This is a genomic window from Mesorhizobium sp. M0870 (genome assembly GCF_040319775.1).
Taxonomy (GTDB): Bacteria; Pseudomonadota; Alphaproteobacteria; order Rhizobiales; family Rhizobiaceae; genus Mesorhizobium.
Map to the genome: position 1 here is coordinate 1 of NZ_JAMYOI010000033.1, position 57,671 is coordinate 57,671.

A 57,671-nucleotide genomic window follows, 5' to 3' on the forward strand; every position below is an offset into this window, starting at 1 on the left:
CCGGCCTGGCTTGTAAACCCGCTTCGGCCCTCCGCGCCGCCCCCGCCCACCCCTTTTCCCCCGGGGCGCCCCCCTCCCGCGGGGCGGGTTGCTACCCGGCCCGGGGCGGCGCCGTCGGCCCGGCCCGCGTAACCGTTCGGTCGCTTAGGCCGCGAACGCTCTGACCCTGACGCCGCTTGCCTCAAGCCGTCTCCTGACATGCGCGGCGATGGCGACGGCAGCCGGCGTGTCGCTGTGGACGCAGATCGAATCGATCGGCGTCCGCAGCATCTGCCCGGAAAGCGTCTCGATGGCGCCTTGCTTGACCATTCGGACGACCCGTTCGGCTGCCCTCTCGGCGTCGTGGATGACAGCGCCTTCCAGCTTGCGCGAAACAAGGAAGCCTTCCTCCGTATAGGCGCGGTCGGCGAATATCTCGGACCTGACCGTCAGCCCAGCGTCGCGCGCGATCCTGTCCTGGAAGCCGAGCGCAATGACCAGGCAGATCAGGCCGGGATCGACGGCCTTGACCGCGCGCGTCACCGCTTCGGCGACGCCACGATCGGTCTGGGTAAGATTGCCTAGCGCGCCATGCGCCTTCACATAGTGGATCGGGTGGCCGGCATAGGCGGAAAGCGCCTGCGCCGCGCCGATCTGGTAGGCGACCAGCCTTTCGATCTCATCCATGGAATGCGGAATGATGCGGCGTCCGAACCCCCACAGATCGGCGAAGCTCGGATGCGCGCCAACGGCAACGCCCTTGTCGCGCGCCATCGAGAAGGTGGCAGCCATGATCTCGGGGTCGCCGGCATGAAAGCCGCAGGCGACATTGGCGGAACTGACGATGTCGAGGATCGCCGCATCGTCGCCGAGCCTGTAGGCTCCAAAACCCTCGCCCATGTCGGAATTGATATCGACCTGCAATCCTTGGGCCGCCATGGCGCTTTCCTCAGTGGTTCGAACCATCGCCTTTGCTTCACACCAGCTCGTAGAGCGGCGTGCCGTAGCCGACGACCGCTCCGTCCTCGATCAGCGCCGCGCCCAGCACGCCGTCTACCGGCGCGAGCACGGCCTTCAGGCATGGGCCGACCTGCAGGACGCCGACCGTCTCGCCCTTGCGAACCACCTGGCCAGGGTCGGCAACCGGCCGACCGGTCGTTGGATGATCGAGACGGAACACGCCGACGCCGGGCGCGCGCACGCCTTTGAAGACCGTTTCGGCCTTCGGGGCTTCGGCCGCGGGTGTCGAGGGAACAACGGATTGCATGTGCAGGCGCAACGAAAAGCCGGCCTCCGACACTTCGATCTCGCCGATGCCGGCGCTAACACACCAGCCGGCCAGCCTTTCGAGCTCCTCAACCGTCATCGCCGCCTCGTCCCTGGAGCAGACCGCCTTCAATGAGACGTTCAAGATGATGGATATCGAAGCCGCCGGCGGCAAAGCCGGGCTCCTCCATCAGGAGGCCGTGGAGCGGCGCGTTGGTGGCGATGCCGACAGCCTCCATCTCGCCCAGCGCGCCGCTCATGCGCCGGATCGCCTCGGCCCGCGTCGCGCCATGCGCCAGCAGCTTGGCCACCAGGGAATCGTAGTGCGGCGGCACGGTGTAACCGGAGTAGAGATGCGATTCGACGCGGATTCCCGGGCCGCCGGGCGGCGTCCAGCGCTCGACCCGGCCCGGATGCGGGCGAAAGCTGTAGGGATCTTCAGCGTTGATGCGGCATTCGACGGCGTGGCCCTGGATGCGGATGTCTTCCTGGCTGAACGACAGGGCTTCGCCCCGGGCGATGCGGATCTGCTCGCGCACGATATCGATGCCGGTGACAAGTTCCGTGACGGGATGCTCCACCTGCACGCGGGTGTTCATCTCGATGAAAGAGAAGCGCCCGTCCTCGTAGAGGAATTCGAACGTGCCCGCGCCTGTATAGCCGATGGTTAGGCATGCGTGGGCACACAGCTCGCCGATCTCGGCAATCGCCTCGCGGGCGATGCCGGGCGCCGGCGCCTCCTCAATGATCTTCTGGTGGCGGCGCTGCATGGAGCAATCCCGCTCGCCTAACCACACCGCCTTGCCATGCTTGTCCGCCAGAATCTGAATCTCGATATGGCGCGGGTGCTCAAGGAATTTCTCCAGATAGACTTGCGGGTTGCCGAAGGCCCGGTCCGCCTCTTTCACCGCCATCGAAACGGCTTCCAACAGAGCGCGCTGCTCGCGCACGATGCGCATGCCGCGCCCGCCGCCGCCGCCCGCCGCCTTGACGATGACCGGATAGCCGATGGCCTCGGCAATGGCGCGCACTGCCTGCTCGTCCTGCGGCAGCGCCCCCTCCGACCCTGCAACGCAGGGAACGCCGGCAGCGATCATCGTGCGCTTGGCGGAGACCTTGTCGCCCAAGGTGCGGATCGCCGCGGCCGACGGCCCGATGAAGGCGAGGCCGGCATTTTCGACGGCCTCGGCGAAGGCGGCGTTTTCCGAGAGGAAACCATAGCCCGGATGGATCGCGCCCGCGCCGGTGAGTTGCGCGGCCGCGATGATCTCGGCGATATTGAGATAGCTCTCCGTCGCCGCAGCCGGCCCGATGCAGATCGCCCTGTCCGCCAGCGCGACATGGCGAAGGCTCGCGTCGGCTTCCGAGTGCGCTGCCACCGTCTTCAATCCGAGATCGCGGCAGGCGCGCAGGATGCGCAGCGCGATTTCACCGCGGTTGGCGATAAGGACGGTGTCGAACATCGCCGCTAGCCCAAATCTTCGAGAACGAACAGCACATCGCCGGACTGCACGGCGGCATGGTCGTCCAACGCGATCTGGACGATCCGCCCAGCGCGATCGGATTCCACGACGTTGAACGTCTTCATGGCTTCGAGGACACCGACCTTCTGCCCTTCCACGACCACATCGCCAACCGAAGCGAGCGGCGGTTCGCCTTCGGTGCCGGAACGGTAGAACACGCCGGTCAGCGGCGCGCGGATCGAATGCCGCGCGATGGGCGGAGCTGTCGAAGCCGGATTTGTGAAGACGGCAGGGCCGGCGGCTGACCCCGACTGCGGCGAAGGCTGCGACGCGGATTGCGCCAGCACCCCCTGCCTGGACATGCGGATACGAACGCCATCGCGCTCGATCTCCAACTCGGCAATGGGCGAACGCGAGACAAATTCGATCAGCTTCTGGACGAAGTCGAGATCCATCGCCGGCCCTATCGCAGCGCTTCGACAGCCTCGGCGATACGCCCGATCGCTTTTTCGATCAGGTCCATCGACGTGGCTATGGAAATGCGGAAATGCGGCGACAGGCCGTAGGCAGAGCCCTGCACCACCGCGACCCGCGCCTGATCGAGCAGGTAAAGCGAGAAGTCGTCGTCGCTGCCGATAGGAGTGCCGTCCGGGCGGCGACGACCGATCAGGGCCGAGCAATTGGGATAGAGATAGAAGGCGCCCTCGGGCGTCCGGCAGGTGAGACCGGGAATCGCGCGCAGCAGATCCAAAGCGCGGTCGCGCCGTGCCTGGAATTCGAGCGCCCGAGGGCGAAGAAAGTCCTGAGGACCTTCCAGTGCGGCAATGGTCGCGGCCTGCGAGATGGATGACGGGTTCGACGTGCTTTGGCTCTGCACGGTCGCCATGGCGCGGATCAGCGGTTCCGGCCCGCCGGCATAGCCGATCCGCCAGCCGGTCATGGCATAGGCCTTCGACACCCCGTTCACTGTCAGCGTACGGTCCTTCAGCCTCGGCTCGACGCCGGCGATGGTATGGAAGGTTCGTCCATCGAACAGGATATGCTCGTAGATGTCGTCGGTCAGAACGTGCACATGCGGGTGATCGAGCAACACCCCCGCCAGCCCCGCAAGTTCGTCGCGGCTATAGACGGCGCCTGTCGGGTTGGAAGGCGTGTTGAGCAGCAGCCATTTGGTGCGCCCGGTGATCGCGGCTCGCAGGGCTTGCGGTGTCAGTTTGAAGCCCTGCGGCTCCGTGCAGGGAACGACCACGGGCTTGCCTTCGCCGAGCAGGACGATGTCGGTGTAGGAAACCCAATAGGGCGCTGGGACAACCACCTCGTCGCCGGGGGCCAGCGTTGCCAGCAGGGCGTTGTAGATGATCTGCTTGGCGCCGCCCGCGACACTGATTTGCGAAGGCTTGTAATCGAGGCCGTTCTCGCGCCTGAATTTTCCGGCCACCGCCTTCTTCAGCGCGGCGGTGCCGTCGACCGCCGTATAGCGCGTCTCCCCCCTGCGCATCGCCTCGTAGGCTGCCTCGACGATGTGCGGAGGCGTCGGAAAATCCGGTTCGCCGGCGCTCAGGCTGATGACGTCGATGCCGGCCGAGCGCATTTCGATTGCCCGCGCGGTGACCGCCATGCTGGGGCTTGGCTTGATGACGTCGAGACGGGGAGCGATCAGGCCCACGGGAAATCCTCGGCATGGCTGCCGCGACGTTGCCGGGCAGGTGATATCTGTTACAAATTGGATAATGTATTCTGTTTTTCACGTCAAACCTCTTTTTCTGCATCGAAGACCGGGTTATGTCTCATTCTGGTGGTGGGCCGATAGGGGAAAGTATCCAATCCTTGTCGCCACGGATGATATTCGAGATAGGGAACGCGATTGGTATGGGCACAAACTATGATGTGGTGATCGTCGGCGGTGGCGTTGTCGGCAGCTCGATCGCCTACTTTCTGTCAGCCAATCCGGATTTCGATGGCAGGATCGCGGTGATCGAGCGGGACCCGTACTACACGGCGTCCTCGTCTTCCTTGTCGACCAGCGCCATCCGCCAGCAGTTCGGCACGGCGCCCAACATTGCCATGTCGAAGTTCAGCATCGACTTCCTGCGCCAGGTAAAGACGCGGCTTGCCATCGGCGACGAGTTGGCCGACATCGGCCTGCATGAGCCCGGCTACCTCGTGCTGGCGACACCCGAGCGGGCAGACGCGCAGCGTGCCAAGAATCGCGTTCAGCGCGGCATGGGCGTCGACGCCGAACTGATCGAGCAGGTCGATCTGGCACGACGCTTCCCGTGGCTCAACACGGACGATCTCGCCCTTGGCTCGCTCGGCCTTGGCAGCGAAGGCTGGTTCGACGGCCCCGGCCTGATGCAGGCCTTCCGTCGGAAGGCGCGCACGCAGGGCGTGAACTATCTTGCCGCGACGGTGACCGGACTGACCATGGCGTCTCCCCAAAAGGTCGGCGAAGTGGTGCTCGACAATGGCGACCGGCTTGCCGCCGGCACGGTGATCAACGCGGCCGGACCATGGAGCGCGGGCATTGCCAGGATGGCCGGCGCCGAGCTGCCGGTTGTCCCGAGCAAGCGCTGCGTCTTCGTCTTCGAAACGCCGGCAAGGATCGAAAACTGCCCCTTCGTCTTCGACACGAGCGGCTTCTGGCTGCGGCCGGAAGGTCAGCTCTTCCTGTGCGGTATTCCGCCGGTGCGCGAGAACGAGCCGGACGATTTTGGCCTAGATGTGGATTACGACTTGTTCGACGAGTTGATCTGGCCGGCGCTCGCCCATCGCGTGCCCGGCTTCGAACAATTGCGCATGCTGCGCGCCTGGGCGGGGCTCTACGAATACAACACCTTCGACCACAGCGGCATCATCGGCCGGCATCCCGAGGTGTCGAACTTTGTCCTGGCCACCGGCTTCAGCGGCCACGGCATGATGCATGCAGCGGCGACCGGGTCGGGCGTCAGTGATCTCATTGCCTATGGCGAGTACCGCTCTGTCGACCTGTCGGCCTTCCGCTACGAACGGATCGCTGGCAATCAGCCTATCGAGGAACATGTCTACTGAAGCGAAACGGGCGACATGGCATCGCAGTGACAACGGTGCTATGCGTCCACTTCTTCAATCAAAACGGCGCCAGTCAACAAACACGGCGGCCGCCTCAGGCTGATTCATGCTCGTACAGAAGAAAACCATCTCGACCCAGGTCGCCGATGCCATCAGGCAGAAGATCCTGATCGGCGAATACGAGGCCAACTTCCAGCTGCGGCAGGAGCATCTGGCCACCGAGTTCGGCGTCAGCCGAATTCCGGTGCGAGAGGCGCTGCATCAGCTTCATTCGGAAGGCTTCGTCACGCTGGTTTCCCACAAGGGCGCCGTCGTCACCTCCATTTCCCTGGACGAGATCCTCGAGCTCTACGAATTGCGAGCCCGGATCGAAACATGGCTGCTGGCCCTGGCCATTCCAAGGATGACGGAGGCAGACCTCGCGCTGGCTCGCGAGCGCGCAAAGCAGCACCAGGAGCAGGGCAAGACCGGCGAGTACTCGAACCAGCTCAACTGGAACTTCCACGCCGCGCTCTACGCGCCGTCCGGCCGCAAGGCGACGATCGAACTGGTCGGGCGCATCTACCAGCAGCTGGAACGCTACACGCGCATGATGGTGACGCTCACCGAGATCCAGGCCCAGTCCGACCGCGACCACTGGCAGCTCATCGACCTGTGCGAAGCCAAGGATACGCTGCGCGCCGTCGGCCTTTTGGAAATGCATATCATCACCAGCGGCAAATTCCTGGTCGACCGGCTTCAGGAATTGCGGGGCAGCTGATCAGTCGCCCCGTCTCCTTGTCCAGCCCCAATCCTTCGCGCGAAGATCATTTGCCGGGCAGATTGGTCGCCCGGGTCAGCAGGATCACGCCTGCCTTGTCGGCTGTGTCGTAGTAGGTGAAGCCGGTGCGGTTTTCCCGGCGCCCGCGCATCAGCACGGCAAGTCCGTCGGTTTTCGCCTTGGTTTCGGCTGCGTCCGCATCACGAACCTCGAAGCCGATATGGAAGACACCTTCACCCTTGCTGTCGAGATGAATTCGCTGCGGTGAAGGATCGCCGTTCGGCTGGCACAGCTGCAGCTGAACGTTCGGCAAGTTGCAAATCCGATATTGCATCGCCTTGAAACCCTCGGGGCTTGGGACCTGCAGTTCTTCGTATTCAGCCAGCGGCGGATAGGGCTCCCATGGCCCGATGCCGATGGAGTCGTAGTAGGCCTGCGCCTTGTCGATATCGTGCACGACGATGCAGATGTGATGCAGCTTTTCGAAATTACCCATGTCGTCACTCCCCATTCTTCTCACTCCTTGATCGGGACCGTATAGTTCAGCACGCGGCGCCCCCCGTCGGGGTAGATCGTCTCGCCGGTGATGTAGGAAGCGTCGTCGCTGGCCAGGAACGCCACGACCGAGGCGATCTCGGCTGCCGTGCCGAGGCGCCCGAGCGGTGTACGCGAAAGGACCGCCCGTCTCATTTCTTCCGAATCGATGAATGTCCCGTCCATGACCATGTCCGTGGCGATGGTGCCCGGGCCGACACCGACCACACGGATGCCATGGGGAGCGAAGGCGACGGCCGCGGTGCTGGTGACCTGGTTCATGCCGCCCTTGGAGATCGCGTAGGTGGCGACACGCGGGTTGGCGAGGCCCGAATTGATCGACGACATGTTGATGATGACGCCGCCTCCACCTTGCGCGATCATCTGGCGGGCTGCGGCCTGGGTGCCCATGAACGCGCCCTTCAGATTGACGGCGAGAACCCTGTCGTAGTCCGCCTCTGTGATGTCGAGAAAGTCCTGGACCGGAGCGATGCCGGCATTGTTGACCATGATGTCGACACGGCCGAACTTCGCCACCGCCGCTGCAATCAGCCCATCGATCTGTTCCTTCTTGCTGACATCCGTAACGACCGCCAGGACGCTGTCGGTGGTGCCGATTTCAGCGGCACATTTTTCTAGCTCCACGGCATTGATGTCGCCGAGCACGAGCTTCGCGCCTTCGGCCAAAAAGCGTTCCGCGCAAGCGCGTCCGATGCCGCGCGCCGCGCCTGTGACAACAGCCACCTTGCCTGCCTGTCTCATGTCCAATCCTTCGATCATTTGTAAGTCGGCCACCGTCTCAAGGACTATGGGCCGAGCTTGGCTACGGATGGGGATTCTCCCACCGAAGCCTAGCCTAGCGGATAACGAAGGGATTGGCGGTCTTGCCGGCGGTGTCTATCCACACCGTCTTGGTCTGCAGATAGGAATTGATGGCATCCTGCCCGCTTTCGCGCCCGATACCGCTCCTCTTGTAGCCGCCGAAGGGCGCCATGTAGGAGACGGCACGGTATGAATTGATCCAGACCATCCCCGCCTCCATTGCGGCCGCGCCGCGCAACGCCCGGCCCATGTCGCTGGTCCATATTCCTGCCGCCAGCCCGTAGGGGCTGTCATTGGCAATGGCGAAAGCCTCTTCCTCGTCGTCGAACGGAATGACCGAAAGGATCGGTCCGAACACCTCTTCGCGCGCGATCCGCATGGTGTTGTTCACGCCAGTGAAGATGGTGGGCTCGACGAACCAGCCCTCGGCCAATTCACCCGAGGCCGGCTTGCCGCCGCCCAGCACGCAAAGCGCACCCTCGCGGCGCGCGATGCCGAGATAGGACAGCACCTTCTCGCGCTGGGCTTGCGTGGTGATCGGCCCCACCTGCGTCTCTTGCAGCGCCGGATTGCCCAGTCGAGCGCTGGCCGCCAGCGTTATGACGCTCTCCACGAACCGGTCGTGGATTTTGCGATGCACCAGCAGCCGCGAACCCGCGATGCAGGTCTGGCCACTGGCGGCGAAGATGCCTGAGATCGCGCCGTTGACCGCGCCCTCGATATCGGCATCGTCGAAGACGATGTTGGCCGATTTGCCGCCGAGCTCCAGCGTGACGACTTTTAGCTGTTCGGCAGCCGCCCGATAGACCGCGATCCCGCCAGGCTCACCACCGGTGAAGGCGATCTTGGCGACGTCGGGATGAGAGACGAGTGGCGCGCCGACATCAAGCGGCATGCCGGTAACGGTGTTGACCACGCCGGGCGGGAAGCCTGCCCGCGCAAACAGTTTCACGAACTCCAGCGTCGAGGCCGAGGCGTGTTCCGACGGTTTGATGACGACAGTGTTGCCTGCCGCCAGCAGCGGCGCGAGCTTCCATGTCAGGAGCAAAAGCGGCGAATTCCAGGGCACGATCGCTGCAATGACACCCAGCGGCTCGTGGCGGGTGAAAGCGAACATGCCAGCCTTGTCGATCGGCAGCACCGACCCTTCGATCTTGTCGGCAAGACCGCCGAAATAGCGGAACCATTCCGGGATATAGCGCAGCTGTGCCGTCATTTCGGTGAGCAGCTTGCCATTGTCGCGCGTCTCGATGGCGGCAATGCGATCCGCGTTCTCCGCGATCAGCTCAGCCAGCCGCACGAGCAGCTTGCCGCGCGCGGTGGGCGTGATCCCGGCCCACTCCTTCGACCGGAAAGCAGCCTTGGCGGAGGCTACGGCGGCATCCACCTCGGCCTGTCCATCGCGCGGAATCAGCGCCCAGGGCCTGCCGGTGAACGGATCATGGCTCTCGAATGTATCGGCTGTCGATTGCAACCGACCGCCGACCGTGTTCTGGAAACTGACCAGCGCCATATCGGTCCTCAACAGGTGGCAAAGCCCAGATGGGCGCGAAAGCGGTTCTTGACCTCGACCGCGTCGCGCGGCGGCAGCGAGCGCGGCAGGTTCTCGGCGGTGATTTTCAGCACGAAAAGGCGCGGACCGTCGGCCGGATGCCGAAGCTCTTCACACAGCGTGTCGACCTCCTCCAGCGTACGCAGCTCGGCGGTCTTCGAAAAACCGCAAGCGGCCGCGACCTTGTCGAAACCAATGCCCTTGCCGGTATGGCTCGACTGCATGCCGGTCTCGCCGAAATGCTGGTTGTCGAGCACGATCAGGTCGAGATTTTTCGGCCGCGCCACCGAGATCGTCGCCAGCGAACCGAACGCCATGAGCTGTTCGCCATCTCCGGTGATCACCATGACCCGCTTGTCGGGCTGGGCCTGGGCAAGCCCCAGGCCGATCAGCGCAGCACCGCCCATGGCGCCCCACAGATAATAGTTGTCGTTGCGGTCACCGGCAGCATGCACGTCGTAGCTCGGCGAGCCGAGACCGGTCACGACCAGGGCGCCATCGCGGGCGTCGAGCAGCTTCTTCACCGCAACCCGGCGGTCCATCGTCGGTAAATTCATGTCGCTCACCACTTCTTCTTGCCGAGCAGCCGCTGCCCGATCAGCACGGCAATCTGCTGGTCGGCGTCGAAAGCCATCAAGGCTGCCTGCGCCACCGTCTCCACCAGGTCGGGACCGGTTTCGGCGCGCAGCACCCTGAGGCCGATCGCCTTCAGCGAGGCCTCCGTCGCCTGCCCCATTGGCACCTGCCACGGATTGAACTCGGCCCACTCGCCTCGCATCGTCACCAGGACGAGCAGGGGAAAGCGCGCCTGCACGGGAAGCGACAGCATGTTGATGCAATTGCCGACGCCTGAGGATTGCATGAGCACGACGCTCCGCTTGCCGCCGAGCCAGGAGCCTGCGGCAATGGCGATGCCCTCCTCCTCCGTCGTCAGCACATTGGTGACGACTTCGGGATCCTCACTGAAAAGGCGGATCAATGTGGTATGACCGGCATCCGGCACATAGGACATCTGGCTGATGCCGGCAGCCTTGAGCACCTCATAGACCTGATCCGGCCACTGCCTTTCAGACGCCGCCGGAGCGGCTGCAAGCGCTGCTGCTTGCGGATGTTTTGTTTCTACGCTCGCCGTCACCTTGGAACCCCGAGAATTTGGATTGGAGCCAGACTACCTCGGTCATCCGATCTAATCTTCGGCTCTTTCTCGTGATCAGATATAATGGTATGCGATAGCTCATGGAGTTATCGCAGCTACGCACCCTCATCCACGTCGCCGAACTCGGCAGCCTCAGCAAGGCTGCCGACCGGCTGCACATCGCGCAGCCGGCGCTCAGTCGGCAGGTGCGCATGCTGGAGGAGGAATTGGGGTTTGCCCTTTTCCTGCGCCATGGACGCGGCATGGTGCTGTCTGAGCAGGGCAAGGAGGTGCTGGCGCACGCCATGCGCGTGATGGCCGAGATCGACGAGATCCGCGCCACGGCCACGCCCGCCGATGCGCCGCTAACCGGCGAAGTGGCCATCGGCCTGCCGCCCACCGTTGCCGACATTATTTCGCTGCCGCTGGCGGCCGCCTTCGGCAAGGCCCATCCCAAGGCCAAGCTCAGACTTGTCAGTGCCTACACCGGCTATCTGCTGGACTGGATGCACCGCGGCGAGGTGGACGTTGCGGTGCTCTACGACCCGCGCATGGCGCGTTCGCTGCGCTCGCGCCCGCTGCTCCTGGAAAACCTGTTCCTGATCGGACCGCCGGACGCGGGATTTTCCACCGTGCGCGCCGTATCGTTCGCCTCGCTCGCGGGCAAGCGCCTGCTGCTGCCCAGCATCAAGCACGGGTTGCGCATCATCGTCGAACGCTGCGCCACGGATGCCGGCATCACGCTCGATGTCGGCATCGAAGCGGACTCATACTCCGCGCTGAAGGACCTAGTGCGCAACGGCCATGGCTGGACGATCCTGCCGCTCGCTCCTATCCATGCCGACGTGACCGCCGGGCTGCTCACCGCCGCGCCGTTGATCGATCCGGTGCCCGTGCGCCGCCTGATCCTTGCATACCCGGCGGACCGGCCTGCCTCGCGGCTGGCGCGGTTTGCCGGACAAGCGATCGAGGACATCGCCAAGGATCTTGTCGGGCGGGCCGTCTGGGTTGGCCAGCTTCTCGGTCCTCCGCCATAAGCATTTGAATTTCGTTATATCTGCTCACGCCTGCCTTGCATTGCGGATAGGGCGTCGAGGCGCGATAGTGAGGCCTGCAGCAAGACGAAAAGCCGGACAAACCTCATGGAACACTACCAGGACATTCGCGATGCCGTCGCCAGGTTGTGCGCGCGCTTTCCCGGAGAATACTGGCGCGCACTCGACAGGGACATGACCTACCCCGGTGAATTCGTCGCAGCGCTGACGCAGGCCGGTTGGCTCTCGATCCTGATCCCGGAGGCCTATGATGGCTCGGGCTTGCCGCTTTCGGCCGCCGCTGCCGTGCTGGAGGAAATCCAGCGCGCCGGCTGCAATGGTGGCGCCTGCCATGCCCAGATGTACACGATGGGCACGCTTGTTCGCCACGGCTCGGAAGCCCAGAAGCAGCGATATCTGCCGAAGGTCGCCACAGGAGAATTGCGCCTGCAGGCCTTCGGCGTCACGGAACCGAGCAGCGGCACCGACACCGGCGCGCTCAAGACTACTGCTCGCCTCGACGGCGATCATTTCGTGGTCAAGGGCCAGAAGATCTGGACCAGCCGTGCCGAGCATTCCGATCTGATGCTGCTGCTGGCGCGGACCACGCCGCTGAAGGACGGCATGAAAAAGACCGACGGCCTCTCCGTCCTCATCGTCGACATGCGCGAAGCCGTCGGCAACGGCCTCACAATCCGGCCGATCCGCACCATGATGAACCATGCCACCACGGAAGTCTTCTTCGACGATCTGCGCGTGCCGGTCGAAAACCTGATCGGCGAAGAGGGAAAGGGATTCCGCTACATCCTCTCGGGCATGAACGCCGAGCGTATCCTGATTGCCGCCGAGTGCATCGGCGATGCGAAATGGTTCATCGAAAAGGCCAGCACCTACGCAAAGGAGCGGCATGTGTTTGGCCGGGCAATCGGCCAGAACCAGGGCATCCAGTTCCCGATCGCAAGGGCCTACGCCAACATGCGCGCAGCTGAATTGATGGTGCGCCAGGCGCTGAGCCTCTACGAGGCCGGCAAGAACCCCGGCGCTGAAGCCAACATGGCCAAGATGCTGGCGGCCGACGCTTCGAACGAAGCCGCCAATGTCTGCATCCAGACTTATGGCGGGTTCGGTTTCGCTGAAGAATACGATGTCGAGCGCAAGTTCCGCGAGACGCGTCTCTATCAGGTCGCGCCGATCTCGACCAACCTCATCCTGTCATACCTTTCCGAGCACGTGCTTGGACTGCCGCGTTCCTACTAGGAGTCGTCCGTGAACGTCCTCATCGTCTACGCCCACCCGGAAGCAAAATCCTTCAACGGCGCCATGAAGGATCTCGCCGTGGAAAACCTGACCCGCGCCGGCCACGACGTGGTTGTCAGCGACCTCTATGCGATGGGCTTCAATCCTGTCGCAGGGCCGGGCGACATATCGGGCGAGCGCAACGATCCAGACTTCTTCAGCCTGCCGCGCGAGCAGACCGCCGCCTACGAGGCCGACGCACTCGCGGCCGACATAAACGCCGAGGTCGAAAAGGTGAAGCGGGCGGATTTCGTGCTGTTCCAGTTCCCGGTCTGGTGGTTCGGAATGCCTGCAATGCTCAAGGGCTGGGCCGATCGCGTCTTCGCGCGCGGTTTCGCCTATATGCCGGGCCGCAAATACGACACCGGCATGTTCAGGGGAAAGCTCGCCATGGTGGCCGCCACCACGGGCACGTCGGCCGACACCTACGCGCCCGATGGCATCGACGGCGACATCCTCACGGTGCTGTGGCCGATCCACAATGGTCTGCTGCGCTATTCCGGCTTCGACGTGCTGCCGCCCTTCGTCGCCTATATGCCGGGCCGTGTCGGCGACGATGGCCGCAAGGCCTATCTGGAAGCCTACCGCAAGAGGCTTGAGGACATTGATGGCACGCCGCATCTGTTCTTCCACGCAGCCGAGGACTACGGCAAGAACGAGCGGCTGAAGCCTGGTGTGCTGGCGCGCTCGGGAGTGCAGCGCAATGTCTGACGGCGCCCGCCCACTGGAGGGCCTGTTTGTCGTTTCGATCGAGCAGGCCGTCGCCGCTCCGCTCTGCACGGTCCGCCTTGCCGATGCCGGCGCACGCGTCGTGAAGATCGAGCGCCCGGAAGGCGAAACCGCGCGTCACTACGATTCCGCAGTGGAGGGCATGTCCGCTTACTTCGTCTGGCTCAACCGCGGCAAGGAGAGCGCGGTGCTCGACCTGAAGACCGAGCACGACCTGGCTCTCCTGCACCGGATGGTCGCGCGCGCCGACGTCCTCGTGCAGAATCTCGTGCCGGGCGCCATCGACAGGCTCGGCCTCTCGGCCGATACAATCGCGAAGGAGTTTCCTCGGCTGATAGCCATCAACATCGTTGGCTACGGGCAGGACACGCCCTACGCGGCCATGCGCGCCTACGACATGCTGGTGCAGGCCGAAAGCGGCATCTGCGCCGTTACCGGCACACCGGACACGCCGAGCAAGGTCGGGGTTTCCGCCGCCGACATCGCCACCGGCATGAATGCCCATGCAGCGATCCTCGAAGCCTTGCTCGCGCGCCAGAAGACTGGGCGCGGTCGCATTGTCGAGATTGCCATGTTCGACGCCATGGCCGATTGGATGACCGTGCCGCTGCTGCACTACGAATATGCGGGCCGTGAGACCCAGAGATATGGCCTGGCGCACGCTTCGATCTACCCCTATCGACCCTATGCCTGTCGGGATGGCAGCGTGGTCGTGTCCATCCAGCAGAACAATGAATGGAAGCGCTTCTGCACGCTCGTGCTGCAAAGGCAGGATCTGTTCGCCGACGAACGCTTCGCCACCAATGCCTGGCGGGTGGCCAATCGCACGGCACTCGACGCCGAGATCGAACCGATCTTCGCGGCAATCGACTGCGAAGTGGCTATAAACCGTCTCAACGAGGCGCAGATCGCCTGGGGCCGGGTGAGCGCAATGAACGACCTGCCGCACCACAAGGCGTTGCGCCGGACAGAGGTGGCGCTGCCGGACGGCAGGCGCATCTCCGTGCCGATGCCGGCAGGGCGGTCGGAGGGGTTCGCAACGGTCCCCAGCGTTCCCGCCCTTGGCGCCGATACGGACCGGATCCGGTCCGAATTCGCCGCCTGACGAGGACCTGATGAGCCTGGACATAACCACGCTGCAGGAATGGGTTGGACGCACACACACGGTCGAGGACATTGTCACCCCGCGCCTGCTGGCCAGCTTTGGCGCCACGCTTGGGGACCACGCGGCGCAGACTGCCGAGGGCGCGGCCCCGCCAGGACTGCACTGGTGCCTGACGCCGGACATTGCCGCCATGCGTGAACTCGGACCTGACGGGCACCCGGCCAAAGGCGGCTTCCTGCCACCGGTGCCGCTTCCGCGCCGCATGTGGGCTGCCAGCGACGTGCGTTTCATGGCGACGATCCGCTCCGGCGACCCCATCCGCCGCCGCTCGACATTGACCGCCATAGAGGAGAAGCATGGCCGCAGCGGCCCCCTCACCTTCGTCACGGTCCGGCACGACATTGCCAACGATTCCGGTCCGGTGATCGAGGAGGACCAGACCATCGTCTATCGCGCCGCCGAAGCTGCTGCGGCGACCCCTGCCCCGCCGGCCAATTCGCCCCTGGCCGCATCGCACGAGCGCACGATCAACGTCGATCCCGTGCTGCTCTTTCGATATTCCGCGCTGACGTTCAACGGGCACCGCATCCACTATGACGCGCCCTACGCCACGACGGTCGAGCACTATTCCGGGCTCGTCATCCATGGCCCGTTGCAGGCGACGCTGCTGATGAACTTCGCCACCGCCATTGCCGGCACGTCGCCGCGCCGTTTCTCGTTCCGCGGCGTGCATCCCGCGACCGGCCCGCAGCGCCTGCTTTTGAGCGCAACATCCCGAGGCCAAGATGGCATGGCCCTCGAGGTACGGTCGGCCGACGGCCATGTGACGGTGAAGGCCACGGCGCAATGGTGAGCTTCGTCACGCCTGTGGTGCCGCTCTTCGTACCCGGCTCGCGGCCGGAGCGCTTTGCCAAGGCCGACAGCAGCGGCGCGGATGCGGTCATTCTCGACCTCGAGGATGCCGTCGCCCCTGGCGACAAGGAGCGCGCCCGGGAAGCAGTCGTTGCCCATGCAGCCGTGCTGACATCCGCGGTCGTGGTTCGCATCAACGCCGTCGGCACACCCTGGCACGAAGTGGATATCGATGCCGTGCGGCGCCTCGACGGCGTCTCCGTCATGCTGCCCAAGGCCGAGCGGCCGGAAGACATTACTGATATGACCAGGCACATGGCACGCAGCGTTTCCGTCATCGCGCTGGTCGAGAGTGCTGTCGGCCTTGCCAATCTGCCGGACATATTGGCCACGCCCGGCGTCGTTGCCGTCGCCTTCGGCTCGGTCGACTTCTCGCTCGATCTCGGTTGCGCGCATGATCGGCTGATCCTGCTTGCGGCTCGCAGCGAAATCGTCTGGCGCTCGCGCGCCGCTGGCCGGGCCGCGCCGATCGACGGCGTAACGACCGACCTGAGCAATCCTGAAATCACGGAGGATGACGCCCGCCACGCCATGAAGATGGGTTTTGGCGGCAAGATGGCCATCCATCCGAGGCAGATCGAGCCGATTCGCAATGGCTTTCGCCCGAGCGAAAATGACATCACATGGGCACGCGACATCATTGGCGCGGCCTCATCAGGCGAAGCCAGCCAGGTGAACGGCGAGATGGTGGATCGGCCGGTCATCGAACGTGCAAGGCAGGTCCTGCGCCGGGCCGCTTTGGTCTAAAGGGCATGCCAGAGGAGGAGCAACAGATGAGCACGGACACCGCCGATTGGCCGACCGCCAGGCTCTGCTCGTTCATCGCCGAACTCGACTTCGAACAGATCCCGCCGCGCGTCGTTCATTTCGCGAAAGGACTGATGATCGACTGGCTCGGCTCGGCGCTGGCCGGCAAGGGTGCGCACCAGGTCGAGATCATCGACGGCTTTGCGCGTGCCATGGGGCCGGCGGACGGCCCAAGCACCATCATCCCGACGCGGCGGCGCACAAGCCCCTATTTCGCGGCGATGGTCAATGCGGCGGCCTCCCATATCGTGGAACAGGACGACGTTCACAACGGCTCGGTCTTTCACCCGGCGGCCGTGATCTTTCCGGCGGTCCTGGCGGTTGCCGAGGCTGAGGGGAAGACCGGCCGCGACGTCCTGACTGCCTGCATCGCCGGCTATGAAGTGGGCATCCGCGTAGGAGAATTCCTCGGACGCTCGCACTACGAGATATTCCACACCACCGGCACCGCTGGCGCTGTCGCCGCGGCCGCGGCGGTCGGCAGATTGATCGGACTGGACGCAGCCGGTCTCAACCATGCTCTCGGCTCCGCCGGCACCCAGGCGGCAGGGCTCTGGGAATTCTTGCGCGATGCCGCCGATTCCAAGCAGCTTCATACGGCGCGAGCCGCCGCCAACGGCCTGTTTTCTGCCTATCTGGCACGCGATGGCTTCAAGGGGGCCGCGCAGATCCTCGAAGGGAAAAAGGGCATGGCTTCAGGCATGTCCAGCGACGCCGATCCGGCCCGCCTGACGGACGGCCTCGGCAGCCGTTGGGCAACCGAGGAGACCTCCTTCAAATGGCACGCCGCCTGCCGGCACACCCATCCGGCCGCTGATGCGCTGCAGCTTCTCATGCGCGGCGAGGGGCTCGGTCCGGACGACATCGCTGATGTGGTAACCCATGTCCATCAGGGAGCCATCGATGTCCTGGGCGCGGTGGTCATTCCACAAACCGTCCACCAGGCGAAGTTCTCCATGGGCACAGTGTTGGGCCTCATCGCCGTCCATGGCGTCGCCGATCTCGACGCGTTCGAACACCAAGCACTTGCCGACACGCGCGTCGCCCGTTTCCGCGCCAAGGTGCGGATGGAGTTCGACGCCGAGATCGACAGACTTTATCCCAAGCAATGGGTCGGCAAGGTGAGCGTCATGACCATTGACGGCCGCAAACTCGATACCCGCGTCGACGAGCCCAAGGGCGACCCCGGCAACACGCTTGCGAAACAGGAACTGGAAGCCAAGGCCATACGCCTTGCCGAATTTCGAGGCGGCGCCACCGCCGACGAGATGCGCGCGTGTATAGCCCGCATCTGGAGACTCGATCAGCCCGGAAGCACGGCGCATATATTTGCTGAGAGTTAGCCCGCTATCGCGCCGAAGGACTGCATCCGCCCGAACGGATGGAGAATTGCCCGCGGCCGGTCGTGCTATGGGGCGTGCGCAGGAGCGACCGCAGTTGACTTCAGAGGCGATGTCAGCTTTCGGGAGATCACCCAGTGTCGAACGGCCGACTTGAAGCGCATTGCTGCCATTTGCGAAGATTGAACAAACGCTACTGAATTTGGGTCGTCAATTGCGAACGAGCGCATAACGGGCAGTTCGATTCCTTTCGCGCCGCCCTGTGTTGTAAAGCAGTTTGACGATAATGGTGGGCCCGGAGGGCATATTAAAATCCTTGGTTCTGTTGAGTTTTTCGTGGGCCAGAATCTGAAAGCTTCCCGTATCGTTTCGTATGCTCCCGCGACCCCAAACTGCCGACCATAGCTGACCTCGTTTTACGAACGTTGGGAGCAGGGTCCAGAACGGCGGAAATGGGGCCGGAACCCGACTGACAGCTTCGCGACTTCGGGATGGCCCTAGCGGACGTTTTACAAGTCTGGCATGTCCCATCGGAGACTCGACGACGTCGCTAGGCGAGAAGCGCCGAAACGCTTGTCCAATTATCCCCGGCCCGTTCCGCTTCGATCGCCTCATCAGGAGGCCTCTGGTCGCGCACCAACTTGACGATCTGTTAGCCATGGCAATTGTCGACTAGTATACTTAGCTGGAGTGTTCATGCTGAGGTTCTTGTCAGCGCGCCGCAGTCGCTAGAAATCCGGCCGGGCGCCATGCCACAGCCCGGCGCCAGCGAAGTGGTCGTTCACGTCAGCCGTGCCGGCATCTGTGGCTCCGACATTCACATCCTGCATGGCTCCAATCCGTTCGCCGTTCTATCCGCGCGTCATCGGCCATGAGTTCGCGGGCACCGTCACCGCGCTCGGACGCCATGTGACCGGCGTTGCCGTGGGAGGAGGCCGCGCGGTGGTCGACCCCGTGGTGTCGTGCGGCCACTGCTATCCCTGCCGGATCGGCCGTTCCAATGTCTGCGCCCACCTCGAAGTGATCGGCGTCCATCGCGACGGCGGTTTCCGTAACTTCGTCGCCGTCCCGGCGCATAATGCCATTCCAATTCCGGCCGACATGCCGTTCAGTCTGGCGGCGCTGGCCGAACCGATTTCGATTGCCGCCAACGTCCTCGACCGCACCGGCTGTGGCTCTGTGATACTGCTGATCAGGGTGCCGGAACCGTCGGCGTCACGGTGCTGCAGGTTGGCAAAATGCATGGTGCCCGCTGCATCGTGGCCGACATCGATGAAGCTCGCCTCGAGCGGGCGCTACGCTTCGGTGCCGACAAAGTGATCCACTCCGTGCGCGATCCCGTGCCGGCTCGCGCCTGAATCGCCGGCTGTTGCCACGCGTCGTCGAATGGCTGGCCGACAAGCGGCTCGATCCGCAAGGCATGATCAAGTAGCCTATAACTCATTGAAATTGCACTAAAATATCCCTATAATCCCAAAAGAGACCGACACCAGAGCCGTCAAAAAATTACGCTTTTGGTTTTAAAGGGAATTCGCCGCAAAGAATTTTCGAGGGTTCACCAACTATCGGGACCAATCGGGCGATTTTTGTACCTCACGACGTTCGACGGCCTGCCCAAGCCGTTTAAAGAAGTACCGTCACCGCTCCAATAAGGCATTGGCATGGGCCATAACGATCGACAAGCAACCGGTGTCGCACACACCCTGCAGCGGGTGGTGTGTTGCGACCGCGCTGGCATCCACTCGATTTTTGCTGAAATTCCGGCTAGCTTGGCGACAGATGGCTCAATTTCTGGTCGGTGAATCACAATGAGACCGCCCGTCAAGAGAATAATGGGCGGCACCTTTGGTCCCGAGGCGAGTGCAATGGCGCACGAATGAGTTCTACAAGAATGCGCCGTGCGACGCCAGCGACCTTGTCCTTTCGTATACCGATCAAGCAATTGGCTATATGGGCAAGATAGGGGAATTTCACCTTTACCAGTCCGGATTGGAATCAAGAGGGATGATTTCTGCCGATTTTTTTGACATCGCTTTCCTCTTCGATCCATCCCACAATATAACAGGAAGTCTCTGCTCACACCCGCGCGGCGATATTCGCCAACCCATCTAGTCTCGGACTCGCGATCAGAAAGCATATCTGAACGGCATTCCATAGAAGCAATATAAAATTGAAAATTGCGGCCAAACCCAGGATGGTTTCGAAGCCGGCGGGCCACTCACGGTGTCAAGGCGAGAATTTTAAGAGACGTTCAAGAATGACCCAGCACGCAGAAAACGCACGAATTCTCATGTACAGCCACGACACGTTCGGGCTCGGCCACTTGCAGCGCTGCCGGACTATTGCGCATTCGCTAGTCGAGGATTTCCGTGGGCTTCAGGTGCTTATCATTTCGGGTGCGACTATCGCTGGCGCCTTCGACTACCGCGCCCGTGTCGACTTCGTGAAGATCCCCAGCGTCATCAAGCTGCGCAACGGCGAATACACCTCGTTGGAAAAGGACATCGATCTGCATGAGACGCTAAGGATGCGTCAGTCGATCATCCGCCACACAGCCGAGACCTTCCGGCCGGATATCTTCATCGTCGACAAGGAACCGCTCGGCCTGCGCGGTGAGATTGAGGACACGCTGTCCTACCTCAAGACGCGGGGCACCACGCTGGTGCTTGGCCTGCGCGAGGTGATGGATGCACCGCATCTGCTCGAAGCAGAGTGGGCGCGCAGGGATGTGATGCGCAAGATAGGCCTGTTCTACGACAAGGTCTGGGCCTATGGCCCGCCGGATTTCTACGATCCGTTGACTGGCTTGGATGTGCCGCCGGCTGTCAGGGCAAAAATGAGATTCGTCGGTTTCCTGCAACGGAGCCTGCAGCGGAACCAGTTGCCCGGCCACCGGCCAGAGGGCGACTATATCCTGGTTACCACCGGTGGCGGCGGCGACGGCGCCGAATTGATTCACGACGTCATCGACGCTTATCAGCAGGATCCGAAATTGCAGCACAAGGCGCTGATCGTGCTTGGGCCTTACATGCCGGCTCGCAAGCGCAACAAGTTGCTGAAGAAGGGGGCCACGATCCCCTACATCAAGATTATCGAGTTCGACAACCGCATGGAAGACCTGATTGCCGGCGCCAAGGCGGTAGTGGCGATGGGCGGTTACAATACTTATTGCGAGATACTATCTTTCGACAAGCCGGCGCTCATCGTGCCGCGCATCGAACCCCGCCAGGAACAACTGATCCGCGCGCGGCGCGCAGCCGAACTGGGCCTCGTCGAAATGCTTTTGCCGGAGGAAGCCAAGGACTCCCAGCGATTTGCCGATGCACTGGTGGCGCTGCCGAATCGGCCTCGTCCATCCCAGAGTAATCCACATCTGACCCTGGAAGGGCTCCCTCATATTTCCGAAATCGTCGCGGAACTGCTCGACCGGCAGGCTGGCCCTCACCTTTCGGTTATTGAAGGCATGAACTGAGTTGCAACATCGCAAGATCGTCGTGGTTCTGAAGGGTTATCCGCGGCTCTCGGAAACCTTCATCGCGCAGGAACTGCTCGGACTGGAGCGTGCGGGGTTCGATCTGATACTCGTCGCGCTCAGGCGGCCGACCGACGCAAAACGCCACCCCGTGCATGACGAGATCAAAGCGCCCGTCCATTATCTGCCGGAATATCTGCATGAAGAGCCGCTGCGCGTGGTTCGCTCGCTTTCTGCTTGTTTGCTGCGGCCGGGCTTCTGGCGTGCACTGGGATCGCTGGCCGTCGATATGCCGCGCGACTTTACGCGCAATCGCGCGCGCCGTTTCGGGCAAGCGCTCGTGCTAGCGGCCGAATGGCCCGAAGACGCGGTATGGCTGCATGCGCATTTCGCGCACACGCCGGCATCGGTGACGCGCTATGCCAGCCAGCTTCTTGGTCTGCCCTGGAGCTGCTCGGCCCATGCCAAGGACATCTGGACTTCGGCGGATTGGGATCTGGCCAGCAAGCTTTCCTCGGCGCGCTGGACGGTAACTTGCACGAAAACCGGCTTCGACCGTCTGAAAAAACTCGCCGACGGCAACTCGTCAGTGCATTTGAGCTATCATGGGCTCGACCTTGATCGCTTCGGCATTTTCGGCGAGGCACGAAAACAGCATGACGGCTCGGCGCCGGACGAACCGGTTATCGTTCTGAGTGTCGGGCGCGCCGTTGCAAAGAAAGGTTACGACACCTTGCTGGAGGCCCTTGCCCTCTTGCCCGGTGATTTAGCGTGGCGTTTCGAGCATATTGGCGGCGGCGAGGAACTGGAACGGCTCAAGGCGTTGGCGCAAAAGCTCGGACTGGATGGTCGCATCTCTTGGAAAGGCGCGCTCGCGCAGGAAGAGGTGCTTGAGCACTACCGCCGCGCCGATATCTTCGCCCTGGCCTGCAGGATCACCGCAAATGGTGACCGCGATGGTCTGCCGAATGTTCTGGTGGAGGCGGCCAGCCAGCGGCTTGCCTGCGTGTCGACCGATATTTCCGGCGTGCCGGAGCTTTTATCGCCGGATGAAACCGGGCTGCTGGTTCCGACGGAAAACCCAATTGCCCTGGCACAGGCGCTGGAGCGGCTGATCCGTGATCCCGTGCTGCGTGCCCGCCTCGGCGACACCGCAGAGGCGCGCGTGCGCGGCAATTTCGATCACATAGCAAGCATTGGACAGCTCAAGGAGCTGTTCGAACGGGAGTGGCGGGCCGCCGAATGAAGCGGCTGCGCGCGTTCTTCTATGTCCAGCACCTGCTCGGCATCGGCCATCTCGCGCGCTCCAGCCGCGTCGCGGCGGCTCTGGTCGATGACGGGTTTGACGTAACCATCGTCACTGGCGGAGCGCCGGTCGCGGGGTTTCCGGGATTGGGGGCAATATCTGTAACCCTGCCATCTGTCACCTCCGGTGATGAAGGATTTTCCGGTCTTGTCGACCTGCAGGGCAAGCCCATCGACGATGATTTCAAGAAACGGCGTTCAGAGATGCTGCTGCAGGCATTCCGGGATTGCAGGCCTGATATCGTCATTGTCGAGGCGTTTCCATTTGGGCGCCGGCAGATGCGTTTCGAACTCTTGCCGCTGATCGAGGCCATCGACGCGGCGTCGCCCAGACCGCTGCTGGTGACGTCAGTCCGTGATATCCTTCAGGAGCGCGTCAAGCCGGGCCGAAACGAGGAAACGGTCGATCTCGTTAACAGGCATTTTGACCTTGTCATGGTCCATGGCGATCCGGCTTTCGCAACCATCGACAAGACATTTCCACTGGCGGGAGCGATCAGGGCCGAGGTTGCGTACACGGGGCTCGTTGCCGCGCCACCAGCGCCCGCGGCCTCCGAGCGTTTCGACGTTGTGGTGTCGGTTGGCGGCGGGGCCGCCGGAAAGAGCCTTGTCCGGTCCACCATCGCATTAGCGCGGAATGCCGACAACGCCTGGAAATGGTGTCTGATCACCGGCCCAAACCTGCCGAAGGACGAATTTGACGCGATTACACGCGATGCGACGCCGCGCCTGTCCATCTTCCGGTTTCGCGAGGATTTCGCCAGCTTGCTGACCGGCGCCCGCCTGTCGGTCTCGCAGGCGGGTTACAACACTGTCTGCGATGTCCTGCGCGCGCGCTGTCGCTCGCTGCTCGTTCCCTTTGCAGCCGGCGGGGAAACGGAACAGACGGTTCGAGCCCTTATGCTCGAAGAGCTCGGCCTTGCAACGGTGCGGATGGAAAAGGACCTGACGCCTGAGTGTCTGGCGCAAGCGATCGAACAGGCGCTTGCGGGACCGGCGCCAGCGGCGCATCGTCTCGATCTGGAAGGCGCCCGTCACTCTGCGCAAATCCTGCGCGAGCGGCAACGAACCTGGTCCTCGAAATCCTAACGCAGGTCGCATCTCGTTGGATTCGCGAAACGCGCTTCAAACAGTTCCAATCAGCATGAAGCGCGTATATTTTTTTGTCGGCAGTTCGCCGGAGAACCTGATCTCCCGTAGCGCCGCCATTGCTTCGAAGGCTGCAAGCGAAGCCACGCAGTTGATGTGCGTCGGCTCGCTGAAGTAATCGTTCGATTGCAGCAGCACATTCGTGCCCCGCGGAAGCAGGGCCAGCCAGGCACCCAGCTCGGCTATGTGTTCGCAGCTCGTATTGACCACTAGGTCGGGCCGCCCGGCGGCATAGTCGAGTGCGTACATATCTTCCGTCAGCGCCCGGAAGCGGTCGCCGGCTTCCCGGTTGAGGGTCCGGGCGACCGGCCCGACTTCCGGATCGATGTCGATGCTGTCGATCGCCGCAATGTCGAAACGGGCGTCGTTGAAAAGCATTGCCGGCAATACGCCGTACCATCCACCCAGCACCCATATACGCCCGAACCGGCCGCCGCAGCTTCCAAACAGCTCGTCGAGCGCCCACATCTTGCAAGCGACCTGCTTGTGGTTGAAGGCGTTGGCGATGTCGGCCGTCGGATGCTTGGCGATGACGCGCGCCAGCCCGGCGACGAGAGGGTGGTCGACATAGGCGGCAATTCCCCGGGCGAGATCCAAGGCTTGTTCGTGCCCGCCGGCATTGCGTGCTTGTGTGACATCCATCATATTCGTCCTCTATGTTGGGATTTCGGGCGACACAACGCAATATTGCCTCACGCGAGCCTGTTCGACTTGCGGATAAGACGATGCCGCCAGCCGTTTCGCCGTTGCACGGTGGCGAAGGGGGCCGATTGCGTCTGTCCCGACCAGCGGCGTCCATCCGCGAAGACATTGCCGATACATCGTTTGCCAGCAGGTGCTTTCACCGCCTGCATCCTCCAAACTGACAGTCGCATATGGAACCCAGCCTAGCCCGCTATATCTGGACGCACACCCGGAAGCAGCAGATCTGGATATTGATGATCGTCCTGCTTTCGATGATCCCATATTTCATGTCCTTCGACCTGCCGAAGCTGATCGTCAACGGCCCGATCCAGGGGAAGGGGTTCGAGCAACCCGGCACGACCCTGCCCTTCATGAGATTGCACTATAACCTGCCGTTCATTGGCGAGGTCCAGTTCTTCTCCGGTTTTCAGCTTGACCGCAAGGAGACGCTGCTTGCCCTGAGCCTTGTGTTCCTCTTGCTGGTCGTCATCAACGGCCTGTTCAAACTCTACATCAACACCTACAAGGGCCGCCTCGGCGAACGCATGCTGCGGCGTATTCGCTTCGATCTGATCGATCGTGTGCTGCGGTTTCCGCCGATTTACTTCAAGCGGGTGAAATCCGCCGAAGTGGCGACCATGGTGAAGGATGAGGTGGAGCCGCTGGGCGGCTTTATCGGCGATGCCTTCCTGCAGCCGGTGCTGCTCGGCGGCCAGGCGCTGACGGCCATGCTGTTCATCATGGTCCAGAACGTCTGGCTCGGAATGATAGCGGTGGTGATCGTGATCATCCAGATCGTACTCATCCCGCGGATGCGGCGGCGGCTGCTCGTGCTTGGGCGCCAACGGCAGTTGACGGCGCGCGCGCTTTCTGGCCGGGTTGGCGAAATCGTTGACGGCATCGGCGCGGTTCACGTCCACGATACGTCGAACTACGAGCGCGCCGACATAGCTGCTAGGCTAGGGCTCATCTTCAAGATCCGCTTCGATCTTTACCAATGGAAATTCATGGTAAAGTTCCTCAACAATTTTCTCGCACAGCTCACGCCCTTTCTGTTCTACATGATCGGCGGGTATCTGGTCATCGGGGGCCGGCTGGACGTCGGCCAACTCGTGGCGGTGATCGGAGCCTACAAGGACCTGCCCGGACCGATGAAGGAACTGATCGACTGGGATCAGGATCGGCAGGATGTCCAGGTCAAATATCAGCAGGTCGTTGAACAGTTCACCGTCGAGGATATCATTGCGCCGGGAATCGCGGCACTGACGATCGACGATCGCGGTCCGATGACAAACCCGCTGTCGGCGGTCGGTCTCTCCATGGCAGACGATGGCGGTGCAATGCTCCTCAACCGTGTCTCCATGCAGGTCAAGCCGGCTGAGACGGTGGCGCTGGTCAGCACCCCGACAGGCGGAGCGGAGGCGCTAGCAGAAGCCTTCGCGCGTCTGAACTGGCCAGAGAGTGGAAAGGTCGCTTCGGGCGCCGATGACCTGCTTGAACTCCCCGAAGCCGTGACCGGCCGGCGCATGTCTTACGCCTCGTCGGATGTTTTCCTGTTCCAAGCAAGCCTGCGCGATAACCTGCTCTACGGGTTGAAGCATGCACCGCTGACATCGGTGACTTATGACGGCGCCGCGGCAGACCAGCAGCGCTGGAACATGGACGAGGCGCGCCGGTCGGGCAATCCGGATTTCGACGTCCATAGCGACTGGATCGACTATGCTTCCGCCGGTGCTACCGGCCCGCACGACCTCTTTGAAGCGGTGCGCCGGGTGCTCGACGCGGTTCTTCTGTCGCGCGACATACTGGATCTTGGCTTGCGCTGTTCGGCCGACCTCACGCGTCACACGAAGCTCGCCGGGCGGATCGTCGAACTGCGTGCAGCGCTGCGAACCCGGCTGGAACAGGAAGGGCTGCGCGAACTGGTGGTTCCTTTCGAGCCGGGCGCTTACAACACGGAAGCGACGATCGGCCAGAACTTGCTTTTCGGCGCCGCCGCCGGCCCCGAACTGGCCGACAAGGCTCTGGCGGCCAATCCCTACTTTGCTTCCGTGCTGAAGCAGGCCGGCCTCGACAGCACGCTCTACGAGATGGGCATGGAGATCGCCGAACAGGCCATCGAGCTGTTTGCCGACCTGCCGCCAGATCACCAGTTCTTCCAGCAGCTCGCCTTCATGAGCGCCGAGGAGATCCCCGCCTACGAGACCTTGCTGCAGCGGCTCAAGAACCGCCCCTACGAGGCGGTTTCGGAGGCCGACCGCGCCATGATCATCACCTTGAGCTTTGCCTATATCGAGCCCCGGCACCGCTTCGGCCTGCTGACCGACGAGTTGATGAGCAAGATCGTCGCCGCACGCAACCAGTTCTATGAAAACCTGCCGCCCGAACTGCACAACGCGATCGAACGGTATGATCCTGCCAAATACATTGCCGCGGCCACCGTCATGGACAATGTCCTATTCGGCCGTGTGGGAAACAACCATCCCGACGCCCCGGACCGCATACGCTCCATCGTCTATGACATTCTTGACGAGCTGGGGCTCTATGCCGAGCTTCTGGATGTCGGCCTGGACTTCAACGTCGGCGCCGGTGGAAGGCGGCTGACCGGCGGACAGCGACAGAAGCTCGATGTTGCCCGGGCTCTGCTCAAGCGTCCCGATTTTCTCATTCTCAACCGGCCGCTGTCGGCGCTCGACCAGCGCATTCAGGACAAGGTGCTGCGAAACGTGCTCGAGGAAGCCAGACGCGACGGCCATTCGCCGGCAATTGTGTGGGTCGTGACGAGTCCGGCAATGGCGATGATGTTCGATCGCGTTATCGTCTTTGACTCGGGTCAATTGGTGGAAGACGGTACACACGAGACACTTTTGGCAGAGAACGGTATCTTCAAGGAACTTCTGTCATAGTCTGGCAGACGCGAATTTAGGAAGGTTTGCGACAATGCTGCTCAAGGATGAAGTTGGAATGCTTCAACGCGTTCCCTTGTTCTCTGGCATTGAGCCGGCAAAGCTCAAGCTGCTCGCGTTCACATCCGATCGCGTGAATTACAGCGCCGGCCAGATTCTTTTCCGGCAGGGCGACGAGGCAGACGCTGCCTATGTCATCCTTTCAGGCAGGGCGGATATTCTGGTCGATTCCGACAGCGGGCCGATGAAAGTTGCCGAACTGCTGCCAAATTCGATTGTCGGCGAGATCGCCATATTGTGCAACAGCTCCCGCACTGCCACCGTCAGCGCGGCAAGTGATCTGGAGGCCTTGAGAATCCGCAAGGATCATTTCCTGAGGCTTATGAAGGAGTTCCCGGAAATGACCATCGAGATATTGCGGGTTCTTGCCGATCGGCTAAGCCATACGACCGCGGATCTGATCGACGCACGAAGCGCCTAGAGCTATGATGGGCGAAAGGTAGCATGGACGACGATTTTTTCCTGGTCAGATTTTGGGGCGTGCGCGGCAGCATTGCTGTATCCGGGCCAGAATTCGCTCGCTATGGCGGCAACACAATCTGCATTGAGATGCGATGCGGCAAGCATACGCTTCTGTTCGACGCAGGCTCTGGCCTGCGGCCTGCCGGCAGGGCGCTTCAGGCGTCGGATGTGACCGATTTCGACCTGCTTTTCACCCATTGCCATTACGATCACATCATCGGGCTGCCGGCTTTTGCGCCTATCTTCGACCCGAGCGTCAAGCTTACGCTTTGGTCCGGGCATCTTGCAGGACGCATGACGACCCGGCAGATTATCGATGAGTTCATACGGCCGCCGTGGTTTCCGGTGAAAATGAACGTCTGCAAGGCAAATCTCGACTGCCGCGATTTCGTATCCGGAGACGTGCTTCGGCCGCGCGAAGGGGTGGTGGTTCGGACCGGCAGTCTCACCCATCCGGGAGGCTGCATAGGCTACCGGATCGAATGGGGCGGCCGCGTCGTGGCGGTGATCACCGACACCGAGCACGAGCCGGACAAACTCGATCAGTCGGTGCTCGACCTGATCGAAGATGCCGACCTCGTCATTTACGATTGCACCTACACCGAGAAGGAAATGGAACGCCGCCGCGGTAACGGTCACTCGACATGGCAACAGGGCGTCAAGCTCTGTGAGGCGGCCGGTGCACGGGCGCTTGCACTGTTTCACCACGATCCGACACGCACCGACGAGCAACTGGACGAGATGGAGAAGCTGGCCAAGGACAGGTTTGCCGGCGCTTTTGCCGCGCGGGATGGCCAGATGCTCAAGTTCCCGGTCTCATCGCACAGAAAGCGCTGAGCTATTTTCCTTTACCCGCGTGGCGCCCGATCAATGTCCTGATCGGAAGCCATGCACAGGGTTCAGCCTGTGCGGTGACTGTCAACAATCGTTCGAGGAAAAGCCAGGCCGATTCATCATGTACAAGATGGTGGGTGAGCAGGCCGATCGGCTCGCCGTCGGATGCATGCTGCAAGTGTGCGATGATAGCCTGGACCAATACACCATGATCGCGGCAGCCGCGCGTGCCATGCCAATCCATGATGTCGACATTGCTGTTGATGACCGCCAATGAAGCCGGCTTCGGCGGCCCATAGACTGACAAGGCCGCAAAACCTATCGATCCAAGGTCGGATACCACGCCGGCGTCGATCCTGTTCCAGGGCGGCACCAGCATCGGAACGGCACGTGCGCCGTGCAGGCCGGTTACTCGCGACAGTCCGCGAGCCAGATCATCGAGCACCGCCTCGCGTGGCCGATGCGCGCCGAGCTCCTGCTTTTTCTGGTCCTCGGGCGCATGAGTCCGGTGCGCCCAGCCATGGATGGCGACCGTGGCATGCGGGGCCTCGTCGAGCCGGGCGACAAGCTTCGCGTCGGTCAGGGCCGGAATGACGGCCAGAGTGACCGGAACCGCGAATTCACCGGTGAGGTCGAGCAGCCGATCAAGCGCAGGCGTCGGATACACGGCGTCGTCGTCGCGCAGCCAGAACTCCGCCTTTCGGCCCGCCCGTTGCAGGCGCGCCAGCTCTTCCACCAAGGGCTGCCAGATCGGATCGGACGTCATGAGACCGGGACCTTCGCAATAAGTTCGGCCAGACGCGCAGCTGCGCCACCGAGGGAACGTTCTTCGAGAACGAAACGCCGGGCTTCCGCGGCCATGATGGTTCTTTCGTCGTCCCGGGCCAGAAGCCTTTCAATGGCGGAAGCGAACGCCGCGACATCGCCCGGCGGGGTGAGAAACCCGGTCTGGCCATCCCGCACGACCTCCGGCACGCCGGCGATGTCCTGGGCCACCACCGGAAGGCCGGCGGCCTGTGCTTCAAGATAGGCAACGCCGTAGGCCTCGCCATAACCCGGCCAGACATAGATTCCCCCGGTGTAAAGGACATCCGGCACGGCGGCAGGCTCGATCGAGCCGATCCATTCGATACGATCGGCGGGCAAGCCGGCGAATTGCGCTTCGACCTCGTCGCGAGCTGGCCCGTCTCCGACGACCGACATGGTCCAGGGCATATGGCCGATCAAGCCGAGCGCTTGCGCCAGCATGCGATAGCTGCCCAGTTTGTCGCCCGGGCGCATCATGGCGACGGTAACGAGGCGCGTCGGACAACCCCGTGCCGGGATTTCCCGGAATGCCGATATGTCGATGAAGGGCGAAAGCATACCGAAAGCGGCCTTGGGAATAGCATCCGCCAGTCCCTGACGATCCCTTTGGGTGAAGCAGATGTTCAGAGCCGCTTGTTCGATGGCTCGCGCCACCAATGCTTGGCTATCGGCCCACAAGCCGGCATTGCGTCGCCTGGAATAGGAGGCTTCCGCTGTCACATAGGGGACAGCAAAGGCCGACGCCAGCTCCGGCCCGATCAAGTCGGGCGCCTTGTAATAGGGATGGTAGGTGAACCAGAGATCGGGCTTGCCGTCACGATCCCAAAGCTTGGTCAGCCGCGCGGCTTCCTCTGCGGCCTCGATCTTGAGTGCCTCGAAACTTTTCGACTCCGGCTGGCGTAGATAGAAGCGCAACTCAGATGCCAATTCGACGCTATGCCCTCCGTACTCCAGCGCTTTGACAAGCATCCGTGCCATCTGGCGGTCGCCGGAGACAACGGGATGATTGGGTGACTTCAGCGGCGCGTAGAAGGCAATTCGCATCGCGCGACCTATCATCGGAAAGCCTGCGCAAGTCAATTTCGAAGCGTAATCGACTTCACCTTCAAGCCGTGGAATGTGCTATCTAATGGCCATGGAACCAGCTGTCGCGTCCGACCCGTTTGTCGCTTCTTTGCCTGTCTTCGCAAAGTTCGAAAGCGTTGCCGATATCGATAACTATCGGCCCCTCCCCGATGGCTGGGCGCTGGCCACTGCCGACATTGTCGGCTCGACCAAGGCGATCGAGGCGGGGCGCTATAAAACCGTCAATATGGCCGGCGCAAGCGTCATTTCGGCGCTGCTCAATGCGCTGGGTCGGCAAGATCTCCCCTTTGTCTTCGGCGGCGACGGCGCACTCGTGGCGTTTCCCGGCTCGGCGCTGGAGATCGCCCGCAACGCGCTGGCGGCCGTCCAAAGATGGGTGGCGGACGAACTGGGCCTGACCTTGCGCGCCGCGATCGTGCCGATAGGGGACATAAGGGCGCAGGGCCTCGACGTTCGCGTGGCGAGGTTCCAGGCCTCCGAAGCGGCCTTCTATGCCATGTTCGCCGGCGGTGGCGGCAGTTGGGCGGAAGCTGAGATGAAAGCGGGGCGCTACCGCATCGATCCTGCGCCGGTCGGCGCGCGGCCGGATCTGACCGGCCTTTCCTGCCGTTGGAACCCGATCGAAGCACGGCATGGCGAAATCGTCTCGATCATAGCCACACCGGGGGCGTCGCGCGACTTGCGCGGGTTTCAGTTTCTGGCTTCCGACATCATCGCCCTCGCCGGCAGGCAGGAGCGCAATGGCCACCCGGTGCCGGTGGACGGCCCGGGCTACAGTCTGCTGCCCGCCGGCCTGGATGTCGAGGCGCGGGCGATGGCCACGGCAGGATGGCGGTGGCGGTCGAAGCTGTGGATCGTGTTCCTGATGACGCTTACGGCTGTAACCGATCGATTTGGCTGGACGATTGGCCGTTTCGATCCGAAGGTCTACAAACGCGAGGTGGCCAGCAATTCGGATTTCCGAAAGTTCGACGACGGCTTGAAGATGACCATCGACGTTGACGCGGATGTGCTGCATCGGATCCAAGACCGGCTGAAGCAGGCGGAAGAGGCGGGCATCTGCAATTATGGCCTGCACCGCCAGAAGTCGGCCTTGATGACCTGCCTCGTCATCTCGCCGCTGCAGCGCGATCATGTTCATTTCATCGATGGCGCCGCCGGCGGCTACGCGATGGCTGCCGCAAGCCTGAAGGCGAAGGCGCCGGTCTGCTGACTGCTTGTTTCCGCAATATGCCCTCACTCATGGTTCTTGGCACCGGTGAGCCGCGCCATGGGAGCGGGTAGCCTGTCCGAATTGACGGGAAAGCAGATTTTTGGACGCCTAACGATCAACATATGACCGTCTTCTGAACCGGATTTCGAGGTGCGTCGCGCAAGTCGGCGTGATCGGACCGAGCTATGTCGGGTTGCCGCTGTCGGTTGCGATCGCACGCGCCGGGTTCCCGGTTTCCGGCTTCGACATCGAAGCCCGGAAGGTCGATGCCTGAGCCAACGGCCAATCCTAATTGAGGCAGTGACGTCGACAGCCGTGCCGGCCGGGCGGTTCCGCACCACTGCGGATTTGCCGAACTAGCCGTCTGCGATGCCATCATAATCTGCGTTCCGACACCGCTGACGAAACACCGGGAGCCGGAGAGGATCCCCGAAGGATTCGATGCTGTCGTCGTGGCAACCTACCACGACGCGATCGACTATCAGGCGATCGCTGATCACGCTCCTCTGGTCGTCGACACACGCAATGATTTTGGCCGCCTCGGGCTGGTCCAAGAGACAGTGGTGGTGAAGGCCCGACGATGTCTGAGACGGCGAATTCTTTGCCCGATGTCAGGATCGAGATTGCACTCCGCCGGAAGCCTCGCCACATAGGGTTCCAGGTGATAGATGCTGTTTACGCCTGCTTCCTTCCTGCAAGGAGTTATTTAGGAAATTCTTCGCCGGCTTTCGTCGCCGAAGCCGGCTTCACTGCCTTCACTTGTGTGGCGGATCAAAGGAGATGGCTCGTCTTCGACGGGTTTGAGATAGCATGAGCACAGCGCAAGCAGAAGTTTCCACCATTCTCATGGATAAAGTTGCCGACTGGCTGAGCCAATCGGCGCTGGCGGGCAACGACCTGGAAACATTGGTAAAGGGCTTTTGTGAACGGTTGGCTGCTGCCGGCCTGCCGCTGAAGCGGGTGCATTTGAGCTTTTCGATGCTTCATCCGCTCTATGACGCGCTTGGTTTTACCTGGCTTCGCGGCCAGGGCCTGGAAGTGGAAGGCTTCCGCAGTGAGAACGGCGTTCATTCCGACAGATTCCTGACCAGCCCATACTACCATCTGCTCAGCAACAAGCTCGACCACCTGCGGCGCCGGCTTGACCCGTCGGTGCGGTCGGAGTTTCCTGTTTTCGACGACCTCAGGCGTATGGGCGTCACCGATTACATGGCATTCGTGCATCCCTTCAACGGCGATACCAGCCAGGGCATGATGGGGTCGTGGTCGACCGACAGTGCGTCTGGCTTCAGCGACGGCATGATTTCGGCGCTATTGCGGATCCAGAACTATCTCGCTATCGCCACCAAGATGGCGGTGCTCACCAAGCTCGCCGACAACATGATGACCACTTATCTTGGCGGCGACGCCGGCAGACGTGTGCTGGACGGCCAGATCAAGCGCGGCGAGGGTGACACAATCCGGGCCGCACTGGTCATGGGCGATATGCGGGGGTCGACAAGGCTTGCCGAAACCTCCGGTCGCGAAATCTACATCGATACGCTGAACCAGTTTTTCGATGCCATCGCTGCACCTTTCAATCGCAAAGGCGGGCAGATCATGAGTTTCCTGGGGGATGGCTTCATCGCCGTCTACCCCTGCGAAAGGCATCGCTCGCAGTCCGAGATCGCCTGCCAGGCTGCTCTTGCGGCAGCGCACAAGGCCAGCGCGCGCATGATGGAGCTCAATCTGCGCAGAAAGGAGCAGGGGTTGGGCGACATAAAGTTTGGTATCGGCCTGCATGTCGGCAATGTGATGTTCGGCAACGTCGGACTTACCGACCGGCTGACATTCTCTGTCTTCGGCTCGGCTGTAAACGAGGTCCAGCGTCTCCAGACCCTGACCAAGAAATATCCGCACAGCGTTCTCGCCAGCAAGGACTTCGCCAGCTATTGCGGCGACAACAGTTGGCTGACGCTCGGCACGGAGGAACTGGCGGGTATCAAGCAGAAGCTGACGGTGCTTTCACCCGATTTGTCGGGTGCTCTCGCGCTCGATGAAGACGCTGCGCCGATTCAGGACCGGATATCGGACGCCGAGCAGGTCATGCTGCTTCATCGCGATGCCGCGCGGTTGTCGGCAAGCGACCGGAGGAAGCTCCAGTAACCGACACGATCCGGTCCGAAAGCCTTGGTGTGCAGCCCGGTCGCCGGTTCCGTCGCGGAATTCGATTCGAATCCAAGTTGCTCTAGGCTGGCAATACGCTAGTCTCGCTTTTTGGGTCTGCCGCCCGGCAGACTGCCAGAGTGGGGCTGGTGTGAGGATGAATTCGGGCATTGATCTGCTGCGGATCGAGGATCTTGGCATCTCTTTTGCCATGATCGGGGGACCGTTGCATGCCGTCAGACGCGCAAATCTCCGCGTCCTGCCCGGCAAGGTTACCGCGCTTGTGGGCGAGTCCGGTTCCGGAAAATCGGTTCTCAGCCAGGCAGTGATGGGCATTTTGCCGAATACGGCCCACGTTCGCGGCCGTATCCTGTTTTCTGATCCTGAAAAGCCTGGCACGACGCAAGACATCCTGCAGATGCAGCGTGACGGAACCGAAATCCGGGCGTTGAGAGGCAGCCGCATCGGCAAAATCTTTCAGGAGCCAATGACATCGCTCTCGCCGCTGCACACGATCGGCAACCAGGTCAGCGAATCCTTGCAGATTCATACGCCTATGGCTCGGGCGGAGCGCAAGGCGCGGACCGAGGAAATGCTCGGCCTTGTCGGCTTCCCCAATCCCAAGCGCGCCTACGACATGTATCCATTTGAACTTTCGGGAGGATTGCGGCAACGCGCCATGATCGCCATGGCGCTTATCTGCCGGCCTGCTTTGTTGATCGCCGACGAGCCGACGACGGCGTTGGACGTCACCATCCAGGCGCAAATCCTGCAATTGCTGCGCGGGCTTCAGACCAAGCTGAACATGGCGATGCTGCTGATCACGCACGACCTCGGCGTGGTCGCCAATGTCGCCGACGAGGTGGTGGTCATGTACCATGGCGAGATCATGGAAATGGGGCCTGTCGAGGCGATATTCCGCCGGCCGGGCCACCCTTACCTGAAGGGCCTAATGGCAGCCGTTCCGCATTTCGACCTGAAGCCCGGTGAAAGGCTAAAGGCGCTCCGCGAGGTGCCGGTGAATGTCGGGAACCTGCTCGGCAAGCAGACTGCCCCGGCATCGAAGGGGCCAGACGACATCCTGCTGTCGGTAAGGGATCTGACTAAGACCTTCACCATCCGCAAGTCAGGATGGTTCAGCGGGGGTCATCAATCCTCTGTTCGCGCCGTGGACGGCGTGAGCTTCGACATCAGGCGGGGTGAGTGTCTGGGTCTGGTCGGCGAAAGCGGCTGTGGCAAAACAACCGTCAGCAAGATCCTCATGCGGGCCATTACCCCCAGCGGCGGTTCTGTGATCTTCAACGGCCGCGATGGACCGACCGACGTCCTGGGCGCAGAGGGAGATGCCCTGCGCATATTGCGCGCGAAAATCCAGATGGTCTTCCAGGACCCGGTTTCGTCGCTTTCACCTCGCATGACGGTGGAGAACATCTTGAGCGAGCCGCTGGAGATCCATGAGCGTGGCAATGCGGCGTCCCGACTCGCCACGGTCAAGAGCCTGATGCAGGCAATCGGGCTCGATCCGCGCTTCATCAAGCGTTATCCGCACAGTTTCTCCGGCGGGCAGCGTCAGCGCATCGGGATCGCGCGCGCATTGGCGCTGGGGCCTGAACTCCTGATCTGCGACGAGCCGGTTTCGGCGCTCGATGTCTCTGTCCAGGCGCAGATCCTGAATCTTCTGAAGGACCTGCAAAAAGAACTGGGCCTGACCTACCTGTTCATATCCCACAATCTGGCGGTGGTGGACTACATGGCAGACCGCATCGCGGTGATGTGCGGCGGGCGTATCGTCGAGCTTGCGCCGCGCGAAATTCTGCTCAGGAAACCAATCCACCCCTACACGCGCTCCCTGGTCGCCGCGGTACCTTTCCCCGATCTCGACCGGCCGATGGATTTCAAGACGCTGAAGCTCGGCGGCGCTTCTGACACCAGCGCATGGGGACCACAATTCCGCGAAGAAGGCGACGAGGATGTCCTGGCGCCGCTCGATCTTGGCGGCGGCCACCTCGTGCTGGCCCGACGTTCGGCCGATGTCAGCGAGTTACGCCATTGATCAGCCGTCGCACCGTCCTTGGCGTGATGGCTTCGGCACTCCTGCCGGGCACGTCGCGCGCTGGCGACCTGGAGCCGGAATTTCTTCGGCCGCAGCTGACGGCCAGGGCGCTGCCAGCACTCACCGAGCGCCTGCCCAAGAGCCCGCGCGCCTTGAATCTCGCCACGATGGGCCGGCAGCCGGGCCAATATGGCGGCACGCTGCGTACGATCATCGGCAGCCAGAAAGATATCCGGATGATGACGATTTACGGATATTCTCGCCTGGTCGGCTACGACGAAAAGCTTAGCTTGCAGGCCGACATTCTCGAAAATTTCGACGTCGCGGATGATCGCATCTTCACGTTCAAGATACGGGAAGGACACAAATGGTCCGACGGCAGCCTGCTGACGCCGGAGGATTTTCGCTATTGTTGGGAAGATGTCTGGCTGAACGATGAGCTTTCGCAAGGCGGGCTCGCCCCGACCCTGATGGCGGACGGCAAGCCGCCACGCTTCGAGATCGTCGATCCGTTGACGGTGCGCTATAGTTGGGATGCGCCCAATCCCGACTTCCTGCCCAAGCTCGCTGCCGCTTCGCCGATATCGCTTGTTCTGCCATCCGCCTATCTCAAGCAGTTCCACAAGAAATATCAGGATCCATTCCGGCTCGCCGGCCTGATGAAGGAGAACCGGACCCAGAAATGGACGCTCCTGCATATCCGTATGTCGCGGCAATATCGCCCGGAGAACCCGGAACTGCCGACGCTCGACCCCTGGCAGAACCGAACCAAGCCGCCGGCCGAGCAATTCATCTTCGAGCGCAACCCCTTCTTTCATCGGACAGACGAGAACGGCCGGCAACTGCCCTATGTTGACCGAATCATCATGAATGTCAGCTCATCGGCGATCATCTCCGCGAAGACCGGGGCGGGCGAGAGCGACCTGCAATGCATGGGAATTGACTTCAGCGATTACTCCTTCCTGAAGGACGCGGAGAAGCGCTATCCGGTGAAGATGCACCTGTGGAAACGCACACAGGGTTCTCGGCTGGCGCTGCTGCCGAATCTGAATTGTGCCGACCAGGTGTGGCGTGGCCTTCTGCGTGACGTGCGCGTGCGCCGCGCACTTTCGCTCGCCGTGGACAGGCGCGAGATCAATATGGCCGTGTTCTACGGATTGGCGCAGGAAAGCGCCGATACGGTTTTGTCCGAGAGCCCGCTCTACCGGCCGGAATTCGCTAAAGCTTGGGTTGCCCATGATCCCGACCAGGCCAACGCGCTGCTCGACGAGGTCGGGCTTCTGGCACGTGACGATGACGGCCTGCGGATACTTCCCGATGGACGCTCTGCCCAGATCATCGTGGAAACCGCCGGCGAAAGCACGCTGGAAACCGACGCGCTCGAACTCATCACCGATCACTGGCGAAAGATCGGCATCGCCCTGTTCATCCGGACTTCGCAGCGCGACATCTTCCGCAGCCGCGCGCTTGGCGGCCAGATCATGATGTCGATGTGGTCGGGCATCGACAATGGCGTGCCGACCGCCGACATGAACCCGAGTCAGTTGGCCCCCACAATCGACGATCAGCTGCAATGGCCGCTCTGGGGTGCTCACTACTTGTCTCATGGCAAGATGGGCGAGGCGCCCGATCTTCCTGCAGTGATCGAGTTAATGGTTTTGCTCAAGCGCTGGAACGCATCGACCGAAGCGACAGAGCGCGCCGAAATCTGGAATTCGATGCTGTCGATCTACACCGATCAGGTGTTTTCGATCGGGACCGTGAACGGAACGCATCAGCCGATTCTGGTGTCCTCACGGCTGCGCAATCTGCCTGACAAGGCGCTCTTCGGCTACGATCCGACCGCCTATTTCGGTGTCTACATGCCGGATACATTCTGGCTTGGAGAGTCCTGAGCGTGCTTCGATATATTGTCTGGCGCATTACTGTGATGGTTCCAACGCTGCTGGTGATATCAGCGCTGGTGTTCACGATCATCGAACTTCCCCCCGGCGACTATTTCGACAGCTATGTCGCCGAGCTTCGGGCACAGGGCGAAGGGGTGGATTCCGATCGCATCGAGATGATGCGCAAGGAATATGGTTTCGACAAGCCGCCGATCATTCGTTACTTCTATTGGGTCGGCGGGATGCTGCACGGCGATTTCGGCTATTCCTTCGAGTATGAGTTGCCGGTTCGCGACGTCGTCGGGGACCGAATGTGGCTGACTGTGCTGGTTTCCTTCGTCACGATCATCTTCACTTGGCTCATCGCCTTTCCGATCGGCATGTACTCCGCGACGCATCAATACAGTTGGGGCGATTACGGCCTAACCTTTTTTGGCCTCCTAGGCCTTGCCATTCCGAACTTCATGCTGGCGCTGATCCTGATGTATTTCGCCAACATCTGGTTCGGCACGTCCATCGGCCATCTCATGGACCCGCAATATCTCAGCGAGCCGATGAGCTGGGCCAAGGCGAAGTCGATACTCTCCCATCTCTGGATCCCGGTCTTGATCATCGGCACCGGCGGCACGGCAAGCATGATCCGGCGGCTGCGCGCCAATCTGCTCGATGAGCTACACAAGCAATATGTGGTGACCGCGCGCGCCAAAGGTCTTCATCCGTTCAGGGCGCTGGTCAAATATCCGCTGCGCATGGCGCTCAATTTCTTTATTTCCGACATCGGCTCCATCCTGCCGGCCATCATCTCCGGCGCCGAAATCACCGCGATCGTGCTGTCTTTGGAAACGACCGGGCCAATGCTGATCAAGGCGCTGCAAAGCCAGGACATGTATCTGGCGGGGTCGTTCCTGATGTTCCTCGCCTTCCTGACGGTTATCGGCGTCCTGATTTCCGACCTGGCGCTGGCGCTGCTGGATCCACGAATTCGTTTGCAGGGCGGCAGCACCAAATGAAAACGGATTCGCCGCTCCCCGCTCCGAGTGCTCCACTAGAACACTATGTTTCCAGCGCGCCCTTTGACCTGCAGTCGGTCGAGGCGATGACGGTGGAGCAGTCGAAGGTCTTTCAGGCGTCGCAGTTGCGGCTGATGTGGTGGAAATTCCGCTTGCACCGGCTCGCCCTTGTATCCGGCATATTCCTGGTAGTGCTTTATTTCGGGATATTAATCTGCGAGTTCCTGGCGCCCTACAACCTGCACACGCGCAACATGGACTACATCTATTCGCCGCCGCAGCAGGTGCACCTGTTCCACAACGGCCAGTTCGTCGGGCCGTTCGTCTATGGCCGCCAGATGACGCTGGACATGGACACGCTCAAGCGGAACTACATCGACAACCAGGACGATGTTCAGCGGCTCCGTTTCTTCTGCAAGGCCGATCGTTACCGGTTCTGGGGCCTGATCGAAGGTGACAGGCATTTTGTCTGCGCTGCCGAAAACGGTCAGCTTTTCCTGGCGGGCACCGACCGGCTGGGGCGCGACGTGCTCTCGCGCATGATCTATGGCGCACGCATTTCACTGACAATCGGCCTCGTCGGCATCAGTTTCAGCTTCCTGCTGGGCATCGTCATCGGCGGACTGGCCGGTTATCACGGCGGTATCTTCGACCTGATCGTTCAACGAATAATCGAAGTTCTGCAATCGATTCCCAGCATTCCGCTATGGTTGGCCCTGGCGGCGATCATGCCGATAACCTGGAGCCCAATCCTGATCTATTTCGGCATCACCGTCATCCTCGGAGTGCTCGACTGGACCGGACTGGCGCGGGCCGTGCGTTCAAAGCTTCTGGCCTTGCGCGAGGAAGATTACGTTCTCGCCGCGCAGTTGATGGGCGCCGGAAGCAGCCGCATCATTAGGCGGCATCTCATTCCCGGCTTCATGTCGCATCTGATCGCGACGGCGACGCTCTCGATTCCTGGCATGATCCTGGGCGAGACGGCGCTGAGCTTCCTCGGGCTCGGCCTGAGGGCGCCGATAACCAGCTGGGGAATCCTGCTCACCGAGGCGCGCAGCGTCAGCGTGATCGCGTTCTATCCATGGCTTCTCCTGCCGATGCTCCCCGTCATTCTCGTCATCATGGCGTTTAACTTCCTCGGTGACGGCTTGCGGGACGCCGCAGATCCCTACAAGTGAGGTCGTTATTTTGCCGCGCGCCGTGCCGCCTATTCCACCCGGTATGATCCTTGCCGGCTGCCTGTACGGTTGTTGCAGTGTTCATCGTCCGCCTCTATATGTTCCGACACGTGATCGAGTTTGGCACTACGCCTTCGGGATACACCCGTGAACAGTTCGTGTCGGAGGCATTGCCGATCTTGAGCTGGTTCAGGACACACAAAGCATATGAGTCGCCTTGAGAATTTCATCAGCAGGATGACCGCACAGCGCGACATTCTCGACCAAGTCTGCGTCGAGGTGGCGAAGATGGAGGGGCTTGTGCTCGAGCTCGGCCTCGGCAACGGACGGACGTTCCACCATCTGCGCGAGCGCCTGCCCGGGCGCCGGATCGTGGTGTTCGACCGCGAAGTCGGTGCACATGCCAGCTCAATTCCCGAAGCCGAAAACCTCGTGCTCGGCGAAATACGCGAGACGGCCCGCAAGTTCATTGGCATCGAAGCCGCCCTTGTTCATGCCGACATCGGCACCGGCTATGACGATCGCGATGCAGTGACTGCTACCTGGCTTCCCGATCTGATTGCGAGCCTGCTTCGCGTCGGCGGCTTCGCGGTCAGTGGCACGCCGCTCGATCACCCGCTGCTGCAACGCCTCCCGGCGCCGACTTCAGAGCCCGCCGATCGTTATTTCCTCTGCAAGCGCGTGTGAGCGGCCGAGAGCCCTCATCTTTTCACGCAAACGATGCTCTACCGCAATTCCAAGGGAAAGTGCTAGGCGCTTTTCCCGAAAACCGTTTACACTTCCTTGGAATTGCTCTGGACGGCCCAATTGCTCAGGGGATTGTATACACCGCTATCTCCCGCTCGATGCCGCGCAGCGAGACTTCGTGAAGCACGGGCGTCAGAGCGTTCCTGCGCAACAGATCGGCGGTGAGATTGTCGTCGACCACTGCACGGGTGGCGAAGATAGCCTGTGCGTTGGCCAGGTTCTGGACCCGTGAAGCAATGTTGACCGTCTGGCCGAAATAGTCCTGTCGCTCGTTCATGGACACGGCGATGCAGGGGCCGGCATGGACACCGATCTTGAGCAGCAGATCCTCGCGCCCGCTTCTGTCATTGAGCGCACGCATGGCATCACGCATCCTGAGGGCCGCAGCCATCGCGCGATCAGGCGTCGCGAATGTCGCCATCACCGCATCACCGATGGTCTTCACCACCGCGCCTGCCTCCGCCGCGACGATCTCGTGCAGAACCTGGAAATGCACGTGCACGAGATCGAAGGCTGAAAGGTCGCCCACCCGCTCGTAAAGCGCGGTCGATCCGCGCAGGTCGGTGAACAGGAAGGTGAGGCTGGTGATCTTCAGGCGCTGGTTGATGTCGAGCGTATCCGTACGATAGAGGTCGCGGAACGTCTGGTTGGTGAGCAGGCGCTTGGCGGTCAGAAAAGGCCGGCGTTTGCCCAGGAGATTATGCAATGCCTCGCCGGCGATGAAGACTGCCGGCAGCACGCGGGTGTCGGTCCTGTTTTCCAGCGAAATACGCAGCGGACCGGGTAGCATTTCCAGTGTCTGGTTCTGGACATGGTCGCGGTCGAAAGCCAAAGACAGGCTTCGCCGCTCTTTTGTTGGTTTGCCCTTCGCGTCGATGAACTGCGCTGAATGGGTGACCGGCTCGAAGACGATGATGAATTCGGGCGGAAGCTGTATAAGCAGGACGGCCTTTTCACCCGGCGCCAGCTCGATATCCTCCAGCGAGAACGCTCCTATGTTTTTCGCCAGATCCTCTTCCGGCAGATCGACGCCGGATCCCCAGTAAATCTGGCGAAAATATTCCACCAACGGCAGTTCGTGTGGATTGTGGGCGGCAATCCTGCGCACGCGAGGGCTGACGGTGAATGTCACCTCGACCATCTCATCAAGGGTCGGCGAATAGCCTTCGGAGCATAGCGCGCAGGTGTATTCGTCCTTCTGCAGGGTTTTCAGCGTAGCGTTGGTGTCGAGCACGCCGCCACAGCCGGGGCACAGAACATTCCATGAAATGTCGAAGATGCCCACCCGCGCCGCATGGAGGAAGGCGCTTATGGCGCGTTCCTCGTCGAGGCCATGCTTGCTGGCGAAAGCCGGCACATTGATGCGGCAAAGTTCATAATCCTTGCCTTCCGCGATGGTCCGCCGGATCGCGTCGATTGCCTGGAGATCGACATCGGTTGATTGCCGCAAAAGCGAGAACAGATCCTGAATTTCGGTCATCGTGCAGGCTCCGGAAAATGCGCCCCCTAGGTGGTTCACCGGAACCGGTCTTTGTTCCGAGCGCTCCATCTTACTTCGAAACGGATCGTACGGCCATTCGAATGGCAAAGCCCGCGCGACGGTTCAATTTCCGTCGGGATTTTCACCGATCGCAAGCGGCACTATGGTGAGTCCATGGGGTATTCATCTTTGGGACTTTCTCCCGCGCCGACACCCGGCAACCCGCCATTTCCCGCGGCCCTGCGGCTTTTCTCGGCGGGGGTCATCATCGTCCTGATCGTCGGCGCCGGCCTGTTTTTCGCGCCTGCGCTGGTCAAGCCGCGCTGGCCCTGGGCCGTCACGCCGTTCAATGCCCGCTTCCTCGGCGGCTTCTACACCGCCGAAATGGTCGTGATGGCGGCGCTGCTGGTCTGGAACCGCTGGTCGCCAGGCAGGCTCGTGCTTGTCATGGCCTTCATCTTCACCGTCATCGTGTCGGCGGCTTCGTTCTTCAGTCTCGGCTATTTCAACTTCGAGCGCAAAGCGCCCTGGCTCTGGTTCTTGGTCTATCTTGCTTCGGTCGCGGTATCCGGATCGTTCCTTTGGCGGGCCAGGGGCCGTCCTTCCGCAAAGGGCGTGACCTTAAACTCTGCATGGCGCGGCTACATGTCGATGGAAATGGTGATCCTCGGGCTCTATGGCGTCGGTCTGTTGCTGTTTCCCCTGACATTCGGCGGCTTCTGGCCGTGGCCGATCGACGCCTTCCACGCTCAGGTCTACAGCGCCATCTTCCTCGCCGGAGCGGGCGGCACATATCTCGTCAGGAAAAGCGCGCCGCGCGAAGAGCTGCTGGTGCTCGGTCTGGCGCAGTTTCTGGTCGGCTTGTTTGCCATCCTTGGCCTTGTCATCACCGAGGCCGCAGTGCACCGGATCGACTGGACGGCGACGGGAACATTGTGCTGGCTCGCCCTTTTCGGCTGGATCGGAATCAGCGGCATCTTCAAACTCTACGCCGTCTCCTGGTACTTCAGCGCGCAATCGGCATCATAGGATGATGAGATGGCTGGATTTTCAGATGATGTCCGGTGCATCGTGCCGGGCCCATTGCCTTTGCCGGGAAAGCCATGACCAGCACGACCTCGCCATTCCCAAAGAAAATCCAGCCGCAACTCCGGGCCATTCGGCCAAGCGATGCGGAGGCGCTTTGCGCCATCTTCAACATGCCGGGCTTCCGCTGGGGCACGCTCAGGATGCCATTCGAGATGGTGGAGCAGGTAGAACGGCGTATCGCCAAGTCCGGCCAGGAAACCACCTGGATCGTTGCCGAGCTGGACGGCAAGGTCGTCGGCCATGGCAGCCTGGTCGTGCAGGGTTCGCCGCGCCGTTCGCACATCGGTGAGATCAATATCGGCCTTGACGATGGCTTTGTCGGCAAGGGTATCGGCTCTGCCATACTTGGCGCGCTGCTTGACGTGGCCGACAACTGGCGCGCCCTGAAGCGAGTCGAATTGACCGTCTATGCCGACAATGAACCGGCCATCCGCCTCTACACAAGCCACGGCTTCGAGGTCGAAGGCCGGCATGTGAAGGCCGGCTTTACCGAAGGGCGGTATCACGACCTTCTGAGCATGGCCCGGCTGCGGTTCTGATGACCACGGACTTTGATCCGACCCTTAAGGCTCCGGTGGATGTTCTGGCAGTGCTATCACTGCTCTGCCCGGAAGTCGTGCGTGACATCGAGCAGAACTGGAATGCACCGGTTTCCGAATACGCCCGCCATCTGTGGCGGCCGGTGGCAAGGCCTGCATCGAGTCCGGCGATCGCTGCCCGTTCGATCCTGCTTGATATACTGCATCAGCGCCTTGATTTGATCATGCAGCCTGAAGAGGTCGGCAAGGCCCTTGAAGAATTCGACCACAGACCGGTGATTCAGTCCGGCCTCCACTGCCTGCTTCTGATGGACCGGATCACCTTCGATGCCCTCCTGTTTGCCTGGCTCGGCGCGGTCGAAAACGGGCTGTCGGCCTTCGTCGGCTTCATGGGAACGACGATGACCATGGAGACAATTGGCCGGGAGGGGCCGGGATGGCTCGATGTCGGCGACGACAAGGTCAACTTGTTTGGCATGGGGCGCCACAAACTATGCCGCAAAAGCGCCTGCGCGGCCGGCCCGGTCACCCTCAACAAGCGGGCGCTCGAAGCGGTGGGCGACGAAACGGATGCCAGCCGCTGGCTGGGCACACTGCTCGCCAGCCAGGACAAGGTGTTTGGAACCGCCGCCGATGCACTGACAGAACTCAACGAGGATCTGGTCGCCGATTGGGATCGTTCCGGCATGGCTCGGCCGGTGTTCATCGATGACCGGCTCGCGGCTTCCGTCGTGGCGCGGCATCTGGACCATGACAGCAGCCTTCTTTCCAAGCTGCTCCTTGAGCCCGCAAGGCGTCAGCGTCTCGAACGTACCCTGCAAGAGACCGAATCGAGCCCATTTGGCAGATTCCTGCCCAATGCCACGGCCTATTTCTGGGGCATTCGCGAGGAGCGCGTGCGCAAGCTCGTCCTCGAGAACGGGCACCTGATCGAGCCTGAAAGGCCGAATGGTCTTTCCATCCCGTTCGAGCGGGCGCATCTCAAGCAGGCGCTGCTGGACGGCGTGCTGCTGCCGAACTTGTTCCTGACGTTCCTCGTTCTTGCCATATTGCCGCGCGTGCGGGTCGTGGGCGGCCTGAGGCAGATCGGTTATGTAGCGCTTTTCCATTCGATCCTGCTGGCCGCGCTGGATGAAACCGCGCCGGAAGAGCGCGGTCTGGCTGCCGAGTTGCAGGTTCGGGAAAATGCCTGGGGCACCCGGGTCATCGATGAAAAAATGTCGGTCCGCGAACAGGTTGCCCGCCTGCCGGCAGGGAGGCTGTTTCCTGACCTGCTCGGGCACTACCGTTCGCACACCTTTGCCGAGACGACCGACGACCTGAAACTGGTTCGTGAAAACGCCCGATGGCGCAAGATAGGCCGAGCCTTTGGCGTCTGATCCGGGCCGCATGCCCTCATTTGTCATTGCACTATTCCGGCCTTGCGGAGCCCGTCGACCGTGAGTTCGATATCGGCAGGGTTCTTGTAAGGCAAGACTTTGCGACGGTATTCCAGCGAATAGTCAGGATTGACGCGAGCAGTTCCTGCCATGCCGCCACGCGTGGGGAAAACGGCCCAGATGGCCGTAACTGTCGTTGCGAGCCAGCCCCAAGTCGCCCAATGAGGGTCACTAGTTGGGTCAAATCTTTGCGTTGATCATTTGCGGCTTGAGATGCAGTGCGCTCCAGGATCGTCAACCGGAAATCAGGCTGGGAGCCGCCACATTCGTACACGACCTGCACCACGCAATTCCGTTTCCTCAAGTGGGTCGCAAGCAAATTTTGGCCCAAGCAGTTGGCGCGTTGCATCGGAGATACGGATTTCACCGGGCTCCGCGGACGTTTGAATACGTGAGGCGAGATTAACGGTCTCGCCCCACAGGTCATAGGCGAACCGCCTTTTGCCTATGACGCCAGCGACGATCGGTCCCGAGTGAATTCCAATTCTCAGCCTTATCGGTTCTCCTGCGAAGAGTTCGCGCTTGACCGCCTTGCGCAGTTCAACTGCATAGTGCGTGAGGGCTCGTGCATGATCGGATCGCGCGGTGGGCAGGCCAGCGACCACCATGACACAATCGCCGATAGTCTTGATCTTTTCGCAGCCGTGTCGTTCCGAGAGCCTATCCGCCGCCTTGAAGAAGTAATTCAAGATAGCGAGCGTAGTCACCGCTCCGACGCTGCGCGCTCTTTCGGTAAAACCGACGATGTCGGCAAAAAGCACACTCACCTCCGCGTGGTTGTCGGCAATTTTCTTTTGCGCTTTCAACCGCTCCGCGATCGACGCCGGAAGAATGTTGAGGAGCAGGGATTCCGCGCGCTGGTATTCACGCGACAATCCCTCCTGACTCTTCCTCAACGCCTCATTGGCCGAATGTAACTTCTCGTTGAGTTGGCGCTCCCTCTCTTGCAGAAGAGTCATTTCATAAGCCTTCTGTTGAAGCCGCTGCTTGTTGTCGCGTTCGGCAGTGGCATCAAGAAAGAGCAGCCACACGCAGTCATCATCAGCAAAAAGATGAAGGTCCGCGACACGCCCGCTGGGCAGTTCGACCATAGGCATATGAAATGGAAGCTCCGGGCAAGGCAGCAAACCTTCCATGAATTCAAGCTGGTCGGCTACAGGCTTACCGATGCGAAGGCATGAGAGCCCGTAATGTTCAACGTTACCGCCCTTCGCCGCTGTCCGCAGCTGGGCGTCAATTTTCACATACGCAATAGCACGCTCGTTGTAGAAGAAATCGTAAATCCAGCTTCCGACCTCTCTTGGCAATCTTTGCATGGTCTATTTGGTGACCATCGAAGCGAGTTTAAGAAACGCATCATCGACATGCTCACCCGAGAGCGCACTTGTCAGATAGACTTGCCATCCGCGTTGCCTCAGTTCGTCAATTTCTCTATCTGGTATTACCCACCGATCGGCCAGATCTGATTTGTTGAAAAGCAGTACGAACGGCATAGCACCGAATTCAGCCTCGACCCGCTCGCGCAGCGTGAGTGCAGCGGTAAGGGTAGCGGCGCGGGTTCCATCGACGACAAGCACGAGGCCTGTCGCACCTCGCACATGGCTGACGCGGAATGAGCCGATATCATCTTCGCCGGCCAAATCCCATAAAATCAGATCCACTGTTTTGTCCGGGAGTGCGACACTCTTTTTGTCGATTTTCACTCCCACCGTGGTCAAGTAGGTCTCTGAAAAGATGCTTTTCACAAACCTGCGAACCAGGCTCGTCTTTCCAACAGAGAACCCGCCCAACATACAGATCTTTTTTTGCAACATCTTGGGCTCCCACCTAGTCCAAGTTTACCGTAACGGAAACCCGGCGATTGGTGGAGCTACCAGCCTGACTATTTTCAGGCACCGCCGGTTCAAAGGTGCCCGCGCCCCGAACCAGCAGCAGTTCCGGGGCGACGCCGCGCTTGTTGAGAAGCGCACGAACTGTCTCGGCACGGGCGGCGCTGATCGACGCGTTGGCCGTCTCACGGCCCGTGGTGTCCGAATGGCCGGTCAACATGAACCGCGCAGTTACGCCTGACTTGCGGGCATTTTGGGCGAATTCCTTTATTTGATCCGCCAATCTGTCGAGAACCGGCGTCTGCTCTGGTCCCGGCACAACTTTGCCGGAAGAGAAGAAAATGTCGGTCGTCTGGATAGACTCTCTCAAATGATTGAGCTCTGCAAGGTCCAGCTCACGCAGTTGCGAGACATCCAGAACCACTCCGTCCGCCGAAAGTTGTTCAGCGGCGGCCTGCGCCCGGTCGATCCAGGCGGCAGGAGCCTCGCCCACGACAACGATGCGACCCTGGATGATCGAAAGTCGGACCGATTTCGGCGGCGTCAGCGACGCCGTCAGCCGCTTCACCACAAACTTCGGATCAAGGCTCTGGTAGAATTGCCACTGTGAATGAACGCGGGCAGGATCGACCTCCGTTCCGGACAGCAGAGCTTGCGGGTCGGCGGCAAGCGGGTCTCGCAGGCCGGAAATATAGAAATGTCCACCCCTGGTCGATTGTTGGGCGACGACAATTCCCGGTTGGGCCTCAAGTCGCGACACATAATACTGCCAGTGCTCCGCCGCGCGTGCTTCGGGGCTCACATCACGAACCTTGGAAATGTCGAATTCCGGTCCACCTGCCGAAAGCTGTCGGGCCGCTGCGCGCGCCCGATCTATCCAGGTGTCGGGAGCCTCGCCCTCGGCAATGATGCGATTATTGACGATCGAAAGTCGTACTGTATCCGGTGGATACAGCGACGCCGTCAGCCGTTTCAACACGAACTCCGGCTCAAGGCTCTGATAAAATTGCCATTGTGAATGAACCCGGGCGGGATCGACCTGCGTTCCAGACAACAGCGACTGCGGGTCGTCGGCAAGCGGGTCTCTCAGGCCGGCAATATAGAATCGGCCATCGCGTATTTTTTGTTGTGCAACGATGATGCCCGGCTGGGCCTCCAGTCGCGACACGTAGGCCTGCCAGCGCTTCGCCTCGAGTACTTCGGGGCTTACGTCACGAACCTTGGAGATGTCGAATTCCGGTCCGCCTGCCGAAAGCTGTCGGGCCGCTGCACGCGCCCGATCTATCCAGGTGTCGGGAGCCTCACCCTCGGCAACGATGCGCTCATTGTCGATTGATAGTCGTACTGAATCCGGCGGAGCCAGCGACGCCTTCAGCCGCTTCAGCACGAACTCCGGTTGAAGGCTCTGATAGAATTGCCACTGCGAATGAACCCGGGCGGGATCGACCTGCGTTCCAGACAACAGCGACTGTGGGTCGGCGGCAAGCGGGTCTCTTAGGCCGGCAATATAGAATTGGCCGTCGCGCGCCTGTTGTTCGGCAACGATGATGCCCGGCTGGGCCTCCAGTCGCGACACGTAGGCCTGCCAGCGCGACACATAAGCCTGCCAGCGCTGCCCGGATTGCCAGGAAAGAAAGAACCAACCGCCTGCCAGAATCAAAAACAGCAGGGCCACGGCGGCCACCAGCCACGGAAATCCCTCGTTTGATTCCTCCTGCTTCTGCTCCACGCAGGTCCGCAATTGCGCCTCTACCCCGGCCAACTGCGAACTGTCGCCGTCAAACTCTACTAAAGCCTGTGAGCATTCCTCATGGATGCGAAGCAATACATCGCGAACTATTTCATGCAATTCCTCTGGCGGATTTCCCCGGATCACCGAAACCAGGGTCGCAAACGGTCCAACTTCCGACCAGAGACGAAGGTCGCCAAAACGGATAGTGTCCAGGCCGCTCTGCTCTCTCTCGTTGAATGAATCTTTCACAAAATCTTGAATTGCACTAAGCATCGACGAAATCAGCTGGGGATCTTCGCTCGTCGCATTGTCGGCAGCTACATGCGCTATCAAAAGCCCGGAATTACGATTAATGAGAAAGGCATGCTCTACACGATAGATAAGAGAATGCTTTAGGACAACTTCCGAGAAGCTCGCACCTGTCCTCCAAGCTTCAAATCTCCACTTGAGCCCATGCCAGGTAAATATATGTCTTAAAGTTTCATTCAGTGACTGAAATGTCTGGTCGATCTTTTCCCCGATCGACTTGCGGATTGCCGGCAGAAACACCGGGTATAATATATCCGTCAGCGTGCGCGGGCTCTTCTGGATTGACCGTTGCACAGCCCGTTCGACAGCTGGCGCAAGCGCCTCGCCGAGCTGCGCATGAGTCGCTCGCGCGACCGCAATGGGAAGAACATCGCCCACCGCTGCCGCAAGCTGCTCGGGTTCGTCCAGCAGATGCGTAACTCGTGAAAGCTCCGAAATTTCGCGGCTGACCAGCAACTGGCGCAGCGTTTCCATGCGAGGATCGGCGGTTGGAACTCCGTCGAAACGCGCACGATAGTCCGGATCAACGTTCCGGGCAATTTCGACCAAAAGACGAGCCAGAGCCTCGCGATCAATTTCTGTATCGTTCGAGGCTGTTCTTTGTGGAAGACTGATTGGGTCGACGGTTGACGTCAAGGTCCCATCAACTCACTTTCCAGCTACGATCCGAGTTGCCCTTGCTGCCGACGGGATCCTGATTCAGACATTTCGCAACCTCTACAAACAGGCCAGCCAAAAGATTTCGGTCGGTCTTAACGTTGCTGAGATCGGCAAACATTTTCTCTATCAGCATCTGAACGCCTTCATTCTTCTGCTTAATTTCCTCACGCAACAAATGATCGTTTCGATTTATCCGGTCCGAAACGTCCCGCTCAAGCGCGCTCAATTGATCCGACAACGCACGCACCTGCTTTTCAAGTGCCTGGTTTTGCTCGCGAAGATTCCGGTCAATCTCCTTGTCGGCATCGGCTCGTGAGTCTTTTTCGTTCCGCAATTGCGCCGCGAGCGAATCGATCTGCTTCTTTGCATTTGACTCGTACATCTCAAGATTGCGCTTGGCTTCGGATTCGACATCCTTGAAGCGCTGCAACACCCGTTCTTCAAGCTTGGAAAAACGGCGGTCATAGTCCTGCATCTGGTTGCCGAACAGCAGATCGCGTATCTTGTCGACACCTACGGCGTCGCCGGCGCCCCCGTTTTCGCGAACCTGGGCCGCCATGAAGTTCAGCCCGCTTCCGTCTGCATTACCGATCAAATTTGCGTCCGCCTTGTTTGCGGAGGAAACGGCACTCGAAGTACTCGAAGATTCCTTGGCCATCCTTATACCCCTCTATTTGAACCACCTGCCACAGTGCAGAGACCCATAAACAGGTGAAGATGCCAGCAAAATCCGCGACCTGCAAGCCGGAATCTTCTTGGCGAAAGCCAATTTGCGTGCTCTTTTTACACGTCTTGGACCGGCCGAAAAAGCACCAGTACCGCTAGGTGTTGCTCTCGCCCCTCTCTGTGATAGCAACCATAGCCGTTTAATCTAATTGGTTATCGAGCGAAATCTACTATGAAGCCGAGTGATACAATGGCATTATGTATATCTATTTAGACAGACGTAAGTAATGAGTTTTCATTAGAAATTGCTAAAATAGCTGTTCCAGTGAGCAGCATATTGGCTCTCGCTCCGCTATATACTGCCACCATCAGCTTCCGGCGCGATCTCAACAGTAGAAGGAGAATCTTCTTCTTACACGAGGAATCGCCGATCAAGAATGCAGCCCGGAATCGAGGTGTTTCGGTCGATAGGAGAGAGCAATAGGTCCCAATAGCTGGCAGTCATTCAACCAAAGCTTCAGTGGGCTTGCATTGCTGCGTCGTCGATTGCAAAGGACGGCAGTTTGCCATAGCCAGGTGCCAGGGACCGCAGCTTGTGGTCATGGTGCCGATTTCAGGGATCGACATGAGTATGCGGCATGCTTGGTTTTGACGTGCATCTGCGACAGCCGGCGTCCGATCTCGGCGGCACGGATGAAATGCTGCGCCAGGCTTCTAATGTCGCTAGCACGACAGGAGCAAGCTCGCACTGCAGCCAAATGGCGGCGCGACGGCTCGGAAGAGTTTACGGGAGACTGTTTGGACGCAGCATCCTCGGTGACCGTTTCCTTTGGCGGGAAACCGCCGGCTATGTCTCGGGGCTCTTGTACCTTCGAACCAGGCTTGGGTAAGACGGCATGGCGCATAATCCATTGGTTTCAATCGTGGTTCCTGCGCACAACGCAGAGGTGACGCTGGCGCGCGCACTCGATTGCCTTCTCGATCAGGAAATCGTGGATTGGGAGGCGATCATCGTCGACGACGCCTCCACGGACCGCACCCCCGCGATCATTGCCAGTTATGTGGAACAAGATTCCCGATTTCGGACGTTGAATTCTTGCGCCCGTGGCCCCGCCGGCGCGCGCAATAGCGGGATTTCGACGGCGCGCGGCCACTGGCTCATGTTTCTGGATGCGCACGATTGGGTAGACGCCAGCTTCCTCGCGAAAATGCTAGCCGCACTGGAGGCTGCGCCCGATTCAGTGGCCGCCTATTGCGGCTCCCAATGCGTGATGCCCGATGGCGAACTTATCTGGTTGAGCATCTCGTCAGAGGTTGCGATCCAGCCCTTTGAAACATTTGCCCGCCGGTGTGCCATCGCCACCCACGCGCTGCTGCTCGACCGGGAGACAATCGTCGAGTTGGGCGGTTTCGATGTGTCGCTGCGCACATGCGAGGACTGGGATCTGTGGCAGCGCCTCGCCCGTCTCGGCAGAAATTGGGTAATGGTCGACGAGCCGCTCGCCTTCTACCGGGCTAGCCCCAACTCGCTCACCCGCAATTCATCTCAGATGCTGGCCGACGCGGAAATCGTCATCGCCCGTGGCTTCTCTGCCGACTCCAGAGTCAAACACCCGGTGACTATCCACGCCAACGGAGCGAACTCGGCGGATGGCCGCACCGCTTCCGAAGCACTCGCGTGGTTCGCATTTTGGAACGCCGCGTCGGATTGCGGCGGCGGCTCGGGCTCGATCAACCCGCAGTCCCTGCGCGCGCTTCCGGCCGGACGCAAGTGGGCGAGTGAGATCGCCAAGGTAGCCATCAACGGCCTTGCGGTGGGAAGCCTGTCTGTGCCGGCGCAACTGGCTGCCAGGTGGGGAAGGTTCGGCCGCGCCATCACCGAGTTGATTACCGAACTCGGCAAGGTCTGGGACAATCCCGCAGCGGCTCGCCGCATCCAGTATCAGCTTGAGCAAATGCTTCTCGACGCCGACGATCTTGGCGCGCCGCGCAGGCTGGCGCGAACACTTGGAATCCGCGTCGACGCTCGAAATCCGACCTCGACCGAACTGCCGGAAGGAATCGACCAAATCTATGCCTACCTGATGATGGATGGCCACATCGAGGCCGTCGTACAATTCGGCGTGCTCGGGACAGTGACAAGGGATCATTGGATTGAACTGATCCGGAATTTCGCACCGCAAAAGGAGGCTGGCGCCAACACTCCGAACACGCTTCCAGCCCGGGCATTGTCAGGCACAGCCGAACGCGAGCCTGATCCGGACAGCCATTTCGGCAAACTCGCGAGATTGGCTGCGCAAGCGCGGGAGTTGGTCCGGTCGAGCGCCGAACCTGCGGAGCCTTCTGCCGCGCCGCGCCGTGCACGGCCCAGGCACGACGAGAATCGCACGTTGTTCTGGAATGGCTATTTCACGACCGAGGATCCCTGGAACTACAGTTCGTCCTATGAGCAGGAAAAATATGAGCGGCAACTCGAGATTCTGCCTGCGGGTCCCATCGGACGGGCACTTGAGCTCGCCTGCGCGGAGGGCCACTTCACGCGGCAGCTGGCGCCGCGAGTGGGCCATCTGACCGCAACCGACATCTCCGCCATAGCCGTGGGACGGGCCCGCGCGCGATGCAGCGATCAGCCGAACGTCGAATTCGGCGTACTGGATTTCTCCGCAGACACGCTGCCGGGTGAAATGGATCTGATCTTCTGTTCGGAAGTGCTCTACTATCTGGATGATCTCGCCGAGTTGCGGCGCATTGCCAAAAAATTCGCAGAGGCGTTGGCGCCTGGCGGCAGTTTCATCAGCGCCCACGCATTCGTGCTGCGTGACAATGTTGAAAGGACGGGGTTCGACTGGAACACATTCGGGGCACAAGCGATCTCAGAGGCGCTCGCAGCGACCGAAGGTCTCGTCCTCGAGCAGTCGATCCAGACCAAGCTCTATCGCATAGACCGCTTCCGCCGCCTGTCACCGCACGATGTAGTGACGGAACCGAGGATTGATCATGCGCCGATCCGCGCGCCCATCGGACTCGGGGTCGCCCGAAATATCGTCTGGGGCGGGGCGCGGGCCTTGCGCCGCGACGTCGCGCGCAGCGAGCGGCGGCCACGTATCCCTGTCCTCATGTACCACAGCGTCGCCGAAGAAGGTCCGGCTGCCCTCGCCCGTTTTCGGCTAACGCCCGCCGCATTCGCCAGCCAGATGGCATGGCTGCGCGCCAATGGCTTTCACGCGACCACGTCCGAGCAACTGGAACGGTCCATCGCCAACCGTCAGCCTTTCGCTGGCCGCCCAGTGCTCATCACCTTCGATGACGGTTTCCAGAATTTTGCCGACCAAGCCTGGCCAACCTTGCGCGCGAACGACCTGACCGCGGAAGTGTTCCTGGTGACTGACCTGGTGGGTGAAAGCGCGCAGTGGGATGCCGAAAACGGTCCGCCGACGCAGCTTATGGATGCCGGGACGGTGCGGCGGCTCGCCGCCGAAGGTGCGTTCTTCGGAAGCCATCTCGCGACGCATCGCGCGATCGATGGTCTGTCGAGCTCTGACTTGGCCGCCGAACTGCTGCGCTCTCGTATGTTCATCGAACGTTGGACCGGTCGGCCAACCTCGGCGTTCGCGGCACCCTTCTCTGTCACCGACCGACGGCTCGGCAGACTGGCCAAGGAGTCCGGCTATCGGATCGGCTTCGGCAGCAGACACGGGCCGGCGGACCTTAATTGCGATCCCATCGATCTTCCACGCATCGAGATTCGCGGGGATCGCTCGCTCGACGACTTTGTCGCCACCGTCGAGGCCATGCTCGATTAAACGGTGAACTTTGTCACGGTCATCGGTCCCGCTCACGTGCGCAAGATCGACGAAACGCTCCGCACTCGCCAGACTGCTGCGATCGCCCGATGTCACCCCGAGATCGGAATGACCTGCCCCGGCGGCTGAGTAAACACTGCCAAAATACCCGGCGCATCAGCATCTTCAAGCGCGGCATGCGTGGCACCTATCAGCCTTGCGCAAAAAAGCATCTGCACCGCGACCTCTCCGAATATGACTTCCGCCATAATTCACGCGTAGCCCCTGGCATGAACGACGATGCACGGGCCGGTCGCAGCCTCGATGGTATCGTCGGCAAGCGCCTCGCCTCGGGTTACTTCACACGGAAGCGAGCGACGGCGCTTAAGCCGAACCATAATAGGGCCTTTCGTAGGGTTCGGAGCTACCACCTGTGCAGGCTAACTGTATTCGATAGCCGCTTTTCCCGTGCAGATGGATTTCAGATTACGAGCAAATAAGTAAACGTCTCCGAAGTAATTCGGATACATTTCCACAAGCTTTTCTTTCTTATCTACCTCGACCAAGACAGCCTTCACCTCACTGCCCCTTAGCTCGATTTTTTGCTCGATCTCTTTCAGTTTTCGCGCACCTAATATAAGCGCCCAGAACGGCTCGATGGACAATTTATGATCTTTTCCATATTGAAGCAAATAGTATCGAGTTTTGGCTGCTTTATGTACGAAGTTTTCTGGGCAGTGAGTAGTATTATTGATTTTTTCTAGTATGCCGATCGCATCTATACGCTTGTTGAGATCCTGCAATTCTCGAACCCGGTCATTGTGATCCGGAACACTTACATGAACGGGGCACTGCTCAACGTGCGCGAATTCCGCCGACATAAGCTGGAAAAGGCGAAGCCAATCCTGGTCGCCCTCTCCGTGCTTCAAATCCTGGCCCCGGAATAGCCCGACAGCCTCAACCGCAGTTGCCCATGAGTGCTGAAGCTTGGTACGAACTTGCAACTCGATGCGTCGTCCGTCGAAAGCCTCGGTGTCGGCATCTCTGGGTCGGTATTTGAAAACAATATGGTGACTTCGATACCCGTCCGGCTTCGGCTCATCGATATAGTTAAACTCCCTAGAGTGGATCTCATGGGGGAACTTGTCTCGCATCGATGCGAGAAGCGAGCGAACACCTTTGATATCGGCCATGATCGCTCGGCAACCGCCGATGTCGTTCATGGTGTCCAAATTGGTGGTGGACTCTCGAAGCTTCCGACGAATGGATGCCATGCGCTTCGGCCGGGATGCCATGTCGCCCTCCAGTCGCAGGGCTCTTATGTGATGACCGACAGAGAACCGAACGCTGCGCATCGGCAGAAAGTGCGAGTCGCGCCAGCTATTGGCGATTGAGAAGATTTCGAGTGCGTCCACATACTGGCCGACAGTGATGTCTCGTCCGAACTGAATAGGTTTTGCCAGCCGGTCGCCTGCCTTGCGAACGGCTTTCATGCTGTAGGCAAGGCGCGGGTACTCAGTCATTGGAGCCAAGAAATCAAGATAGCCCGCCTCATTCTGGACTGGCCGGACTATCGCAGGGGAATCAGATCCCAAGAGTCATATCCGTTTGGGTAAGCGAAGTACCATAGCGCGCGACATCGGATCTCCGCGAGCGATCGTCTCGGCCGTATCTGCCTAGATCGCGCCCCTGGACATGACGCGGACGTAGATGCCGTCACGGTCAGCCAGCTTATAGTTCTTTTCAGTGCTTTAAGGGCGACGCCGACAACATAGCAATTGCCTCCTGAAAGATACCTCAGGACAATTGAAGGCTTCATGGCAGGAAATTGCCTTTTCTCCATCGCATTGGGCATTAAAAAGCACCACCGTGAGCCTTATTGCTCTGATGGTGGTACCTAGAAATCCGGGTGGGCGATATGCGAAGGTTCATCAAAGCCAATCGACGTTTGAGTGGGCCTGAATCATTCCCACTCGATTGTTCATGTCGGCGACGATCAGCGTCGGTGGCGGCAGTTCATCGAGGATTGGTCTTCGAACGATCTCCTCCCCATCGGCGGTGGCGCGACCGATAGGCCGCATGTTGAGGACGGCCATGCCGAAGCCGGATGCGACGGCCGAGCGCACCGTTTCGTAAGAGCGCGTGCGAAAGCGCACCTCCGGCCGTTTCGCCAGCTCCTCGATCGGCTCTCGAACGCGTGAGGACGATGCTGGGAAATCTTCCTGAATGATCCGTGCGGAACATTGGAAACCTTCGGACGGGTTCGTTCTGGAGCCCAATGCCCTAGAGGCAGCAACAGAGACCGAAGCCAACCTAGCGCTCACTGCCGGACCGGGAGCCGGCAAGACGGAGATGCTCGCAACGCGCCGACTTTCTCCTGCGGACGCGAAGCTGCAGATACCCAAAGCGTATCCTTGCGATCTCCTTCAAGGTCGATGCCAGCACGAACCTCAAGGCGCGCGTAAGGCGCCGGTGCGGCCACCAGCTTGGGGAACGCTTCGACAGCTTCACATTCCATCGCTTCGTGCTCCGCATAATCCAGCAGTTCCGCCTCGCGCTCACCGGGCAGGACGTACTGGCTGCGGACTTCTCCGTCGGGCCGGCTCGCATCCAGGGCCAGTCGATTACATTCAGGGACATGATCCCTCTTGCGAAGACGATCGTCGAGGGCAGCGTGATCGCGCGGAACGCGCTGAGGAAACATACAGCCAGGTATTCTTGGACGAGTTCCAGGACTGCACCGATCTCCAGTACGGCCTCATTAAGGCCTGTTTCCTTGGAACCGGCGCGCAACTCGTAGGGGATGTCATGGAAAGACAGTCTATCGCTATCGTGCAAAGGGAATGCCTGAAATCCGCCTCCCAGGTCAGCCCGGCGATCCGGAATTCGAGGCTGCCTACGAAAAGGCGACGCAAGGCCAGGGCCTCAAGGCAGCTATTATCGACCTACCCGGTCGGGCGTTGCCAAAGACATTCGGTCATGCTGCGCGGCGGCTTGAAGCGACGATGGAATGGCTGGACTTTGACGAAGCGACGCAGCGGAAGAATGCCCGTCTTATTGAACGCTTCCTTCGGATGCAGGTCGATCCTGCCTGTCCGCTAACTTGGCGCGATACGCCCGTCGAACATCTCGACGCCGACCATCTGCGTTCGATTATAGAAAGCGTCTTTGCCGCCAACAGGACGGTTGCCAAGCACCTGCTGGTCGCAATCAAGAAGCTCTTGTGGGTGGGGATCGAAATTGAGAAATGGATCAAACCGCAGAACGAATCCTCACTGTCGATCCACGTCCGGATTCCTAATCGACCGCCAATCCCGCGTGGCGGGTCCCCATTCGGGAAAAGTTCGAGGCGCGCCATCCGATTGGC

The 57,671-nt window shown here is 60.9% G+C and carries 50 protein-coding genes and 1 pseudogene (1 of these 51 running past the window's edge); 31 read left to right on the forward strand and 20 right to left on the reverse strand.

Annotated elements, in window-relative coordinates; genetic code table 11:
- Positions 1–144 precede the first annotated feature (144 nt).
- Genes NKH97_RS28205 through NKH97_RS28225 form a run of 5 tightly spaced genes read right to left on the reverse strand, consistent with a single transcriptional unit; the run spans position 145 to position 4,374 of the window.
- Positions 145–918 (reverse strand): LamB/YcsF family protein, encoded by a 774-nt coding sequence (locus tag NKH97_RS28205; protein WP_031212611.1) that lies wholly within the window; start codon positions 916–918, stop codon positions 145–147.
- A gap of 37 nt (positions 919–955) precedes the next feature.
- On the reverse strand, positions 956–1,345 hold the full coding sequence (locus NKH97_RS28210) for an acetyl-CoA carboxylase biotin carboxyl carrier protein (protein WP_023809521.1): 390 nt from the start codon (positions 1,343–1,345) through the stop codon (positions 956–958).
- Entirely contained in the window at positions 1,335–2,708 is a 1,374-nt protein-coding gene (gene accC / locus NKH97_RS28215) for an acetyl-CoA carboxylase biotin carboxylase subunit (RefSeq protein ID WP_023809522.1), read from the reverse strand. The genes NKH97_RS28210 and accC overlap by 11 nt, the downstream gene beginning before the upstream one ends.
- Before the next feature lie 5 nt (positions 2,709–2,713).
- Positions 2,714–3,163, reverse strand: coding sequence for an acetyl-CoA carboxylase biotin carboxyl carrier protein (locus tag NKH97_RS28220; RefSeq protein WP_023809523.1), 450 nt, complete (start codon positions 3,161–3,163; stop codon positions 2,714–2,716).
- A gap of 8 nt (positions 3,164–3,171) precedes the next feature.
- Positions 3,172–4,374, reverse strand: coding sequence for a pyridoxal phosphate-dependent aminotransferase (locus NKH97_RS28225; RefSeq protein WP_352442509.1), 1,203 nt, complete (start codon positions 4,372–4,374; stop codon positions 3,172–3,174).
- Between the two features lie 203 nt (positions 4,375–4,577).
- Here NKH97_RS28225 and NKH97_RS28230 point away from each other — a divergent pair, with 203 nt between their 5' ends.
- On the forward strand, positions 4,578–5,756 hold the full coding sequence (locus NKH97_RS28230) for an NAD(P)/FAD-dependent oxidoreductase (protein ID WP_128303862.1): 1,179 nt from the start codon (positions 4,578–4,580) through the stop codon (positions 5,754–5,756).
- 106 nt (positions 5,757–5,862) lie between these two features.
- Complete coding sequence (locus tag NKH97_RS28235; protein WP_027167548.1) at positions 5,863–6,516, forward strand: GntR family transcriptional regulator; 654 nt, start codon at positions 5,863–5,865, stop codon at positions 6,514–6,516.
- Positions 6,517–6,562: 46 nt separating this feature from the next.
- Here the strand turns inward: NKH97_RS28235 and NKH97_RS28240 are convergent, their stop codons facing one another.
- The 5 genes from NKH97_RS28240 to NKH97_RS28260 all read right to left on the reverse strand — a co-directional run bounded on the left by NKH97_RS28240 (position 6,563) and on the right by NKH97_RS28260 (position 10,559).
- Positions 6,563–7,012 carry a VOC family protein gene (locus NKH97_RS28240; RefSeq protein ID WP_023809527.1) on the reverse strand — a complete coding sequence of 150 codons (450 nt, stop codon included), beginning with the start codon at positions 7,010–7,012 and terminating at the stop codon, positions 6,563–6,565.
- 20 nt (positions 7,013–7,032) lie between these two features.
- Entirely contained in the window at positions 7,033–7,812 is a 780-nt protein-coding gene (locus NKH97_RS28245; protein ID WP_023809528.1) for an SDR family NAD(P)-dependent oxidoreductase, read from the reverse strand.
- Positions 7,813–7,906: 94 nt separating this feature from the next.
- Positions 7,907–9,385, reverse strand: coding sequence for an aldehyde dehydrogenase (locus tag NKH97_RS28250; RefSeq protein ID WP_352675254.1), 1,479 nt, complete (start codon positions 9,383–9,385; stop codon positions 7,907–7,909).
- An 8-nt stretch (positions 9,386–9,393) separates the two neighbouring features.
- Positions 9,394–9,981: a thiamine pyrophosphate-dependent enzyme gene (locus NKH97_RS28255; protein WP_352799214.1), complete on the reverse strand. Its 588-nt coding sequence runs from the start codon at positions 9,979–9,981 to the stop codon at positions 9,394–9,396.
- Between the two features lie 5 nt (positions 9,982–9,986).
- Complete coding sequence (locus NKH97_RS28260; RefSeq protein ID WP_352799215.1) at positions 9,987–10,559, reverse strand: thiamine pyrophosphate-binding protein; 573 nt, start codon at positions 10,557–10,559, stop codon at positions 9,987–9,989.
- A gap of 101 nt (positions 10,560–10,660) precedes the next feature.
- On the opposite strand from NKH97_RS28260, the gene NKH97_RS28265 reads away from it, so the two are divergent.
- The 11 genes from NKH97_RS28265 (at position 10,661) to NKH97_RS28320 (ending at position 23,648) form a co-directional block, all read left to right on the forward strand.
- Entirely contained in the window at positions 10,661–11,596 is a 936-nt protein-coding gene (locus NKH97_RS28265) for a LysR family transcriptional regulator (protein WP_127267891.1), read from the forward strand.
- A gap of 105 nt (positions 11,597–11,701) precedes the next feature.
- Positions 11,702–12,850: an acyl-CoA dehydrogenase family protein gene (locus tag NKH97_RS28270; RefSeq protein WP_023809532.1), complete on the forward strand. Its 1,149-nt coding sequence runs from the start codon at positions 11,702–11,704 to the stop codon at positions 12,848–12,850.
- 9 nt (positions 12,851–12,859) lie between these two features.
- A complete protein-coding gene (locus NKH97_RS28275) occupies positions 12,860–13,600 on the forward strand; it encodes an NAD(P)H-dependent oxidoreductase (protein WP_352799216.1) in 741 nt (246 codons plus the stop codon).
- Positions 13,593–14,723, forward strand: coding sequence for a CaiB/BaiF CoA transferase family protein (locus tag NKH97_RS28280; protein WP_352442506.1), 1,131 nt, complete (start codon positions 13,593–13,595; stop codon positions 14,721–14,723). Before NKH97_RS28275 ends, NKH97_RS28280 begins: the two co-directional genes overlap by 8 nt.
- Before the next feature lie 10 nt (positions 14,724–14,733).
- Positions 14,734–15,576 carry an HTD2 family dehydratase gene (locus NKH97_RS28285; RefSeq protein ID WP_023809535.1) on the forward strand — a complete coding sequence of 281 codons (843 nt, stop codon included), beginning with the start codon at positions 14,734–14,736 and terminating at the stop codon, positions 15,574–15,576.
- Positions 15,570–16,382 carry an HpcH/HpaI aldolase/citrate lyase family protein gene (locus NKH97_RS28290; RefSeq protein ID WP_023809536.1) on the forward strand — a complete coding sequence of 271 codons (813 nt, stop codon included), beginning with the start codon at positions 15,570–15,572 and terminating at the stop codon, positions 16,380–16,382. The genes NKH97_RS28285 and NKH97_RS28290 overlap by 7 nt, the downstream gene beginning before the upstream one ends.
- Positions 16,383–16,408: 26 nt before the next feature.
- The gene (locus NKH97_RS28295; RefSeq protein ID WP_023809537.1) at positions 16,409–17,785 is read left to right on the forward strand and encodes an MmgE/PrpD family protein; all 1,377 of its coding nucleotides are present in this window, start codon (positions 16,409–16,411) and stop codon (positions 17,783–17,785) included.
- Between the two features lie 825 nt (positions 17,786–18,610).
- Positions 18,611–19,102, forward strand: a complete 492-nt coding sequence (locus NKH97_RS28305; RefSeq protein ID WP_502897100.1) for an alcohol dehydrogenase catalytic domain-containing protein — start codon at positions 18,611–18,613, stop codon at positions 19,100–19,102.
- A gap of 937 nt (positions 19,103–20,039) precedes the next feature.
- The gene (locus tag NKH97_RS28310; RefSeq protein WP_023809540.1) at positions 20,040–21,254 is read left to right on the forward strand and encodes a glycosyltransferase family protein; all 1,215 of its coding nucleotides are present in this window, start codon (positions 20,040–20,042) and stop codon (positions 21,252–21,254) included.
- Between the two features lies 1 nt (position 21,255).
- Positions 21,256–22,500: a glycosyltransferase gene (locus NKH97_RS28315; protein ID WP_023809541.1), complete on the forward strand. Its 1,245-nt coding sequence runs from the start codon at positions 21,256–21,258 to the stop codon at positions 22,498–22,500.
- Positions 22,497–23,648, forward strand: coding sequence for a glycosyltransferase family protein (locus tag NKH97_RS28320; protein ID WP_023809542.1), 1,152 nt, complete (start codon positions 22,497–22,499; stop codon positions 23,646–23,648). The genes NKH97_RS28315 and NKH97_RS28320 overlap by 4 nt, the downstream gene beginning before the upstream one ends.
- A 36-nt stretch (positions 23,649–23,684) precedes the next feature.
- On the opposite strand, the gene NKH97_RS28325 is transcribed toward NKH97_RS28320, so the two are convergent.
- Entirely contained in the window at positions 23,685–24,350 is a 666-nt protein-coding gene (locus tag NKH97_RS28325; protein WP_081734794.1) for a class I SAM-dependent methyltransferase, read from the reverse strand.
- A 233-nt stretch (positions 24,351–24,583) separates the two neighbouring features.
- Between NKH97_RS28325 and NKH97_RS28330 the strand changes: the two genes are divergently transcribed.
- Genes NKH97_RS28330 through NKH97_RS28340 form a run of 3 tightly spaced genes read left to right on the forward strand, consistent with a single transcriptional unit; the run spans position 24,584 to position 28,657 of the window.
- Complete coding sequence (locus tag NKH97_RS28330; protein ID WP_352799217.1) at positions 24,584–27,298, forward strand: ABC transporter transmembrane domain-containing protein; 2,715 nt, start codon at positions 24,584–24,586, stop codon at positions 27,296–27,298.
- Positions 27,299–27,332: 34 nt separating this feature from the next.
- Positions 27,333–27,779, forward strand: coding sequence for a cyclic nucleotide-binding domain-containing protein (locus tag NKH97_RS28335; protein ID WP_031212612.1), 447 nt, complete (start codon positions 27,333–27,335; stop codon positions 27,777–27,779).
- A gap of 23 nt (positions 27,780–27,802) precedes the next feature.
- On the forward strand, positions 27,803–28,657 hold the full coding sequence (locus tag NKH97_RS28340) for an MBL fold metallo-hydrolase (protein WP_127320283.1): 855 nt from the start codon (positions 27,803–27,805) through the stop codon (positions 28,655–28,657).
- A 1-nt stretch (position 28,658) separates the two neighbouring features.
- Here the strand turns inward: NKH97_RS28340 and NKH97_RS28345 are convergent, their stop codons facing one another.
- Positions 28,659–29,420 carry a polysaccharide deacetylase family protein gene (locus tag NKH97_RS28345; protein WP_023809546.1) on the reverse strand — a complete coding sequence of 254 codons (762 nt, stop codon included), beginning with the start codon at positions 29,418–29,420 and terminating at the stop codon, positions 28,659–28,661.
- Positions 29,417–30,505 (reverse strand): glycosyltransferase family 4 protein, encoded by a 1,089-nt coding sequence (locus NKH97_RS28350; RefSeq protein ID WP_023809547.1) that lies wholly within the window; start codon positions 30,503–30,505, stop codon positions 29,417–29,419. The genes NKH97_RS28345 and NKH97_RS28350 overlap by 4 nt, the downstream gene beginning before the upstream one ends.
- Positions 30,506–30,578: 73 nt before the next feature.
- Between NKH97_RS28350 and NKH97_RS28355 the strand changes: the two genes are divergently transcribed.
- The 8 genes from NKH97_RS28355 to NKH97_RS28390 all read left to right on the forward strand — a co-directional run bounded on the left by NKH97_RS28355 (position 30,579) and on the right by NKH97_RS28390 (position 40,719).
- Entirely contained in the window at positions 30,579–31,760 is a 1,182-nt protein-coding gene (locus NKH97_RS28355; protein WP_352442504.1) for a DUF3095 domain-containing protein, read from the forward strand.
- Positions 31,761–31,929: 169 nt separating this feature from the next.
- Entirely contained in the window at positions 31,930–32,034 is a 105-nt protein-coding gene (locus tag NKH97_RS28360; protein WP_023809549.1) for a hypothetical protein, read from the forward strand.
- Between the two features lie 536 nt (positions 32,035–32,570).
- Positions 32,571–33,905: an adenylate/guanylate cyclase domain-containing protein gene (locus tag NKH97_RS28365; RefSeq protein WP_352442503.1), complete on the forward strand. Its 1,335-nt coding sequence runs from the start codon at positions 32,571–32,573 to the stop codon at positions 33,903–33,905.
- Positions 33,906–34,062: 157 nt separating this feature from the next.
- Positions 34,063–35,958, forward strand: a complete 1,896-nt coding sequence (locus tag NKH97_RS28370; RefSeq protein ID WP_023809553.1) for an ABC transporter ATP-binding protein — start codon at positions 34,063–34,065, stop codon at positions 35,956–35,958.
- Entirely contained in the window at positions 35,955–37,853 is a 1,899-nt protein-coding gene (locus NKH97_RS28375) for an ABC transporter substrate-binding protein (protein ID WP_023809554.1), read from the forward strand. Before NKH97_RS28370 ends, NKH97_RS28375 begins: the two co-directional genes overlap by 4 nt.
- Positions 37,854–37,855: 2 nt before the next feature.
- Entirely contained in the window at positions 37,856–38,854 is a 999-nt protein-coding gene (locus NKH97_RS28380) for an ABC transporter permease (RefSeq protein ID WP_023809555.1), read from the forward strand.
- Positions 38,851–40,032: an ABC transporter permease gene (locus tag NKH97_RS28385; RefSeq protein ID WP_031212616.1), complete on the forward strand. Its 1,182-nt coding sequence runs from the start codon at positions 38,851–38,853 to the stop codon at positions 40,030–40,032. The genes NKH97_RS28380 and NKH97_RS28385 overlap by 4 nt, the downstream gene beginning before the upstream one ends.
- A 207-nt stretch (positions 40,033–40,239) precedes the next feature.
- Positions 40,240–40,719: a class I SAM-dependent methyltransferase gene (locus NKH97_RS28390; RefSeq protein ID WP_023809557.1), complete on the forward strand. Its 480-nt coding sequence runs from the start codon at positions 40,240–40,242 to the stop codon at positions 40,717–40,719.
- 124 nt (positions 40,720–40,843) lie between these two features.
- Here NKH97_RS28390 and NKH97_RS28395 read toward each other — a convergent pair whose 3' ends face one another.
- Entirely contained in the window at positions 40,844–42,259 is a 1,416-nt protein-coding gene (locus NKH97_RS28395; protein ID WP_023809558.1) for an adenylate/guanylate cyclase domain-containing protein, read from the reverse strand.
- 189 nt (positions 42,260–42,448) lie between these two features.
- On the opposite strand from NKH97_RS28395, the gene NKH97_RS28400 reads away from it, so the two are divergent.
- From NKH97_RS28400 to NKH97_RS28410, 3 genes are all read left to right on the forward strand, one after another.
- A complete protein-coding gene (locus NKH97_RS28400) occupies positions 42,449–43,288 on the forward strand; it encodes a hypothetical protein (RefSeq protein ID WP_023809559.1) in 840 nt (279 codons plus the stop codon).
- A gap of 74 nt (positions 43,289–43,362) precedes the next feature.
- The gene (locus NKH97_RS28405; protein ID WP_023809560.1) at positions 43,363–43,887 is read left to right on the forward strand and encodes a GNAT family N-acetyltransferase; all 525 of its coding nucleotides are present in this window, start codon (positions 43,363–43,365) and stop codon (positions 43,885–43,887) included.
- Positions 43,887–45,266: a hypothetical protein gene (locus NKH97_RS28410; protein WP_352799218.1), complete on the forward strand. Its 1,380-nt coding sequence runs from the start codon at positions 43,887–43,889 to the stop codon at positions 45,264–45,266. Before NKH97_RS28405 ends, NKH97_RS28410 begins: the two co-directional genes overlap by 1 nt.
- A gap of 305 nt (positions 45,267–45,571) precedes the next feature.
- Here NKH97_RS28410 and NKH97_RS28415 read toward each other — a convergent pair whose 3' ends face one another.
- The 4 genes from NKH97_RS28415 to NKH97_RS28430 are packed head-to-tail and all read right to left on the reverse strand — an operon-like array spanning position 45,572 to position 50,514.
- Positions 45,572–46,642 (reverse strand): adenylate/guanylate cyclase domain-containing protein, encoded by a 1,071-nt coding sequence (locus NKH97_RS28415; RefSeq protein ID WP_023809563.1) that lies wholly within the window; start codon positions 46,640–46,642, stop codon positions 45,572–45,574.
- Between the two features lie 3 nt (positions 46,643–46,645).
- The gene (locus tag NKH97_RS28420) at positions 46,646–47,140 is read right to left on the reverse strand and encodes a Rab family GTPase (RefSeq protein WP_023809564.1); all 495 of its coding nucleotides are present in this window, start codon (positions 47,138–47,140) and stop codon (positions 46,646–46,648) included.
- A 13-nt stretch (positions 47,141–47,153) separates the two neighbouring features.
- Positions 47,154–49,832, reverse strand: coding sequence for an OmpA family protein (locus tag NKH97_RS28425; protein ID WP_352442500.1), 2,679 nt, complete (start codon positions 49,830–49,832; stop codon positions 47,154–47,156).
- A 7-nt stretch (positions 49,833–49,839) separates the two neighbouring features.
- A complete protein-coding gene (locus NKH97_RS28430; RefSeq protein ID WP_031212622.1) occupies positions 49,840–50,514 on the reverse strand; it encodes a coiled-coil domain-containing protein in 675 nt (224 codons plus the stop codon).
- A gap of 904 nt (positions 50,515–51,418) precedes the next feature.
- On the opposite strand from NKH97_RS28430, the gene NKH97_RS28435 reads away from it, so the two are divergent.
- Positions 51,419–54,325, forward strand: a complete 2,907-nt coding sequence (locus NKH97_RS28435; RefSeq protein WP_352442499.1) for a trifunctional glycosyltransferase/class I SAM-dependent methyltransferase/polysaccharide deacetylase — start codon at positions 51,419–51,421, stop codon at positions 54,323–54,325.
- A gap of 158 nt (positions 54,326–54,483) precedes the next feature.
- A pseudogene (locus tag NKH97_RS28440) lies at positions 54,484–54,651 on the forward strand (IS1595 family transposase); the annotation flags it as partial.
- 93 nt (positions 54,652–54,744) lie between these two features.
- Here NKH97_RS28440 and NKH97_RS28445 read toward each other — a convergent pair.
- Positions 54,745–55,899 (reverse strand): RelA/SpoT domain-containing protein, encoded by a 1,155-nt coding sequence (locus NKH97_RS28445; RefSeq protein ID WP_245273101.1) that lies wholly within the window; start codon positions 55,897–55,899, stop codon positions 54,745–54,747.
- 336 nt (positions 55,900–56,235) lie between these two features.
- On the reverse strand, positions 56,236–56,616 hold the full coding sequence (locus NKH97_RS28450) for a type 2 periplasmic-binding domain-containing protein (RefSeq protein ID WP_206638033.1): 381 nt from the start codon (positions 56,614–56,616) through the stop codon (positions 56,236–56,238).
- A 107-nt stretch (positions 56,617–56,723) separates the two neighbouring features.
- Between NKH97_RS28450 and NKH97_RS28455 the strand changes: the two genes are divergently transcribed.
- Both NKH97_RS28455 and NKH97_RS28460 read left to right on the forward strand, forming a co-directional pair.
- Entirely contained in the window at positions 56,724–57,104 is a 381-nt protein-coding gene (locus NKH97_RS28455) for a DEAD/DEAH box helicase family protein (protein ID WP_352722856.1), read from the forward strand.
- Positions 57,105–57,147: 43 nt separating this feature from the next.
- A protein-coding gene (locus tag NKH97_RS28460; protein WP_245273103.1) for a hypothetical protein crosses the window boundary here: on the forward strand, positions 57,148–57,671 show its 5' portion. The gene runs 121 nt beyond the window's last position; 524 of the gene's 645 nt are visible here — the first part of the coding sequence; the start codon lies at positions 57,148–57,150; its stop codon lies off the right edge, out of view.

What these genes read in the sequence shown, in the direction of transcription:
- NKH97_RS28245 (WP_023809528.1), bottom strand. Translation starts at nt 7,812, where the DNA reads ATGAGACAGGCAGGCAAGGTGGCTGTTGTCACAGGCGCGGCGCGCGGC.
- NKH97_RS28265 (WP_127267891.1), top strand. Translation starts at nt 10,661, where the DNA reads ATGGAGTTATCGCAGCTACGCACCCTCATCCACGTCGCCGAACTCGGC.
- NKH97_RS28410 (WP_352799218.1), top strand. Translation starts at nt 43,887, where the DNA reads ATGACCACGGACTTTGATCCGACCCTTAAGGCTCCGGTGGATGTTCTG.
- NKH97_RS28285 (WP_023809535.1), top strand. Translation starts at nt 14,734, where the DNA reads ATGAGCCTGGACATAACCACGCTGCAGGAATGGGTTGGACGCACACAC.
- NKH97_RS28420 (WP_023809564.1), bottom strand. Translation starts at nt 47,140, where the DNA reads ATGTTGCAAAAAAAGATCTGTATGTTGGGCGGGTTCTCTGTTGGAAAG.
- accC (WP_023809522.1), bottom strand. Translation starts at nt 2,708, where the DNA reads ATGTTCGACACCGTCCTTATCGCCAACCGCGGTGAAATCGCGCTGCGC.
- NKH97_RS28430 (WP_031212622.1), bottom strand. Translation starts at nt 50,514, where the DNA reads ATGGCCAAGGAATCTTCGAGTACTTCGAGTGCCGTTTCCTCCGCAAAC.
- NKH97_RS28270 (WP_023809532.1), top strand. Translation starts at nt 11,702, where the DNA reads ATGGAACACTACCAGGACATTCGCGATGCCGTCGCCAGGTTGTGCGCG.
- NKH97_RS28290 (WP_023809536.1), top strand. Translation starts at nt 15,570, where the DNA reads ATGGTGAGCTTCGTCACGCCTGTGGTGCCGCTCTTCGTACCCGGCTCG.
- NKH97_RS28250 (WP_352675254.1), bottom strand. Translation starts at nt 9,385, where the DNA reads ATGGCGCTGGTCAGTTTCCAGAACACGGTCGGCGGTCGGTTGCAATCG.
- NKH97_RS28320 (WP_023809542.1), top strand. Translation starts at nt 22,497, where the DNA reads ATGAAGCGGCTGCGCGCGTTCTTCTATGTCCAGCACCTGCTCGGCATC.
- NKH97_RS28370 (WP_023809553.1), top strand. Translation starts at nt 34,063, where the DNA reads ATGAATTCGGGCATTGATCTGCTGCGGATCGAGGATCTTGGCATCTCT.
- NKH97_RS28365 (WP_352442503.1), top strand. Translation starts at nt 32,571, where the DNA reads ATGAGCACAGCGCAAGCAGAAGTTTCCACCATTCTCATGGATAAAGTT.
- NKH97_RS28350 (WP_023809547.1), bottom strand. Translation starts at nt 30,505, where the DNA reads ATGCGAATTGCCTTCTACGCGCCGCTGAAGTCACCCAATCATCCCGTT.
- NKH97_RS28230 (WP_128303862.1), top strand. Translation starts at nt 4,578, where the DNA reads ATGGGCACAAACTATGATGTGGTGATCGTCGGCGGTGGCGTTGTCGGC.
- NKH97_RS28220 (WP_023809523.1), bottom strand. Translation starts at nt 3,163, where the DNA reads ATGGATCTCGACTTCGTCCAGAAGCTGATCGAATTTGTCTCGCGTTCG.
- NKH97_RS28330 (WP_352799217.1), top strand. Translation starts at nt 24,584, where the DNA reads ATGGAACCCAGCCTAGCCCGCTATATCTGGACGCACACCCGGAAGCAG.
- NKH97_RS28345 (WP_023809546.1), bottom strand. Translation starts at nt 29,420, where the DNA reads ATGACGTCCGATCCGATCTGGCAGCCCTTGGTGGAAGAGCTGGCGCGC.
- NKH97_RS28305 (WP_502897100.1), top strand. Translation starts at nt 18,611, where the DNA reads ATGGCTCCAATCCGTTCGCCGTTCTATCCGCGCGTCATCGGCCATGAG.
- NKH97_RS28435 (WP_352442499.1), top strand. Translation starts at nt 51,419, where the DNA reads ATGGCGCATAATCCATTGGTTTCAATCGTGGTTCCTGCGCACAACGCA.
- NKH97_RS28310 (WP_023809540.1), top strand. Translation starts at nt 20,040, where the DNA reads ATGACCCAGCACGCAGAAAACGCACGAATTCTCATGTACAGCCACGAC.
- NKH97_RS28385 (WP_031212616.1), top strand. Translation starts at nt 38,851, where the DNA reads ATGAAAACGGATTCGCCGCTCCCCGCTCCGAGTGCTCCACTAGAACAC.
- NKH97_RS28325 (WP_081734794.1), bottom strand. Translation starts at nt 24,350, where the DNA reads ATGGATGTCACACAAGCACGCAATGCCGGCGGGCACGAACAAGCCTTG.
- NKH97_RS28235 (WP_027167548.1), top strand. Translation starts at nt 5,863, where the DNA reads ATGCTCGTACAGAAGAAAACCATCTCGACCCAGGTCGCCGATGCCATC.
- NKH97_RS28280 (WP_352442506.1), top strand. Translation starts at nt 13,593, where the DNA reads ATGTCTGACGGCGCCCGCCCACTGGAGGGCCTGTTTGTCGTTTCGATC.
- NKH97_RS28210 (WP_023809521.1), bottom strand. Translation starts at nt 1,345, where the DNA reads ATGACGGTTGAGGAGCTCGAAAGGCTGGCCGGCTGGTGTGTTAGCGCC.
- NKH97_RS28255 (WP_352799214.1), bottom strand. Translation starts at nt 9,981, where the DNA reads ATGAATTTACCGACGATGGACCGCCGGGTTGCGGTGAAGAAGCTGCTC.
- NKH97_RS28240 (WP_023809527.1), bottom strand. Translation starts at nt 7,012, where the DNA reads ATGGGTAATTTCGAAAAGCTGCATCACATCTGCATCGTCGTGCACGAT.
- NKH97_RS28205 (WP_031212611.1), bottom strand. Translation starts at nt 918, where the DNA reads ATGGCGGCCCAAGGATTGCAGGTCGATATCAATTCCGACATGGGCGAG.
- NKH97_RS28295 (WP_023809537.1), top strand. Translation starts at nt 16,409, where the DNA reads ATGAGCACGGACACCGCCGATTGGCCGACCGCCAGGCTCTGCTCGTTC.
- NKH97_RS28405 (WP_023809560.1), top strand. Translation starts at nt 43,363, where the DNA reads ATGACCAGCACGACCTCGCCATTCCCAAAGAAAATCCAGCCGCAACTC.
- NKH97_RS28395 (WP_023809558.1), bottom strand. Translation starts at nt 42,259, where the DNA reads ATGACCGAAATTCAGGATCTGTTCTCGCTTTTGCGGCAATCAACCGAT.
- NKH97_RS28340 (WP_127320283.1), top strand. Translation starts at nt 27,803, where the DNA reads ATGGACGACGATTTTTTCCTGGTCAGATTTTGGGGCGTGCGCGGCAGC.
- NKH97_RS28390 (WP_023809557.1), top strand. Translation starts at nt 40,240, where the DNA reads ATGAGTCGCCTTGAGAATTTCATCAGCAGGATGACCGCACAGCGCGAC.
- NKH97_RS28335 (WP_031212612.1), top strand. Translation starts at nt 27,333, where the DNA reads ATGCTGCTCAAGGATGAAGTTGGAATGCTTCAACGCGTTCCCTTGTTC.
- NKH97_RS28355 (WP_352442504.1), top strand. Translation starts at nt 30,579, where the DNA reads ATGTGCTATCTAATGGCCATGGAACCAGCTGTCGCGTCCGACCCGTTT.
- NKH97_RS28415 (WP_023809563.1), bottom strand. Translation starts at nt 46,642, where the DNA reads ATGCAAAGATTGCCAAGAGAGGTCGGAAGCTGGATTTACGATTTCTTC.